This is a genomic window from uncultured Fibrobacter sp. (genome assembly GCF_946062555.1).
GTDB lineage: Bacteria > Fibrobacterota > Fibrobacteria > Fibrobacterales > Fibrobacteraceae > Fibrobacter.
On sequence record NZ_CAMGVQ010000018.1, the window covers coordinates 1 to 57671 of the forward strand.

Genomic DNA, 57671 nt, shown 5'->3' on the forward strand with positions numbered 1-57671 from the left:
TTGTTAACGAAGATAAGAATCTTGTTGCAAGGGGACTCAAGCTCATTCAGTATGGTGAACAGCCTGTATTTGTAGAAGGTGACTGGGCAGGCACAATTCATGCGGCAAGAACTCTATTGATTTTGGGACAAACTGTCAAAAATGTTTATGGAAGGTTCTTGGGGCATGGGGTGACTGTTCATCAGAATACCGATGTTTATCGTGTTGATTTCAACCCTATTCAATCTGCGTTAGAAATATCATTTAAGTAGGAGGTTTGCTATGAAAAAATATATTATACTAGTTATGTTTTTTACAATAACTCTATTTGCTGACGAAATAGAAAAACCCGAGAGCAATATCCGTGTTGGAACAGATTTGAAATTTGATAAGGGGTACATTTCTTTAGATTTTGGAGAATCTTGCTCAAAGTCCTTTATTAATTGCATTGATTCCATTTACATTTGGGATTCTACAACCATTTTTACGGGAATCGCCTATTATTCTACACTTGATACAAATTATGCCGTTTTTGTGAATTTTGAAGAAAATGAAATAATAATGCATCGCATATCTTGCCGCTCCCAAAGTGTAAACGATTTACCTGTAAAAGATATTCTCCGAAACGAATTTCTCAAATTACAAGAATGGGGCGTTGTTCAGTTAACAAAAGACAGTGCAGAACATTTAATTGACCGAATGATTGCAAATATGACATCTGACTCCTATGATATAATAGGCGTTTTTTATACTCATGGATTTATTTGCGACACACTATGGGATTGTGTCGGCTTACCGGTGGATGGTGGAGCAATAATGATTGACAACTGGTGGACTTTGCTTCCTGATGAAAAACCGACTTCTATTTCCAAGACACGGATTAAAAATAGATTTCGTCTGTCTCGCATGAATCGGAAAACTTTTTTTGTTGAAGGATTCGACGAAGCCTCTCCCTACAAAATATTTGATGTCAACGGCATCCTTTTGAATCAAGGACAAACCGAAAACGGCGAAGTCCAAGTCCCCAAAACACCCGCTATCCTCGACATCGGACACCAAAAAATTTTGCTGAAGTAAAGAAATTCTATATTTTATACAAAAAATGACAACTGATTCGCAACAGTGGTACGAGGTGAAGGAAGTGGGCGGAAGCCTGTGGCACTTCCGTTTTATGCTGTGGATAACTTGCCACTTGCCGCTTCGTGTCGTTGAACTGTGTACGGCGGTCGTGTGCTTCTTTTTCTGGATGGGGGCGCGCCCCGTCCGGGAACGTTCAGCGGCCTACCTGAAACGCCTGTCGGCGGTGCAGGGCAAGCGGATGCCCTTCATGGGCACCTACAAGCACGTGCTTTCGTTTGCGCTTTCGATGATCGAGAAACTGCTCGGCTGGCGTGGATCGATCAAGCTGAACCAGGTGGAAACCCAGGGCGACGACCTCGACAAGCTAGTGGAACAGATTGACCGCGGCGAGGGTGCATTCCTGATTTGCTCGCACCTCGGTAACATGGAAATGCTGCGCTCGCTGACGGGCTATGGTGAAATCCATTCGCATAAGGAATTCAAGGTTTTCCCGGTGGTCGACTTCTCGGGAACGTCCAAGTTCAATGCGCTCCTTTTTGAATTGAATCCGGACCTGATGAATTCGGTGCTGGACGCAAACAAGATTGGTGTCGATTCTGCCGTGTGGATGAAGGAACAGATTGCGAAGGGTAACCTGGTGGTGATTGCGGGGGACCGGACCTCGGCGAATTCCACGGACCGGAATGTAGAGATGGATTTCCTGGGCGAGAGGGCGAATTTTCCGGAAGGGGCCTTTACGCTTTCGAGTATTCTGGGTGCCCCGATCTACTTTACGTTTGCCATCCGCAAGCATGACTTTGATATTCGTTCGCCTTACGAGATGCATGTGGTGAAGGCGAAAACCACTTTTGACTGTAGCCGCAAGGAGCGCCCCGAAAGACTTCGGATGCTTGTGCAGGAATACACGCAAATTTTACAGAAATTGTGCCTCAGGCATCCGTACCAGTGGTATAATTTTTACAATTTTTGGAAAAACTCGAAATAAAGGATGTAGAACATGAAGACTGTCGTCATTGGATCAGAAAAATTAACCATCGAACAGGTCGTGGCTATTGCCAAGCGCCAAGTGAATGTCGAGCTGGATTCCTCTGCGGAATTCCAGAAGAAAATCGACGCCGGTGCGGAATTCCTGGACGAAGCTCTCGCTAAGCATGGCGGCATTTACGGCGTGACCACGGGTTACGGCGATTCCTGCACGCAGGTGGTGCCGCCCGATCGTTACTATGAGCTGCCTATCAACTTGTCCCGTTTCCACGGTTGCGGCATGGGCAACTATTTTGACGAAGAAACGACCCGTGCTATCATGACGGTGCGTCTGAATACCTTGGCTCAAGGTTTCTCGGGTGTGAGCTATGCACTTTTGAAGATTATCATGACGTTCTTGCAGAACGATATCCTGCCGCTTATTCCACAGGAAGGTTCCGTGGGTGCGAGTGGCGACTTGACTCCGCTTTCTTACCTGGCCGGAGCTGTGATCGGTGAACGTGACGTGCTCTACAAGGGCGAACGCCGTTCCTCCAAGGACGTGATGGCCGAACTCGGTATCACTCCGCACCGTTTCCGCCCGAAGGAAGCGATCGCGATCATGAACGGTACTGCCGTGATGAATGCCGTCGCGTGCATGGCCTTTAGCCGTGCCGAATACCTGGCCGACTTGTCTTGCCGCATTACGGCGATGAATACGATTGCCATGAAGGGCAATGCCTACCATTTCTACGAACGCCTGTTCGCCGTGAAGCCGCACCCGGGCCTCGTGACTGCCGCAAAGAAGATGCGCGATGCGATGAACCTCGAAGTCGAAAAGAACGTGGTTCCTGAAAAGATCCAGGACCCGTATTCTCTGCGTTGCGCTCCGCATATCGTGGGCGTGTTCTACGATTCTGAACCGTTGCTCCGCCAGCTCATTGAAATCGAAATGAACAGCGCAAACGACAACCCGATTGTGGACCCCGAAACAAAGAATATCTTCCACGGCGGTCATTTCTACGGTGGTCACATTTGCCTTGCGATGGATACCCTCAAGAATATTGTTGCGAACTTTGCCGATCTTCTGGACCGTCAGTTGGCAACAGTTGTGGACATCAAGTTCAACCGCAATCTGCCGCCTAACCTCACGGGTAGTCATGAATTTGCTCTCAACCACGGTTTCAAGGCGGTGCAGATCGGCGTCTCTGCTTGGACGGCTGAAGCTCTCCACAATACGATGCCCATGAGCGTGTTCAGCCGTTCCACTGAATGCCATAACCAGGACAAGGTGAGTATGGGAACGATTGCTTCCCGCGACTGTATCCGCGTGATTGAACTCACTGAACAGGTGGCTGCCGCCGTGTTGCTCGCCGCGTCCCAGGCTCTCCATATTCGCCTCGAACGCGGTGAAATCACCGACAAGCGCATCGAAGGTGTTCACAAGACATACGACCAGGTGTTCGAAAAGTTCGCTCCGCTCGCTTGCGACCGTCAGCTGGAACCGGACCTCCGCATGACGCTCGAACTGATCCGCGAAAAGCACTACGCCGTTTAATTCGGGGATTCTATGGCTCAGAAGAAACTGAAAGAAACTGTCGAGTTCAAGGTCGAGTTTTACGACGTGGACTCGATGAAGGTGGCGTGGCACGGCAACTACGTGAAATTCATGGAAGTGGCCCGTTGCGCTCTCCTTGCCAAGATCAAGTACGACTACTTCGCCATGGAGGCGAGTGGTTTTGCTTGGCCCGTGGTGGACATGCACATCCGCTACTTGCGCCCGATGATTTTCATGCAGCGCATTCGTGCCGAGGTGACTCTCGAGGAATACGAGGTTTGTCTGAAGCTTTCGTACAAGTTCTTTGATGCCGAAAGTGGCTCGCTTCTGTGCAAGGCCGAAAGTATGCAGATGGCGGTGGACATGAACAAGCGCGATTCGCTCATGGTGTGTCCGCCGTGCTTTATCGAACGCGTGCGCGAGGCTCTCGCTGCCGAGGAAAACGGATGATTACACGGATGTTGATGAAAATTGTCATTGCGAGGAGCGGCGCGACGTGGCAATCATAAGAAGCATCTTTGTCCTGCTTTTTGCCCTTCCGACTCTTTGGGGATCCGCCCTTGCGGCGGGTTCTGCTTCGGATGTCTTCAAGAAGCCGTTGACCGAGGCCTCTAAACCCGCCTTGCAGCAGTCGCTTTCGGTGCTGACGGCATCTCCGTTGACTATGGGCGATTTCAAGCAGACGCGTACGATCAAGAAGATGAACCGCGAATTTATTTCGACGGGGTCTTTTGCGATTGACCGCGAAGCGGGAATTGTCTGGGATACAAGGAAGCCGTTTCCGTCGTTCTTGTGGGTGGGGGATAATTCCATTGTCCAGTGGGATGTCGCCCGCGATACCAAGAAGACGATGAGCGCGAAGGACAATCCGGTGTTCGCCGAATTCTCGGGAACGATCCAGTCGGTTTTCTCGGGTAAGTTCGATGAACTCGCTCGCAATTTTGATATCTACTTCGTGGCGGGGGAGTCATTCTCCGTGGGGCTTGTTCCCAAGGAAAAGGCCGTTGCCCGTGTCATTGCGTCGATTGTCCTTTCGGGCCGAACCGAGCTGGAAAAGGTGACGATTGTCGATGGTGAAGGCAACCAGGTCGTCTATGATTTTTCTGCCCAGGCGCATTTCAAGGACCTCGATTCCGTTGAGGGAACCTTTAAGGACCTGGCCCTTAAATTTAAGAAAGTGAAAAAGTGAGACCGGCGTCGAAGAAACTTGTCTCGGTGATTATCTGGGCGACCATCCATGTCGCCCTTATTTCGCTTGGCCTGTTGCAGCCTTGGAAGGTGGAATCGGATTTATATTCGGTGCTTCCGGATTCAAGCGAATTCAAGAATGTCAGCGAGGCGGAAAAGGCGCTGAGTGCGCGTTCGATGCGCAACTTCACGGTGCTCGTTGGGCATCGCGATTTCGCGGTGGCGAAATCGGCGGCGGAGGCACTGGAAGCCTCTTTTGCCCTCGATAGTGCCTTCGCCGAAACGCGCCTGTACGTTGACGATTCCACGATGCAGCGGATGAGCGACTTTTTCTTCGAGTACCGCAACGTGCTGCAGGGGAAACCCGTCCGCGATTTACTTAAGGCGGGCGATTCCTCGGCCTTCTCGGCGATTGCCGATATGGCGCGGCAGAAGGTCTACGGGGCTTTCACGATTGCCGACTTGAGTCACCTGGAAGATGACCCCTTTCTGCTCGGTGCAGAATCTTTCGACTACTTTACGCTTCATTCGCAGCTGATGGGGGGCCGCTTCACCCTGCGCGACGGTGTGCTCGCCGCCGAAGATTCTTCGGTATCGTACGTGATGTGGAGCGCTGCGCTTTCGCCGACGGTTTCGGCGATGGCCTCCGACGGCCATATGCTCGCTCGCCTAGACCGTGTGCTGGATTCGCTTCGCCTTGTTCATGAGGGGCTCCGCATCGAAAAGTCCGGCGTACCTTTCCACAGCTACGAAAGCTCCAGGAACGCGCAGTCCGAAGTGGCGTGGATTTCGGGCGTGTCGATTGTCTTGATTCTTCTGCTCCTCTTATGGGCTTTCCGCACGCCGGTTCCGATCGTGTGTACGCTCGTGGCAATCGGCGTTGCTATCTGTGCAGCGCTTCTAGGAACGTGGGCCCTGTTCGGGAGCATTCATGTGTTTACCTTTGTGTTCGGGACGAGCGTGATTGGCGTGAGTATCGATTACGCAATCCACTTCTTTACCGACTGGAAACACGGAACCTCTAAAAATGGTCTCGATATCCGCCGCCACATTTTCAAGGGCCTCCTGCTCGGTTTCATGACGACCGAGCTCAGCTATATTGCGCTTACCTTTGCCGAATTTCCGCTCCTTCGCCAGATGGCCGTCTTTTCAATTGTCGGTCTGGCGAGTTCCTTTGCGACCATCTTGTTGCTGTTCCCGAATCTGCCCCTTCCGCAGGGGGACGCTCGTGCCAAATCTATGGCTCCGACAAGAATTCCGGCTTTTATCTTGGACTTCTACGATCGCTTCGCTCCCCGTACGGTTGTCGTTGCGGGAATCGTCTTGCTCCTGGCCCTTGTTCCGGGGGTACTGAAGCTGAATATCCATACGGATATGCGCGCCCTGTATGCGATGAGCGAAAATCTCAAGCGTTCCGAGGCGTTGAATGCGCGACTGAACAACTTGGGAATTTCGGCGAACTACTTTATCGTGGAAGGCTCCTCGGAGCAGGAACTTTTGCAGAACGAAGAATCGCTCGTCTGTCGACTTGATTCTGCCCTTGATATGGTCCATGATTCTGCCAATGATTCAGTTTCCAGTTCGGTGAAACCGGTGCTGGGCGGTTACCTGGCGACTTCGACCTACATTCCATCTTTAAAAGTACAGGATGAAACCTTCGAAGGAATCCGTCGGCTTTATGCGTCTCCCGTTTTCGGCGAACTTCTCCGAGACTTGAACCTTTCCTCTGATTCGGTGCGTATGTCGGATGCTTCGCCCCGTTACCTGACTCTGCAATCGGAAATTCCGGCTTCGTTCAGGAGTATCCTTTCGATGCTCTGGATAGGCGAGGTCAACGGTAAATTTTACAGCGCCGTTTTCCCGCTCCACGTGGCCGCGGATTTTGCCGTATCTCAATTTGCCGAAGGTATGCCCTTTGTTTATGCGGTGAACAAGATGGATAACGTGAATGCGACCTTGACGGACCTTTCGCGGGTCGCCCTGTTGCTCGTGGCCCTGGCCTACCTTGTCGTTTTTGTCGTGCTGGTCCTGGTTTACGGTTTTGTCCAGGCGCTCAAGGTCATTCGTGCTCCGGTCATTTCCTGCTTTTTTATTGCGGCCGTATTCGGTTATTGTGGCATTCCGTTCAATTTCTTTGCGATTGTGGGTGTCATTTTGACTCTCGGTATCGGTATCGACTACGCTCTTTTCTTCAAGGAAGGGGGTTCGCGTAACCTGACGACGGCCCTTGCCGTGATGCTTTCGGCCATGACGACGCTGATTTCTTTCGGAAGCCTTTCTTTTAGCAGCTTTGTTCCGGTTGCGACGTTCGGCTTCTCGGTGTTGCTCGGTATTTTGTGCTGCCTCGCCCTGTCGCCATTCAGTAGAAGGTAAATATTTCTAAATTTGTGGCGCAAAAATGTCAATTTTGAGTGGATTGTATATGATTGAACCTTTTATGTCGTTGCGAGGAATGTAATGACAAAACAATCTATACTCGCATTTTTGTTGCTCCTTTTAGTCGCCTGCCACAACGCGCGCCAGGTTCCGGGGACTGCCCCTGTCTATTATTCCGATGAGCGCTCCGTATCGCTCCTGCCGACAGCCTCGATGACCGAAAAGCTCGATATGCCGCAACATATCGTGGGGGAATTCCATAAGCCGGACGGTTCGACAGATTCCTTCGAGGCGGATTCCTGGGTGCGGGCAAATGATTCCATCCTCTCGGTGGTGCTTTTTTCGGGATTCGGGACGACGATCGGCGAAATCAGCTATTTCCACGATTCTGTGAAAGTGGAAAGTTCCCTGATGAATGTTGAAAAGATGAAGGCGGAGTATCTGCTGGCGGATTTCCAGATTTGTTTTTATCCGTTTGAACCGTTGCAGAAGAATTTTGAACAGGCCGGGTTTGAATTTTCTGAAACCCGTTCCGGAGCCGAAAATGCCGATTTTGTCCGTACGCTTTCTGAAAATGGAAAGACGATTTTAACGGCAAAAAAGACCGGCGCCGAAATCAGGCTTGTCAATGATTTGCGCGGTTACAGTTACCATATTACGTTAGGGGAGGCTAATTGAGTAGGCCTTTGTTTATTAACGACTTTGCGTTCCACTGTATTTTGGGTGGCAGCAAGGACAGCGTTTTTGATAAGTTAAAGAATGGAGTTCGCGGCGAATTCACCACCTACGATGTAGCGGGTGTCATGCGCCCCGCGGCGACAATCGATCCGTCGTCTTTGGCTCCTGTCGAGGACTCCAAGTTTGATAACCGCGTGAACAGACTTTCGCAGGCGGCGCTTTCCCAGATGGATGCTTCTATTCGCAAGACGGTTGAAAAGTTCGGTGCAGACCGCATCGGTATCTTTATCGGTTCCTGCGACAACGGTTCCGAAGCTTCGATGAATGCGCTCAGGAGCTTCAAGGAAACGGGGGCGTTCCCCGAAGGTTATGTGCTGGATTACCAGGCTGCAGATTTCCCGGCGCAGTATATCGCCAAGCGCTACGGCATTACGGGGATGCTCTCGGTGCATTCGACGGCGTGTGCCTCCAGTGCGAGTGCCTTTGTTTCTGCACGCAATAACATCTATGCCGGTAACTGCGATGCGGCTATCGTGGGCGGTGTCGATATCGCGTCCCAGTCCGTCATCCTGGGCTTCGCCTCCCTCGAGGCCATGTCCGACAAGCCGACGAATCCGTTCAGCGCGAACCATACGGGACTTACTCTCGGTGACGCGGCCGCGTTCTTCCTGGTAACCCGCGAAAATCTGCCGGATCTTGCCGCTGATTCCTGCAACGGCCTTTCGGTGGCGGGCTTTGGTGAAAGTGCCGATGCCGACCATATTACGGCACCTCGCGCCGATGGCGAAGGCGCCTATCTCGCGATGAAGGCGGCGCTGTCCGATGCGGAACTGGATGTTTCTTCTATCGGCTATGTTAATTTGCATGGAACAGGAACGCGCCTGAACGACTCCATGGAATCGATCGCCGTGAATCGCCTTTTTGGCGAAACAATTCCGGCTAGTTCCACGAAGGCGCTTACGGGGCATACGCTCGGAGCGGCAGGCGCTCTCGAAGCCTCTTTCTGCTGCCTTGCGCTCCAGAACGGTGGTGTTCTCCCGGCGCATCTGTTCGACGGTTGCGAAGACCCGAAACTCCCGAAGGTCCACCTGGTCAAACCGGGCGAACAGACCTCGAAGCCTCTCAAGTATTGTATCAGCAACTCCTTTGCCTTTGGCGGTTGCAATGTTTCTCTAGTTATAGCGAAGGAATAGAATAATGGGTACGCCTGAATTTCCGACAAGAGAATTGGTTTCCGAACTGGTTCCGCACAAAGACAAAATGCTTTTGCTCGATCGAGTCAATTCCCATGACCTGGACGAGATTACGATTGAAACCGAAGTGGATATCCACAAGGACTGCATGTTCTTTAAAGATGAATTGCAGGGTGTTCCTTCGTATGTGGCGTTTGAGTACATGGCCCAGAGTATTTCTGCTTTGTCTGGAATTTATGGACGTTCGCTCGGTCAAAAGCCCAAGGAAGGTTTTATCATGAGCGTATCCAACTGCAAGACGGCGGTTCCCGTTTTCAAGGCCGGCGACGTGGTGCGTATCTGGGTCCACCAGACGATGCGTGTCGATATGGCAGTGACCTTCGAAGGCAAGGTTTTTGTGGGCGATAATTTGGCTGTATCGGCGTCGCTCTGTACGGTCGAAGTGGACGACCCCATGTCAATTTTGAAGAAGAACTAGGATACTTTTACTATATTTGGCGCGTATGGAAAATAAGAAGAGTGTTTTGATTACAGGTGCAAGCGGTGGCATTGGTGCTGCCATTGCAAAGGCTGTCGCATTGGCGGGTTACGAAGTGGTGGCGCATTACAATAGGAATGCGGCTCCGGTTGAACAGCTCGCAAACGAAATTCGTGAACAGGGTGGTTCTATTCGTCTGCTCCAGTTCAATATCCGCGACCGTGAACAGTGCAAGACTGTGCTCGAAAAGGATATCGAAGAAAACGGTGTCTATTTTGGTGTCGTAACCAATGCAGGCGTCTGTGCCGATACGGCATTCCCGGCCATGACCGATGAATACTGGGACAAGGTTATCGATACGAACTTGAACGGTTTTTACAATGTGCTTCACCCGATCGTGATGCCCATGTGCCGCAAGCGTCGTGGCCGCATCGTGACGATTTCGTCTGTTTCTGGCGTTATCGGCAATCGTGGCCAGGTGAACTACAGTGCTTCCAAGGCTGGCCTTATCGGTGCGACCAAGGCTTTGGCGACTGAACTTGCAAGCCGTGGAATTACGGTAAACAGCGTTGCTCCGGGCGTCATCGAAACCGAGATGATCAAGGATGCTCCGCTCGATATGATTTTGCCCGCCATTCCGATGAAGCGCGTGGGTAAGCCCGAAGAAGTGGCTGCCACGGTCGTGTTCCTGCTGTCGGAAGGGGCTGCCTACATCACCCGTCAGGTGATTTCTGTTAATGGGGGACTTGCTTAATGCGTCGTGTTGTTGTTACGGGTGGATCCTGTATATCTTCGCTTGGTTTTGATGCTGAAACTGCTATTGAAAATCTGAAGGGCCTTAAGAACCGAGTCGTTCGTATGGACGCCTGGGATATCTATAAGCAGATGAATACCCGTCTTGCCGCCCCTATTCTGGAGCCTCTGCCGCCCTATCCGCGTAAAAAGATTCGTGGTGCTGGTCGCGTGGCCGTGATGGGCTTGGCTTCTGCCGACAAGGCTATTGAAGTGGCCGGTTTAACGAACGAGACCGCTTTGATGAAGTCCGGTCGCATGGGTGTTGCTTTCGGTTCTTCGATGGGTAGTATCGACCCGTTGCTCGAGTTCTTCTCGATGCTCCAGACCTACGACTGTTCCAAGATTACCGCGACGACATATATCCGCTCCATGCCGCAGACTTGTGCTGTGAACATCAGCGTGGTCCTTGGCCTAACAGGTCGCCTGGTCACGACGAATACGGCGTGCACCAGTGGAAGCCTCGCTATCGGTCAGGCTTACGAACTCATCAAGTACGGCAAGCAGGATATGATGATTGCAGGCGGTGCCGATGAACTGGATCCGACTGAATCCGCTGTGTTCGACACCTTGTTTGCGACAAGCACCAAGAACGACCATCCGGAACTTTCTCCTGCCGCCTACGACAAGGACCGCGATGGTTTGGTGATTGGCGAAGGTGCGGGAGCCCTGGTTCTCGAGGAATATGAACATGCCAAGGCCCGAGGTGCAAAGATCTACGCGGAACTGGTCGGTTTCGGTTCCAATACCGACGGTGAACACATCACGCAGCCCAAGAAAGAAACTATGCAACAGGCTCTCGAATTGGCGATTGAAGATTCGGGACTTTCTGCCGATGCAATCGGTTACGTGAATGGTCACGGTACGGCAACCCACCACGGCGATATTGCCGAAAGCTGGGCTACTTACAACGCGCTCAAGCAGCGTGCGGTTCCCCTTTCCAGCCTCAAGAGCTATGTCGGCCATACACTCGGTGCTTGCGGTGGAATCGAGGCCTGGCTTGCCATCAACATGATGAACCGAGGCTGGTTCAGCCCGAACCTCAATTTGAGAAACGTGGACCCCGAATGTGCTCCGCTGGACTACATTACGGGCTCCGGACGCGAAATGGACGTGGAATACATCATGTCCAATAACTTCGCTTTCGGCGGAATCAATACGTCGCTCATTTTCAAGCGCGTGTAATTCCTGCTTAGGTTTAAATTGAAAAATGCTCCGAGAGAAATCTCGGAGCGTTTTCGTTTGTATATAAAATGCCTAAGGTCGAATTCAAAAAACCGAGTTCCGAAATAGGAAATTCTAAACTTACTAGTGTCCCGGGAACGTGGTGAGCGATTCCACCCGGTAACCCTTGAGTGCTTCGTGCCCGTGTAAGTCCAAAAGTTCAATTACAAATGCGAAGAATTCCACTTTTCCCCCTAATTTTTCAATGAGAGTCGCGGCTGCTTTGGCTGTCCCTCCGGTCGCTAGCAGGTCATCGACAACAAGGACTCGCGCACCCGGCTTTATGGTGTCCTTGTGAATCTCCATGCAAGCTTTCCCGTATTCCAGGTCATATTCGACACAGACGGTTTCGCGGGGGAGCTTTCCTTTTTTTACATCCGGCACAAACGGCTTGTGAAAATGTTCTGCAATGGAGACTCCGAAGAGAAATCCGCGAGCCTCATGCCCGACAACCATGTCAAAATCGACGTTTTCAAGCATCTTGTAGAACGCATTGCAGCCTACTTAAAATTCCTTCCACAGTCGCAATTATCTTGTCCCTTTCGCCGCACCAGTCGGGGGCGATGAGCATGTCGCTCGGACTTTCTCCGCTAAAGCGTTCGATAGCGGTTTCAAAACCGATAATCTTGATCATCTCGGCGACCGCTTCGCAGTATTCTTCAAAATTCAGGAGCTTGATTTCACCGTTGGCGTAATCCTGCGCCATCACGGTGCCCGCTACAATGTGCAGCGGGTGGATCTTGACCGCGGCGAGTTTCAAGTCGCGAACCACCTGGGCGGTATGCTTGAAATCTTCCATGGTTTCGCCGGGCAGCCCCACGATCACGTGCGTGGTGACGGTAAGTCCCGCTGCCTGGCAGCGCTTGACGGCATCTACGAATTCGGCGAGGGTATGCCTGCGGTTGATGGCCGCGAGTGTCAAATCGTTTGCGGTTTGCAGGCCGATTTCTACGATAATCGGTTTCTTGCGGTTCAGTTCCGCGAGGTATTCCACCTTGTCGTCTTCGAGGCAGTCCGGGCGCGTGCCGATGGCAAGCCCCGCAATCTCCTTATGCTTGATAATCGGGTCTATGATTCCCTTTAGGTGTTCGAGCGGGGCGTGCGTGTTCGTGTACGGCTGCAAGTAGGCCAAAATACCTGCGTTCGGGTATTTTTCGCGGAGCCTCGGCACGAACTTGTCGAGCTGCTCCTGAATCGAAACCTTCGCCTGGTCAAATACTGGACTGAAACTCCTGTTGTTGCAATAGCTGCAACCCGAAAAACTCTTGGTGCCGTCCAGGTTCGGGCAACTCATGCCGCCGTTCAGCGGGAGCTTGCGCACCTTCAGGTAATTCGGGAAAATCTTCAACAACAAATCGCGATAAGGTGTATAGTGCATGGTAAGTAATATAGCAACATAATGGATGAACAACCTTTTTCTGTTTTAATGCCTACCTTTATTGACATCTTTTCTCGGGTTGGCTAAATTTGGGGCTAAGGTGAAAATGATGCGAAATATCCTCCTCCCAATCCTTATCGCGTTTTACGCGCTCGCCCTGGTTTCTTGCGAAAGCAAGCAGGCGGTAATCCCCAATAAAGTCCACTCCATCAACGATCTCGGCCACAAGAAGGTGGGCGTGCAAATCGGCAATACCGCCGATATTTACGCGTCTGATTTCGGCGGCGATACTGCGAAAATCGACGTGGACCGTTACACGAAACTTGCCGATGCCATTCAGGCGCTCAAGCAGGGGAAAATTGACGCGGTCTTGAGCGATGATCAGCCCGCCAAGGCGTTCGTGCGAGAAAATCCGTCGCTTCGCATTCTGGACGAAGTCTTTGTCGAAGAAATGTACGCGGGGGTTGTCGCGAAGGGCAAAGAGGCTTTGCTCGATTCCGTGAACCAGGCGCTCGCTGCCATGAAACAGGACGGCGTCTACGATTCTCTCTTTAACACCTACATCTACCGCACCGGCGACTACCATTATCAAAAGAAGGTGAACGAAGGCCCGAAACTCGTGCTTTCGACCAATGCCCAGTTCCCGCCGTACGAATACTACGAAAATGCAAAAATTGTCGGCCTCGATATCGAAATCGTGAACTACATTGCCGACTACCTGAACCGTACCGTCGAAATCCAGGACATCGAATTTGATGCAATTATCAATGCGGTTTCTTCGGGCAAGGCGGATGTCGGCTTCGCGGGCTTTACCGTGACCGAAGAACGCAAGAAGTCCATCAACTTCACGACCCCGTACACGCTCTCGAAGATTGTCGTGATTGTCCGCGGCGACGAGGCGGTGGAAAACGACGAGAGTTTTGCCGAACATTTCCGCAAGAATTTCGTGAAGGATTCCCGCTGGAAGTTTATTGCTCTGGGCCTCCGTAACACGCTCGTTATTTCGCTCTTTGCGGCGCTGCTCGGCATTCTGATTGGTTTTTTCGTGGCGCAGATTCGCTCCAGCAACGATTTCAACGGCCGCTATAAGGTGCTGAATGCACTTGCGAAAGTCTACCTCGCGGTGATTCGCGGAACGCCGATGATGATTCAGCTGCTTATCATTTACTACATTGTATTTTCGTCGGTGAACGTGAACAAGATTCTCGTGGCGATTGTCGCATTCGGCGTGAATTCGGGTGCCTACGTTTCCGAAATTATCCGTAGCGGCATCAAGGGCGTAGACCCTGGCCAAATTGAGGCGGGGCGCAGTCTCGGACTCAAGTTCCGCACGATTCTTTACAGTGTCGTCTACCCGCAGGCTTTCAAGAACTCGCTCCCTGCGCTCACGAATGAATTTATCACGCTCATCAAGGAAACGTCCATTTGCGGCTACATTGGCCTGATGGATTTGACCCGCGGTGGAGACATTATCCGCAGCATGACCTACGAGGCGATGCTCCCGCTCCTTGCCGTGGCTGCCATTTACTTTGTCATTGTTGCAGGACTTTCGGCCTGTGTTGCAAAGCTTGAAAAGAGGTTGAAGAAAAATGAACGCTAATGCAGAAACTTTAATCCAGGTCAAGGACCTTTGCAAATCTTACGGCGACAAGCAGATTCTCAAGGGAATTTCGCTTGACATTCACCGCGGCGACGTGATTGCGATTATCGGGCCTTCGGGCTGTGGCAAGTCCACTTTCCTCCGCCAGTTGAACCTGCTTGAAACTCCGACTAGCGGCGACATTTTGTTGGACGGCAAGAGCATCTTGGTGAAGGGCTTTTCGAAGCCTGACGTTCGCAAGCGCGTGGGCATGGTTTTCCAGCAGTTTAACTTGTTCAAGAACATGACTGCCCTCAAGAATATCATGTTCGCTCCGATGAAATTGGGGCTCATGACCAAAGCTGAAGCGGAAAAACGTGCGAAGGAACTCCTGAAACGTATTGGGCTCCTGGAACGTGCGGATCATTACCCGGCACAACTCTCCGGCGGCCAACAGCAGCGTGTGGCGATTGCCCGCGCCATGGCCATGCAGCCCGAGGTAATCCTGTTCGACGAACCCACCAGTGCCCTGGACCCCGAAATGGTCGGCGAAGTCCTCAAGATGATGAAGGACTTGGCTAAATCAGGCATGACGATGGTCGTGGTGACGCACGAAATGAGCTTTGCCCGCGAAGTCGCCAACCGCGTGTTGTTCTTTGCCGATGGCGTGGTCAAGGAAGACGGCACCCCCGAAGAAATCTTCGACAACCCGAAAGATTCCCGCCTCAAGGAATTCCTCTCGGCACTGAAGAAATAGGGCTATATAATCGGGAACATCATGCGTGTCCAGAGGGCGTCGTCTAGATCGCGTCTGGAATCAACAACGGCCAAGACTTTGACGCGGTTTTCTTCTTTGCGGTAAAAGATTCTCCAGGGGCTTACTACGAGTTCTCGGAAACCGTTGATTTGCAAGTATTCTAATTCCACAGGAAGTCTGCCCAAATCAGGAAACTTTTCAAGGACTTGGCATTCCTTTTTTATTCTAGCAAGCGAGTCTTTGGCGTTTTTGGGGCTGCTCGCTGCGATATGCATGATGATGGACTTCAAGTCGAGAGATGCCGATTCGGACCATTCTACAGTGATTTTCTTAGAGGACATTCAGTTCTTTCTCCAAGGAATCAAAGAGGTCTTTTTGATTGATTGTTTTTCCTTTTGAAAATTCGGTTTCGCTTTGGGCAAAGAGCTTGAATAGCTTCAAGCCGTCCTGCATCATTTGAAATGTCTCGGTATCGAGGATTACGCCGCGAGCCTCGCCGTTTTGCGTGACAATGTAGGGTGCACGAGTGTCGTTTACATGGTCTAGTACTTTTGCAGCGTTTGCCTTGATGTAAGAAATCGGCTTGATGTTTTTATAGTCCGGCATAAAACCTCGTGAAAGACTGAATTTGGTATTAAATATAGTCTTTCGCTAGAAATAAAGCAAGCGATATATTTGTCTAATCACGCTTAATCTCAATAGCAGCCAGTTCTGAGCCGGTTTCCAGGTGATGCACGCTGAAACGGGCCGCGCGGCCGGGGGTGGCGCTCTCGTAAATTCCGAAGGTCGGCGGGTTTCCGCCCTTGGGTAGGCTGGTGGAGCCGGGGTTCAGGCAATAGACTCCGTCCACGTTGGTTTCGGCGGTGAAAATGTGGGTGTGCCCCGAAAAATAGATGTCGGCCTTGTAGTGGCTGAACAGGTATGGGTCGTACAGATGACCGTGGCTCAAAAACAGGCGCAGTCCGTTTTCTTCGAATTCGGCATAGTCGGCAAGGCAGGGGAATCCGAGCACCATCTGGTCCACTTCGGCGTCGCAGTTCCCGCGCACCGCGGTAATTTTCTCCTTGAGCGGGCTCAAGAGTTCGACAACTCCTTGCGGGTCGTGTCCGCCCGGCAGCGGGTTCCGCGGTCCGTGATAAAGAAGGTCGCCCAAAAGGAAAATGCGGTCGCATTTGAGCGTGTCGAGGTAAGAAAGCGCCATCTTGCAGGCGTAGGCGGAACCATGGATATCGGAAAGAACTAAAGTGCGCATAGGATAATTCAGAATTCGAATTTCGGAGTTCGGAGATGATTGTAATATAGTTAAAATAGGGTAGGTGGGCGAAATAGAAATAGGTATATTTGACGTGATGAGCGTTTTCTACCACCTTCCCGGCCTGTTCGAATTTTACGACCTATACAAGGCGTTTTTGCCTCTGTTCCGCGAGCATCGGGAATACTTTTACGAGTGGTGCGAAATCGGTTCTATTTACGGTGCGCCCAGCGATTGCCTGTGGGGTGGTGGCCGCGTCGGATTTGGCGATGCGGATCCCGAGGCCGTTGCCGCGCTCACGAAGGAATACGGCATTTCGGCGCGCCTGACCTTCAGCAATTCCTTGCTCCGTGAAGAACATCTTGCCGACAAAAAATCTAATGCCCTGTGTGCCCTGTTCGAGAAAAAAGGAGCGGCTTCGAGCGGCGTTATTGTTCATTCGGATTTGTTGCTCGATTACATCAAGGCGAAGTATCCGGGATTCTATTTCGTTTCTTCGACCACGAAGGTGTTGACGGAATTTAGCTGCTTCGAAGCAGAACTGAACCGCGACGAATTTAGTTACGTGGTGCCGGATTTCAGGCTCAACAAGCAATTCGCCAAACTCAACGCACTATCGGCTGCAGAAAAGCAGAAAGTCGAATTTCTGTGTAATGAATGCTGCTGGTTCGGCTGCCAAGACCGCAAAAAGTGCTACGAGAACGTGAGCCAAAAGAACCTCGGCGAAACTCAAGAAGACCACGTTTGTGCCTCGCCGAACGCAGGGCGCGGCTACCGCTTCTCTGACGCCATGAAAAATCCCGGATTCATCGGAATCAGTGACATCCAAAGCGTGTACGGCCCGCAAGGATTCCGCCACTTTAAAATCGAAGGCCGCAGCCTCGGCAGCGCCATTATCTTGGAGTTTTTGCTCTATTACATGACCAAACCCGAATTCCAGCTCAAGGTCCGCGAAGAAATCTACCTCGACAGCTCGCTGGACTTGTTTTAGACTTTCATCAGATTGGCAAGAATTAATCCGTGTTCGCGGGCATAAGAGATGAAATCTTTTTCTTCTTTTGTAACCCGCATCTGGATTTTTAAGGGCTGAGAAAATTTCGACTTCCGACCAGCGTTTTCCCTTGCACCGCCATGTCCGAAGGTCTTTTCGTAGTAAGCGAGCCCCGAGGCTTTCAGGTAAGCCTTTTCCGATATGATTTTTTCGCCCTTGCAAACTTCAGACTTCAGTTTCTTGGAAACATAGCCTTCTGAATCTTTGATATATACATACTGCATTGTTACACCTCTTTCAGTCGTTGTTTAGCAAGTTTGATTTTATCCTTTGGCGTCTTTTGACTCTTTTTGACGAATACGACGCCAATGATGATGATTTTACCTTCTTGATACTTAAACAGAGAACGCAATTCCCTTGATTTAATTTCAAAAATTTTGTTCTGCAGATGTTTGACACGAACATACTCGATCCCCTTCGTTTCGATCAGATTATATTCTGATTTCAACAGGTTCTGTTGTTCTTGCGTCAATTCTGTAATTTCTCTATTTACGGCATCAAGTTTTTCAACCTTGAATGTGTTTTCCATAATATACTTTTTTATCTTGAATATGTCAACATAATCAAGTTTTCGTATCGGGAACGCCCCCGTTTGGCGAATAGGGACAGCCCCCATCTCTATGTATACACGCTGATTTGGGGCGTTTGTGAAAAAATTTTGATGTAAAAAGATGTTTGCGGATAGAATTAAAATGTATATTTAGCGGGAAAGGTGCTTATGGCTTTGAAGAAATTCTTGATGATTGGTGTTGTGGCGGGGTTGCTGGTTGCTTGCGGCGATGAAGCTAGCGACAAGTCGCCGGTGCAGGTTGCCGAAGAATCCTCGTCGAGCGTCGATGAAGTTTTGTCGAGTTCTGTGAATGTAGAAGAATCTTCGAGTTCGTTTGAAAGCGAAGGCTTGTCCAGTTCGGTCGAAAGCGGAGCATCTTCCAGTTCCGAGAAATCTACAGAGTCCAGTAGCGGCAAGAACACCGAACCCGCCGAAGTGTATTCTTGCAGTGTAGCGGAAGGATCGTCCAGCTCAACGACCGTTGAACAATCTTCCAGTTCGGTGAAAGCGGAACAGTCTTCAAGTTCCGAAAAAGTTGCGGAACCTTCTAGTTCGTCGAAAGTCCAAGAATCTTCAAGTTCTGTCAAAGTGGAAGAGTCGTCCAGTTCCGCCCAAACCGATGCATCTTCCAGTTCCGAAAAGCCCGCAGAATCCAGCAGCAGCGAAAAAGTAGCGGAAAGTTCTTCGAGTGAAAAATCAAGTAGTTCTGTTATCCAACCTTGTAAAACAGCGACAGAAGATAATTGCATTTATGGAACATTATTCGATGATAGAGATGGTAAAACATATAAAACAGTGAAAATTGGTGAACAATGGTGGATGGCTGAAAATTTGAATTATGCAGACAGTTCAAAAACAGCTAGTTTGATGGGAAAGAGTTGGTGTTACAACAATTCTGTTGAATCATGTAATAAATACGGTCGTTTATACACCTGGGCCGCAGCAATTGACTCAGTAAAACTCGCTACAGGTATAGACAACCCGTTGGACTGTGGTTTTGATAAGAACTGCCCCCTGCCTGATACGGTTTACGGAATATGCCCGCCGGGTTGGCACCTACCAAGCAAAGATGAATGGTTTTCATTATTCAATGCGGTGGGCGGAAAAGCAACAGCAGGCAATGTTCTTAAGTCTTTGAGTGGCTGGTATAATGACGAAAATGGAATGGACGGCGTTGGTTTTTGCGCTTTGCCTGCTGGTAACAGAAACCCATACGGATCGTTCAACTATAATGGTTATCGAGCGCTCTTTTGGACCGCTTTACAGCGTGGTGAAGTCGACGCATACAGTATGTATTTATACTACAACAATGGGTATGCAGGTTTGAATTACGATTTTAAGCTGTATGCTTACTCTGTTCGTTGTCTAAAAAACTAACAAAACCAAGTTGTTTTCACCCGGAGCGAATCTTGACGAAACGCTCCTTTTTTTAGGTCGAAACATGGGTAAAACGGCGGCGAGAGCCTGACCGCAAAGCGAACATTCGTCGGCCAAAGGCCGAGGCCATGTGAGCGTGCGGTGCAGGCTGAGCCGGAGCGCTGTTTGCATGGGGAATCTTTTTTCTCGGATTAAAAGGGAGGTCCCCGCCTTCGCGGGGAAGACAAATTAGCAGCATGACAGTTAGCCCTAAGGCGGAAGAAGATGAGTCGTTGAGCGAACATTAGAGGCCGAAGGCCGAATCCATGTGAGCGAGACGAGCTCGTCTCTGGAGCCGTGGGCAGCCTGCTACCGGGGGTTTTAGGGGGTGGAACCCCTTAGGCGAGGGGGTAGCGGAAGACCCGGCGTGGATTGCTTCGTCCCTATTCGGGGTTCGCAATGACGTGTCGTATGCCGGGGCTGAAGCGACCTTTGGACACTTAGCACTTTAGTGCTTAGTGTACATGGCCACCTTTAGGTGGTGCGGGAGGCTTCCCCCCGTGGACTTAGCTTATTTTTTCCGTTTTTCGGCTTTTTGGGGCGTTTTTTCATTGTCTGAAACACGAAAAAGTGCTATATTTGATGCGTAAAAATCTAATTACCTTAAAAGGAAGGTTAAATCATGGCTAGAAAGAAGATTGCACTCGTTGGTGCTGGTCAAATCGGTGGTACAATGGCTCTCGTGCTCGCCCAGAAGAATCTTGGCGACGTGGTCCTTATCGATATTCCGCAGACTCAGGGCATGCCGAAGGGCAAGGCTCTCGATATCATGGAAGGCCGCTCTGTCATCAACTCTTCCGTGGATCTTCAGGGTTCTACCGACTACTCCGCCATCAAGGGCGCAGACGTCGTGATCGTGACCGCCGGTTTCCCGCGTATGCCGGGCATGAGCCGTGACGACCTCCTGGACAAGAACTGCGGCGTGATCAAGACCGTTGCCGAAGCCATCAAGGAAAACGCTCCGGATGCATTCGTCATCGTGATCACCAACCCGCTGGACGCCATGGTCTACAACATGCAGAAGCAGTCCGGTCTCCCGGCCAACAAGGTCATCGGTATGGCTGGCGTGCTTGACTCTGCCCGTCTCGCTTGCTTCGTGGCCGACGAACTGGGCGTGTCTGTCGAAGACGTGAAGGCCCTCGTGATGGGCGGTCACGGCGACACGATGGTTTCCATCATGGAATGCGTGTCCGTTGGCGGTATCCCGGTTTCTCAGCTCATGAGCAAGGAAAAGTTTGCCGAACTCGCCAAGCGTACCGCCGGTGCCGGTGGCGAAATCGTGAACCTCCTCGGCCGCGGCTCTGCCTTCTACAGCCCGGCAACTTCTGCCATCCACATGGCCGAAGCCTACCTCCTCGACAAGAAGAGCGTGTTCTCTTGCGCTGCCAAGCTGAACGGCGAATACGGCGTTAAGGGCCTCTACTGTGGCGTGCCGGTCGTGGTCGGTGCAAATGGTGTCGAAAAGATTCTCGAAGTCAAGATGAGTGCCGAAGAAAAGGCCGCCTTCGACAAGTCCGTTGAGGCTTGCAAGAAGAACGCCGAATGGGTCGACGCACATACGTAATAAGACCGGACCGACTAGAGATAAGTCGGTACTTACTCAACAGTCGGTTCTCTCGCAAACACGACCGGTTAATACCGGTCGTTTTTTGCTCGCACATAATAAAACCGAACCGGCTAACTTCGGCTAAGTCCGTACCCTGAAGCCGGTTCTCTCGCAACCGCCCTCGGTTAACCCCGAGGGCTTTGTTGCTCACAGAGACCGTTCGCGCCTAATCGCGTAAATAAGAACTAAAAAATCCCTCGGTTTAAGCCGGGGGAGTTTTTGCTTAAATTAGATGAAACTTTTGGCGGGTCTGTTTTCAAACGGGCGTTTTGCTTTTTTCGCCGGCGATTTCGCGGACGAGTTTTGGTACAAGGTAACCGGGTAACTTGGTGCGGATTTCTGCAATCAGCTTGCGGGCTTCGTCATCGCCAACTTCGAAGTGCGCGACACCGTTGGCGTGATCCAGCTGGTGCAGGTAGTAGGGGAGAACTCCTTGCGTAAATAGCTTGCGGCAGAGGTTGTTTAGTTTGTATGCATCGTCGCTAATTCCTCGCAATAGCACGCTTTGGTTCAAGAGCGTCCAGCCGCTAAAACGCAACTGAGCAAAAACAGTTGCCGATTCCTCGTCGAGTTCGTCAGCGTGGTCCACATGCGACACTAGAACGCTGCTAAACCTAGCGGGCAATTCACGCAGCAGTTCAAAATGCTGCATTACCAGGTCCGGGCGCATCACGGGGAGGCGCGTATGGATTCTGAGCGTCGTTACTGAGGCGTGCATGGCAATCGCCTCGATCAGCTCGCGGAAGGCGCCGGGACCAAGCGTCAGCGGGTCGCCACCCGAAAGGATTACTTCCCAGACGTCGCTGTGAACGTCCAGCCAGTTGCTCACCTGGCGGGCGATATCGGGAATGTTCTGGAAAGGGTAGTTCTTGCGGAAACAGAATCGGCAACGTGCACCGCAGGTGGCGGTCGAGACTATCAGGGCTCGTTGGTCGTATTTCTGGATGACGCAGTCGGATTTTCCGGCAGGCAGGTCGCCCACGGGGTCGTCTACGAAACCCTCGACTTTGTTAAGTTCGTCCTTGGTCGGTAAAATTTCGCGTAACAGGGCGGCAGGGTCGCCAGCCTTCTTGATCAGGTCGGCATAATGCCTTGAGCACAGGAACGGAAACTTGGGGTTCAGGTCAAGGTTTGCCAGGGCAGTCGTCTTGGCGATGGTGGTCGCCAGATCGGTACCTAAATACTCCAAAAAGTCAGGAATTTGTGTGAAAACTTTAACTGCTGCGTCCATTATATTGCTAAATTTAGAATCAAAATCAACAAGAGGATAATATGGGTACTGTAAGCACCAACGAATTCCGCAAGAAACTTAAAATCATGGTTGATGGTCAGCCGTACGAAATCATCGAAAACCAGTTCGTGAAGCCGGGTAAGGGCCAGGCCTTTAACCGCGTTCGCATCAAGAACTTGGTGACCGGCCGCACCCTCGAACGCACCTGGAAGAGTGGCGATACGGTTGAAGAAGCCGATGTGACCTTCACCGAAATGACTTACCTCTACAATGACGGTTCTACTTGGTATTTCTTGAACAACGAAACTCAGGAAACTGAAGAAATTGCTAAGGAAAATCTGAACGGCTGCGAAGTTTGGCTTCTCGATGGCGCTACTGTCGAAGTCACCTGGTGGAAGGACCCGAAGACTCAGGCAACGCTTCCGATCGAAGTGATTCCGCCTACCTTCGTTGACCTCATGATTATCGACGCTCCTCCGGCAGTCCAGGGCAACACCAGCGGTAACGTGATGCGTGAATGCACCGTCGAAACCGGCGCCAAGGTGATGATCCCGCTCTTCATCGAGAACAACACCAAGATCCGCGTGGATACCCGCGACGGTTCTTACCTCGAACGCGCGAAGTAATTTTAGCGTGTCATCCTGAGCGGAGCCCGTAAGGGCGAAGTCGAAGGATCTAACGAAATTCAATTGCCTCGTCCAATCGACGGGGCTTTTTTGTATGAGTGTCACACTGATTTGATTTTACTAACGTAAAATCTGATTTGAAAAAAACAATTTTTTTCTGAAATGCCGTTAGGCATTTCGAATTCGTGTGACGATAAACAGAATTTACTTTGTGGGATTAACTTTCTTTGTCTTCATTGACAATCTGTCTATAGAATAAGGGCGCCGGGGGCGCCTTTTGTGTTTTTTTCAGGATAATTTTTAAATGGATGTTTGAAAAAGAAGGGTTGTCATGGGATTTTTAAATAAATTCTCTGGTTTCGCGCCTGCAGCGTGTTTTGCTACGGGCTTAATGATGTTCGGTGCAATTCAGGCGAATGCCGCTCCGGACCCAAATTTCCACATTTACATCGCATACGGCCAGTCCAACATGGGTGGCACTGCCGATGCCCAGAGCGCCGACAAGGCCGAAAACCCGCGCTTCAAGATTTTCGCCTCGCAAAAGTGCAGCGGCAAGGGTCGCAACACCATCGGTGAGGTTTACCCGGCGGTACCTTCGCTGTTCAACTGTGGCAACACGATTTCGATTGCCGACTGGTTCGGCCGCACGATGGCCGACAGCATGCCTGACGTGACCATCGGAATTATCCCGGTCGCGGTAGGCGGCGCAAGCATCAAGCTTTTCGACCAGGACCAGTACGCAAGCTACCTCTCTACGGCGGAGGATTGGCTGAAGAACTACGCGAAGGAATACGCGAGCGACGGCAACGTCACCAAGACGATTATCGATATCGCGAAGAAGGCGCAGCAGGTGGGTGTCATCAAGGGATTCATCTTCCACCAGGGTGAAACCGACGGCGGCTACCCGGACTGGCCGAAAATCGTGAAGAAAACCCGCGACGATATCCTCAAGGCGCTCGACATGAGTTCCGACACGGTGCCGTTCGTGGCGGGCGAACTCCTGCGTTCGGGCTGCTGCTATTCCGATCGCGTGTCGAAACTCCCGAATACGATGGACAATACTTACTACGCGTCGTCCGAGGGCCTTGGCGGCAATGGCGTGGACCGCTACCATTTCGGTCACGATGCCTACGTGACATTTGGCAAGCGCTATGCGGAGCAGATGCTCAATGCCGTGAACAGGGTGCCTGTAGAACCGGTTCCGCAAAAGCCTTTCAAGGGTAAGCCGTTTGAAATTCCGGGCAAGATCGAGGCCGAAGACTTCGACATTCCGGGTGTCGGCTCGGGCAATGACTCCTACAAGGAAAACGATTCCGAAGACCATGGCGGTAGCAATTACCGCGAAGGGACGGGCGTCGACATTTACAAGAAGGCGACGGGCTACATCGTGGGCTACAACCAGGAAGGCGAATGGCTCGAATACACCGTGAACGTGAAGGAAGCGGGCGAATATTCCTTCTACGCGTCGGTCGCATCCGCAAACGAGACTTCGAGCTTCCAGATGTCGCTTGACGGCAAGAACATCACCGACGTGATCTCTGTCCCGAAAAACGAAGGCGAGGACAACTACGACGACTACAACAAGGTGCGGGCGACGGTGAACCTCCCTGCGGGCGAACACATATTGCGCTTTACGGTAACCGGTTCCTGGATGGATGTGGATTACTTTGTGTTCGGAGAAGACGAAATCGTTTGCGTTGACGGATGCACAGACTTTGTAAGGCCTGCGCTGTCGCACGCAGCCGGAGCCGAAAACTACCGCATTTTCGACATGAACGGGGGCTATCTGGGAAAGGTGCGAGCCTCTGGAATGCAGGAACTCCGCGCCAGCGCAAAAACCCTCGTGAAAAACGGCGGCATGTTCATCGCAAAATCCCGCACAGGCTCCACGACGATACAGATAAAATAATTAGCACCCAGCACACCGCAGGTGTGCTCACGCAAATAAACCGCACAAATCCGAGGAACAAGATTTGGGCAATGCGGTTTATTAAGTGTAGGGAGGGTATTAGGGAGGGCTGTGCCCTCCCTAGTCATTCAACGCGGAGCGGAATACTTCCGCGACGCGGTCCGGGTTGTCGCTTTTAAGCCAACTGAGCGTTTCGGTGCCGCGGTAGCTCCAGGCGAAAATGTTGTCGATACCTGCGGCGCGACTCTCGGAAACGGCGATGGCGAGGTCGTTTTCACGGCCCGCCTCTATCTGGTAGGCCTTGACCCACATCTGCACGGCCTTGCCGTACTTGGCGGCGACTTCGGTCAGCTTGCGAGCAGTCTCGGCGTATTTTTCGCGGACCCATTCCTCGCTTGCACCGCGTTCCCAGTACGGGTCGCTGGCCACTTCGTCTACGCTTGCAAGGCCTGCGACGCGGCCCCAGTCGTCGAGCCCCGCGGGGAACCATAGCGGCAGCATGCACACGCAGTTGCGCTTGCCGCGGGCATGAACGTCTTCGGTCATTTCTTTCAGAAAATCAATCAGGCTGTCCTCGCGGAACTTCAACACGTCTTCGGTGAGTTCGGCAGGCATCTCGTACCCGAAACGCGCCTTGAACAGCGCCCGGCACTTTTCACACCTGCAACTCCAGTTCTGCAGCCCGCCCTTCTCGAAGTAAAAGTGCGGCTCGTCCCAGAAGATAGTGCTCACCTTCGTGGCGCAAACGGATTCAATCCACTTGTGCATATAGGCGCGGAATTCGGGGTGGTTCGGGCAGGCGGCCACCTTGGGCTTGCCGTCGAGAGCTACCTGGCATAAGTCGTGGTTCCTTGCGGTGAGTTCCGAATACGCTTCACCGCCAAAGACGCGGCCCACACCCCACGGGTTCACGTAGACCGTCAGACCCAAGTCTGCGGACTTGTCCACGATTTCCTTCATGGTGCCGTAGTAATACTGTTGGTCTTCTTCGCTCCAGGTGTGGAGCACTGCGTTAAAACCCGCTGCCTTGACGTCCTGCATATCGGCAAGAACATGCTTAGGCGAGCGCACACCAAAATAACTTACGCCTTTAATCATAATGGGTAATGTAGTATTTAGAATTTAGAACTTAGAGCTTAGAACTTAGAAAATGTCTAAGTTCTACCAACTAAGCTCTACCAACTGTGCCGCAGGCCTAGTTATTTGCCCATTGGGGAGATCCGCTCTTGAGCAGCACCTGTTCCAGGGTGCTGTACCATTCCTCTTCGCGTACCGGTTTGCGGACCCAGTAGTAGTTTTCGTCGCTTTCCGGAAGTGGCATGTTGTCGGGAACGAGTTCCACGATCCACGATTCGGGGATTCCGTCGTGCAGGAGCTTGCTGAACTTGAGGTTCTGCTCGCACGGCTTGTCGGAATGGTCCAAAATAATCAAGGCGGGGGACTGACCGATAATCAGGGCCGATTCCAGAAGATTTGTGGCATCCTCGATGGAATTGCAACTGTACATCGTAGAATCTTCTGCCAGGTCTCCGTGCTCCAACAGCCAACGGAAAGTCCATTGGCTCAACCGGTCCAGGCTGCCGGGAGAAGACGGGGCTATAAAGAAGATGTGTCCCATGGCCTAAAAGATAGGTAATTCTCGCACGTTGTGGATAGATTTTTTGCCCTTTTTGAAAAAATATTTTTTATCCTAAAGAAATTCTCATCTTGTCAACAATTTGTTCTCTGTTTGTTTTTGCTGATGATTGGTTTAGGTGAGTTGACTTTTTTTATGAGAAAAGATATATTTGTATAGAAAGTTTTTTTCTTATGAAAGGATGAAAAAATGCTTAAACGGGTTTTGTTGTTTGCTTTTATTACTTTTTCTTTGGTAGATGCTCAATTTATTTCTAGTCCCAGTGTTTTGCAACGAGCGGAAAAGTTTTTGCAAAGGTATACGGAATCTAGTGATTCTACTTATACTGTTTATGAAGTTAAAGGAAACATAAAGCTTCCAATGAAGGTTGATGTTCCTATTGAAAATTTTGGTGGAAGATACATAATTAATCTTAATTCCGGTACAAGAAATATAAGAGTAAATGATTTTGAAGAATTTAATTTGCGTAAAATAGCATCGGAGGATTTGCGAAACTATTTTAACAACGAAGTGCTAAATTCTAGTAAAATCACTCGTGTTGCTTTTGAACATCAACAAAGAAATGGTCAGTCTGAAATTGTGGGGGGCATTGTTATGTTTCATCAATTGGTTCAGAATGTAATTGTTCGTGGTGATGCTTTTATTTTTTTGTATTATGATGCTCTTTCTAATTTGAAAAAAATAGAATATAGCTGGTTGAATGTTAAAAAGAAAATCAAGAAAATTGATTTTTGCAAAGAATGTATTTTAGAATCTCATATGGATAAGCTTGAACAAGAAATATCTAGAATTAGTAGGGATATAAAAAGTGAAAATATGCAGGGGGAATTGTATGATGCTGTTAGAAGTTGGCGTATGACAACGGATTCTTCTGGAAATGGCATATTGGTTCCTTGTTTGACCTATTTAGGACATTTTGACGATAAAGGTACTATACGGTATATTTCTTTTGATGTTGATGAGATTTTTTAGAGATATAAAGGGAAAATGATTATGAGAAAGTTTTTTTTAGTGATGATTTTGTCGTTTTCTGTAAGTTTTGCAGTTAATCAGGGACGTTTGCTAAATTTAAATTTTGCCACATATGCAATTAATAGTTATTCCAATAATTGGCAAAGCCCGTTAAGCTGGTCTGTTACGCTTGCAGATTCTTTGAGAGCTGCTGTTTATCAGAGTATCACTGCGATGAATATTTTGTATGGTTATGGGACGAATCCAACAGCAGTTTCTTTCGACTATTATGTTAATTCAGGTGTAAGACTTGTTAATTTTTTAAGTCAAGACGCCCAGAATTATAATTTTGTTTTTTATCATGGACATGGAGCTCCTAATGAAATCACTCTTTGGAATCCGAATGCTGTCTTGTCTAATGTGACTTCGGGTAATGGGGTTAGGAACACCTATTGGCTATGGTTGAGTGCTTGCTCTGTATTTCGAAATGGCTATTCTAATCAGGATCCTTGGTTTGACGGAGTGTTTACGGGTGTTCATTCCATATTAGGTTTAAGTTCTGTAGGCTTTGGAAATTTATATGTGATGAAAGCATACCAAAATTTTGCTTATCGATGGTTTATGCAAAATGAAAAAATATGGGATGCTTATTATACGGCTGTTATGAATATTTTGCATACTCAAGGGGGGTATGATATTGAACCGAAAATAGTCTATCGCTATGGCTATATAAATGGAATTTTCTTTGATCCTTGGGAAGAAAAATTTCGAAACTCCTATCTTGGACCTGTATTTTATAACAATGATTATGATGGCATTGGTTCTAGATGGATAACTTTGGGTACGCCAACCTATTAGTAAAGGAGAAAAAATGAAATTCTTAATATGTTGTGTTGCTATATCTATCATTTTTTGTGCTTGTTCCTCGTCGGATGATGATAAAAATGTAGTGCTGTCAGGCAATGAAGATAAGACTGAGCTAAAGCGTCAAAAAGAAATATCAGTTGAACTTCTGTCGGTTGATTCGTGTATAGCTCGTTTTGATTCTAAAAATCCAACAATGGGGGTAGATTCTTTTGTGATTAAGCCGGCCGATGAGGATTGTTATACAATTCGTGTACTTGGCAACACTCAATGTCCTCCAGCGGAAAAACCGGATAATTTAGAGTTTTCAGTAGAAGGAGATACTCTTTATCTGAATATTGATAAAAAGAATCGATATACAGATGTCTCTTGTACTTGTATGTATTGGGCTGATGTTATGGTAAAAGGATCTATTTACTTTGATAAGGTTAAGATTAACGGAAATGTTTTCTCTGTTTCTATAGAATAGAACTTGCTAAACGCTTAAATCGGGAATATTTTTTTCCTAATTTAGTTTTATGTTTCCAAATTTAGGCGAATTTCGTTTTATTGAGACTCTCCTGAATGGTTCCGCCGATTTCACGCACGAGTCCCCACAAAGTCGCAGTTGGCTCGGCGTGGGCGATGACTGCGCCATCTTTGACGGTTGGCTTGTGACCAAGGACTTGTCGGTCGAAAAAACGCACTTTCGGCTGGATTGGTCGACTCCCGAACAGGCGGTTGAAAAGCATATCGTCTCGAACGTGTCGGACATTTCTGCCATGGGCGGAACGCCGAAACTGGCTCTGCTCGGACTTTGCATCAACAAAAGCTGGTCCGAAGAAACCCGCACCCGCGTGCAGGCCGCCCTTTCGCAGGGCTTTGCCAAACGTGGAATCGCCTTGATTGGCGGCGACACCGTGGTGGGCGAGGTGGGGATGTTCTCGACGACCCTCTTGGGGGTGCTCGGCGACGCATCACCAGACGCCTCATCAGGCGCGTCACCCGACGGTGCGTTTGAGTTTCCGCGTCCCCTTTTGCGTTCGGCGGTCAAACCGGGTGACGCCCTGTACGTGAACGGGACTCTCGGCAAGTCCGGGGCGGGGCTCTGGCTCCTGATGAACCACCCCGAAGCGGCATCCGAATTCCCCAAGCTGGTGGAATACCATCTTTCTCCGCAGATTTGTGAATCGGCGGGGGCGGAACTGATTCGTTTGGGAGCCTATGGCGCGGCGGTGGACATTAGCGATGGTCTTTCTTCGGAGCTGAACCATCTGGCGGTGGCCTCGGGGGTGAACCTGCAAATTGAGGAATCCTTGCTTCCGATTGACGCGGAAGTCCATCGTCTGTGTGTTAGATATCACCTTGATCCTCTTGATTTTGCATTAAATGGGGGCGAAGAATACGAACTTCTGTTTGCAAATTCATGCCCAAATAGTATATTTGAAGAAAATGTTCGATTAGGCAAGGTGTGTAGAATAGGGAATGCGCTAGAAAAGTCTGGTGCACTTGAAGTTTGCATGCTGCGTCAAGATGGAGAGTTTTTGCCCGTACCCCCGCGGGCGTGGTCGCATATATGATGAACAACAACAAGATGAACCTTGGCCAGTTGTTGCTTCGTCAGGGATTCCTCGACGAAGACCAGTTGGCTCACGCCATGGCCGAACATAAACGTACCGGTCTCATGCTCAGTAAGATTCTGTCGCGCCTTGGCATGGTGAGCAATGAAACGCTAACGAACATCCTCGGGTCGCAGATGCAGTCTTCGACCAAGATGCGTATCGGTGAAATGCTCCTCGCTCAAGGGTACATTACGCAGGAGCAGCTAGACAAGGCTCTTGAAACCCAGAAAACTTCGGGTAAGCGCCTTGGCCGTACATTGGTGGACCTGGGCTACATGCCCGAGGAACGCCTTGTTGAAATTCTTTCGAGGCAGTTCGAAGTTCCGTATGTAAAGCTAGACAATTTCAATATTGACCCGAACGCCTATACCTTCTTGCCCGAAGACATGTGCAAGCAGTACAAGGTGGTGCCGCTGTTCGTGCAGGAGGGTGAAGATGAACACCGCCAGGTTCGCTCCGTGATGACGATTGCCATGACGGACCCGACCAACATGCGCACGATTAGCATCGTGAAGTTCAAGGTCCGTATGGATGTTGACGTGGTGATGGCGTCCGAAGCCGACGTGATGAAGGCGATTGAACGCGTGTTCTCCGGTCACGGTCCTGCCGAGGAATCCTTGGCCGACTTGATCAGCGAATCCAAGGACAGCGATGAACTGGAAACGGTGGAACGCGGTCAGGGTGGTAACGACGAACCCGAACTGAGTGACGAAGAAGGTCGTCAGGTGGTGAAGATCGTGACGACGCTGATTCACGAAGCCATTGCCCGTAAGGCCTCCGATATTCACTTGGAACCGCAGGAAACCTTCCTCAAGCTGCGTTACCGTATTGACGGTGACCTTCAGGTGATGTCCCCGATTCCGGCACGTTTGATGCCGCAGATTCTGTCGCGTATCAAGCTCCTTTCGAAGATGGATATTGCCGAAAAACGTAAACCGTTGGACGGCCGCTTTACCGTGCGTTACAAGGGATCCGAAGTTGACCTTCGTGTGAGCTCGTTCCCGATTTCTTTGCGTAAGCGCGGCGTTTGCGAAAAGATCGTTATGCGTATCTTGAACCCGAACTCCGGTCAGTTCCCTCTGAAAGACATGGGTTTCGACCCGCGCGTGCTCAAACAGTTTATCGATGCAATTAATGCTCCTAACGGCATTGTGCTGGTGACCGGTCCTACCGGTTCCGGTAAGTCTACCACGCTTTATGCTTCCATTCGAGAAATTTTGGATTCCACGATCAACATCTCTACGATGGAAGACCCGGTGGAATTGAATATTGACGGTGTGAACCAAGGACAAATTAACAACGCCGCGGGCTTTACCTTTGCGGCGGGCATCCGCGCCCTTTTGCGTCAGGACCCGGACGTGATTATGATCGGTGAAATGCGTGACCAGGAAACTTCGTCCATGGCTATCGAAGCTGCTTTGACGGGTCACTTGGTCTTCAGTACGCTCCATACCAACGATGCTGCCGGCGCATTCCCGCGTTTGCTCGAAATGGGTTTGGAACCCTTCCTTGTGTCTACCGCCATCAAGGGCGTGCTTGCACAACGTCTTGTGCGCCGTATCTGTAAGTACTGTAAGGAACCTGTCGAAATTTCGCAGGCCATGCGCGACGAATTCCACTTGACTCCCGATATGCAGTTCTACCACGGCAAGGGTTGCGACAAGTGCGATGGTTCGGGCTACAAGGGCCGTTGCGGTATTTACGAGTTCCTGGTGCCGAACGAAACCGTGCGTAACCTTATCATCAAGCGTTCTTCGGGCGATGTCATCAAGCGCGCCGCCATCCAGGAATGCGGCATGATTACGCTGCGTATGGACGGTATCCAGAAGGCGTTGAACGGTCATACCACGCTCGAACAGGCCATTGGCGCTTCGACTGCCGACGACTAGTTTCGTTCTTAAGTTGAATGTGAAAATGCCCCGGAATTTTTCCGGGGCATTTTCCAACTTCTAACAGCCTACTTCCTACTTGACTTCGATCATCGGGCTCGTTTCGCTGAGCAAGTAGGTCCATTCCTCGCGAATCTTGTTGTATTCGGCCGGGTCGGCGTAGAGAGCGAAGGTGGTCCACTTGATGCTGTTCTTGCCGTCAAAATTCTTCTCGTAGCTCACGTAATCCGGGTCGCGATTAAGCGGCTTCGGTCCGGTAATTTTGACTTTCTTGCCGCTCGGGGCGGTAACGCTTAATTTGTACGCAAACTGCGTCTCGTGCGGCATGCGAATCGGGTGGTGGCGCTTCGATACCTTCGGGAGCTTGAACAGGCTGCGTTCCCATACGTTCGGGAATCGGCCCTTGAGTTCGGAGCCGCCTTGGCCGAAGTACCCCTTGGAGGCGTAAGTCACAATCAGGGCGAGCGGCTTGTTGAATTCGGCGAGGTTCTCGATGCGGATGTTTCCGATGCTTACGTCGGGGATACCCGAAGCGAGGAAGTCTTCCATCAGCTTTTCCTGCTCTTTCATGTCGCGGCCATAGAAACGGTTACGCATCACGCTGGCGAACTTGCCCTGCAGCGAAATCGAGTCGCGGAATTCGCAGGCGCCGTCGTTTCCGATAAACAGGCGGTGTTCAATGCCAATCTGGTGTTCCTGATTGTCTTCCAAAATCGGCGTAGTGACCACGTGGCTGCTGTCGCCGTTGATGACGAGTGCGACTTTGCCTTCCATGTCGAGCGGTACAGGGCGATCGTTGCCGGTCTTGTCGGTGGCATCGACCCAGCGTTCGGTGACTTGCCCCTGCGCAGGAATGTAGAGAATCATGTGGTTGAACTGCTGAATCGTCGGGAGGCCGGCAAAGCCTTCTTCGGTCAGGTGGATGGCGGTGAGGTAGCTCTTGATGCCTACGGCTTCGAGCATTTCCTTGAGTAAAAGCGCCATGTCCTTGCAGTCGCCCTGGTGCTTTTTGAGCGTGACTTCGGCGGTTTGCGGAATCAGGCTGTGGCCGCCGAATCGAATGTCGCGGTAGCGGATATCGTGGCGTACAAAGTTCACGATGGCCTTGACGGCGTTGTCGTTTGCCTTGCTGCCGCGGACTTCGCGGGCTTTTTCACGCACGCTCACGGCCTGCTTGAACTGGTGCTTGATCAGGTTCTGGTAATCTTCGCCCACGTTCTTCCATTCCTGCTTGCCGGTAAGCATCAGGCCTGCGCCAAAGTCGCGGTACACGGGCATGTAGAGTTCCTTGCGGATAATGACCGGGTTTTCGATTTTCCATTCGATGCCGCCCTTGATTGCTTTCTTTTCGAGCGGGCCGTATTCTTCGGTCACAAAACGGGCGGTGTCGGCGTAAATGCGGAAGCACGATTCTCCGACAGGGACGTCCTTGCTGCTCACGAAGTCGGTGTAGGGGATCATGCCCTTGTTCTCGATATTCGTGCGGCTGAACTGCAGGTAAATAAAGTCGCCCGGTTCAAGTTCTTGCAGCGGGAAGTGCGCCGTCTGCGATTCGTTCTGGCCGCCGATTTCGGTGGCGTAGGTGATGTAGGCGCCGTTCAGGTTCGCCTTCTGCTTCAGGTTCCAGTTGCTGTCGTAGACTTCGAGGGCGTTCAGGTAAATGCGGTCGAATCCCGGCAAGAAGTCGAACGTAAATTCGCGATAGATGGCGGCGCCGCGAATGTCGAGGATTTCCATGAGCATTTCGTCGGTGCGCACCCAGTTCGCGCCCTTTTCGGCTTTCAAGGTCTGCTTGTTGTAATGCACCACGGCGGGGAAATCGCCTTCGGTGCCCTGCTTTTTGGCGGTTTCGCTGAGGAGGCTCTTCAGGTTCTTGGTGCGTTCTTCCACCGGCGTAATCGGCTTTTGCAATGTGCGGTTGTCGGCCTTGCCGAGGAAAGCCTTCGTGGCGGAGAGGAAACTCTTGGCGTCTTCGTTATCGGGCTTTAAGGCGAGTGCCTTGGTGAGCGATTTTTCGGCGTCGCGGTAGTTGCGGCTGTAGAATAGAATCTTGCCCTGCGTGGTCCAAATCTTGTAGTCGTTACGGTCCTTGGCCAAGGTTTCTTCGCTAATAGCGCGGGCTTCTTCGTAGCGGCCAAGGAACATGAGGGCATCCGTCAAGGTGCTTCCGAGTTCCACACTCATGCCGAAGCGGCGGCGTACCTGGTAAAGAATGTCAACGGCTTCGGCGTACTGGTCGAGGCCCATGTAGGTCTTCGCAAGGTAAACGCCCAGGCGGCTGCTCGGCTGCGTGTCGTAAAGGCGTTGCACCACCACCAGCGACTGGTTACGCTGACCGAGTCCCCAGAGGGCGTCGCTCAAGTTGATCACGTATTCCGGATTGTTCGGCGTGTAGCGGAGGGCAGCTTCGGCGCATTCGCGGGCGCGGCCGTAGTCGAACAGGGCTTCGTACATTTCGCCCAAAATCGAGAGCAGTTTGCCGTTCTTTTGTACCAGTTCACGCTGGCTTTCAAAGTGGCTGATGCCGGGGCCGTAAAGTTCCTTCATCTGGTACACGAATCCGCAGTTGATCAGGTAGAGAGGCTCTTCGGGGTCCATGTGGTTCGCGCGTTCAAAGTAGCTGAGGGCCACCAGCGGCTGGTTTTCGAGCAGGCGCAGAATGCCCACTTGGCTCATGATGGCGGCATTGAACTTTGCCTGTTTCTTGGCGGATTCGGGGTCGGTGGCCGCGTTTTTGGCGGCCGGATTTTCGCCCACGGTCAGGCCTTCGATACCGTGCTGCATGACTTTGGCGTACTTTTTCTTGTTCACGCCCTGGGTCCAGGAAACAATTAGGATGCCGCGGCCGTCGTCATAGAAATAGCGGCCTGTGTAGTAGAAGTCGAACTTGTTGACCACGTGAGTCAGGGTAAAGTCTTGCGCGTAGCGGTCGCCGACCTTTTGGCGGTGCATTTCGAGCGTCGGATTGTTGGGGTCGACACCTAGGCGCACGAGCAGCACCTTGAACAAATCCTGCGAATTGACGGCGTCGCTTTCTACAGTCGCGCCGTAAACGAACAGCGAAACGTCTTCGGCCTTGTTGCTAAGCACCAGGTCCGGGTCGTCGTTCTGGCGGGCGATTCCTGTCCAGTGATGCCAGAGGGTGTCTTTGACAGCCCAAGTGTAGCCGAGCGTGGGGGAGTCAAAGCTTTGCACGTTGTTCGGCGAAAGTTCCGGGCCTTCACTTGCCGCAGTTTCGCGCATGCTGAAGTTCGCGAAGAATACCTTCCATTCGTTCTTGAGTTCGCCCGGCTGGAGTAGCGTGTCGGTGGCAGAAAGCGTGAGCGTGTACACGCGGCTCCCGGCGCCTGTTACAAAGCCGACTGCCTCGTAAGGGCTGTCGTAGCGCTTGCCTGCAACGTCAAAGAAGACGCCTGTACCGCCAAAGTTTTCTTCGGGATAGGTCTCGGCGAGCGTCGCCTTCTTGCCGCTAGATTCCAGGCTCTGCATTTCCATGCGGGCGCGGTCCATGAGGTTCATGGGTTCGCCCTTGGGGAGTTCTATTTCGACCAGGACCGCGCGGCGTCCCGTGCTCGCGTTGTAAAATTCGTAGGGGACGCCGCTCTCGTGGGCAGATCCATCGTCATCGCCCACGAGCGCCCAGTCGCCTGCGCCGCCCTGCGGCAGAATGAAGCTGAATCCGTCGGAGCTGAAAGCTCTTGCGGAATTAGGTCCCTGAGCTTGCCGAAGGGCCTTGTTACTTGACCCGTCCGGATTCTGCGAGGAACCTTCGTCAAAATAGTCGTCGGTGTAGCTCCCGGAATTAGCCGCTTGCGAACCTTCGGACTGCGGGTCCGATTCGGTCAGCGGCTTTCCGTTACCGGCGCAAGAAATTAAAGATGCAACCAATAACAGCCCAAACAGCGGGACGCAAAAATTGGGAATACGACCAAATTTTTTAAACAAAGAATTGCTCATGACAACAAAAATAAAAAAACGGAGCGTGCAAGCCCCGCCTTTTCATAGTCCAAAGTGGAATAACGATTGTATTGTACATTTGGTATCATACAAAAGCAAAAATCTTTTTACGTTGTTCGGCTACTAAAAAAGGGGGCAAAATTCCCAATTTTTCTGAATCTGGCGTGTTATATAGAGGAGCCTTTCGACGTTTTTGGGTTCCAGGTAGACGATAACAATGAAAATAGGAAAACTATGACTGAAAAGAAAAATAATGCACGCCGTGCACATGATCCCTTTTTCCGGTGGCTTTTTGCCGAAGTCAAGCGCCTTAGGTTGTTGCTTGAGTTTACTGGCAAGGTAGATCGCGAAGTGGGCGAATTCCTGTCATCCGTGAATCTCGGCACTCTGGAACGCATTCCAGATTCGTATTCCGAGGTCGACGAAACCGGTGATGCGGATCTAGCATTCCGCGTCAACGTGTTGACGGGCGCACCCGTGCTTGTGGGTATTATGGTGGAGCACAAGTCGGGGCGAGATCCCGACACTATTAACCAGATTGCCCGCTATGTGCGTTCCGTGATGAAGATTCATCAGGAAAATCGTGTGTTTGACGGGCTTCCGACTATGGCCATTATCTTTTACAACGGGTGCGAAAATTGGAATCCTCTGAAGAACCTTGAAGACGGATACCCGGAATTTTTCCATGGTCGCGTACTTCCGTTTGCATGCTCGTTCGTGAACATGGCTGATATTCCCGACAGTGATTGCCTTGCTTGTGAAGACATTACGACTGGCATGGGAATTACCGCGATGAAGTACGCTTTTGACAAGGACAATCTTCGTTCGAAACTGTTGCAGTTTAAGGAATCGTTCCAGAAATTGCCTACGGATGTAGGATTGACCCTTTTGAGTAAAATTAATGTATATTTGAGAGAGTATGTCGACGAGGACTATCTGAAGGAGTTGGAAATGGCATTCAAGAGTGTAGGACAGAAATACGGCTTTGTAAGCGCCGGTGACGTGTTCCGCAAGCGCCTTGCGGATGCTCATGCTGAAACTCAAGAAGCTAAAGACAAACTTGCGCAAAATAAAGCTGATACAGAAGCGGTTCTTCGCGAAATTGGACTTTCTGAAGATAAAATTGTGGAAGTTCAAACTCGACTAGAGGCTCTTCAGCAAAGTCGTCTTGCAAAATAGTTTAGTTGTTTTTTTCTAGAACGAAAGCCAGCTTGTAAGGCTGGCTTTTTAGTTGCTATATTTTGCAAAAAATCAGTGGGATTTTACAAATGGAGGTCTTCTGTGAAGATTTTTACATTGCGTCATTTTTGGCCTGTCATTCTCGAAGCGAAGCGTAGGGAATCCATACTTCTTGCCATGGCTCTTGTCTTTGCTGTATTTACTGCATGCGACAGCAGTTCCAGCAGTGCCGACCCTGATCCGATTGCGGAAGTTTCGAGCAGTAGCGGTGATGATGAAGTCTTTTCCTCGAGTTCTATTACGGACAAAGGAACATCCTCGGGTGGCAGTTCGAGGTCCTCTAGTTCTGTAAAATCTTTTTCGTCAAGTTCTAACAACGGACAAAATGCGTCTAGTAGCTCGTCTCGGTATAAAACTTGTACGAGTGAAAAAGAGGGTATTGAAGCCTATATTTCGCAGGAACAAAGCTGGTGTATTTGTACCGATGGCTTTTTCGGAAAATTTATTTCTTTTTACGAAATCAGTCGGAAATACGGCTGGAATTTCAAAAAATCACACTATTTTGCATCCCTTTGTAAATTTTTAATGTATATTTGACTTGTATGAATATGATGGGTAACGCAGTAGTGTTTGGAACGAATCTGAAAAGGATTCGTGTTAATCCGTTACCCCCCCCCCCCAGGTAAAATCTAGTTTACAAAATACATTCGTTAGTGACGAAGGTGGTTTTCAAGATGGAAACCGTCCTTTTGACGTATGCTCTCTATTTTGAAAAAAATCTAAAGCAAAAAGGCTGGTAAATATGAAAGAACAAGCAAAAGCAAAGACAACTACAGCTAAAAAGGCTACGGTTGCTAAGAAGGCAGTGACGTCTCCAAAGAAAACTGCTGCACCGAAGACCGCTGATCAAAAAACAGTTGTCGCTAAAGACAAGAATGATTTGATTAAATTGATAGAAACCGCCATTAAAAAGAATGGTACAAATTGTGATTTGAATTTCATTGACGTATCAAATGTTACGGATATGAGCAATTTATTTATGCAATCGCAATTCAATGGCGATATAAGCCATTGGGATGTGTCAAATGTTACAAATATGCAAAACATGTTCGCTGATTCTCAATTTAATGGCGATATAAGTCAATGGAATGTATCTAAAGTAAAGAACATGGTTATGATGTTCCAGAATTCGCGATTCACACGAGATGTCAGTAAGTGGAATGTTTCGAATGTTGTAAATATGCAGAGCATGTTTAGTGATTCGCAATTTAATGGAAATATCAGCAAGTGGAATGTGTCCAACGTTACAAATATGTTCTGTATGTTTTCTAATTCTCGTTTTAAAGGCGATATTAGCAAGTGGGATACATCTAAGTTGACTTTGGATTTTGGCATGTTTGATGATTCTCCCTTGGCTGATAATCCACCAAAGTGGTATGGAGAAAATTCTGAGAGTGAAGATGCTGCAAAACCTAAAAAAGCTACAAAGACTGCGAAGCCTGTATCTGCTAAAAAGCCCAAATTTGATGGTTATAAAATCGTGGAAGAATGCATTGAAGAACTCGAAGAAGACGAAGATGGCTTTGGCTGCGAGACCTATCCCTTTACGGATGAATATGGACAGGAATGCCTAATAGAAATGTATAACTATCCGACTGTCCAGGTTCTTGGCGACAATGTTGGCTTTAAGATTTTGCCTGTAGCAGATATGATAGACGAAGATGATGAGGGTGTTGGCTATTGGCAATCTACCATTTACAAGAACCCTCCTTACCTCAAGGCTCTCGTTCTGAAAAAAGGGTTCAAGTTCAATGAATCGGCTTACGGCAACGACTATCTTTTTCTTGATGACGGGAATGGCAATCAAATTCCTCTTTTCGACAAAAACGACAAGCCCCTAAAAGTGTTGAAGGACTTTGATCATTCCAAGTTCAAAAACTATTGTGCATTCCCTGAAGATGACTTGGTTGAAGACGACGAAGGGAAATATCACCTTAAGAAAAATGCCTATAAGAAGTACTCTAAACCTCATAAAGCTGGAGAATCCCCAAAGGGGACTGTAGTTAAAAAGACCACTGAACAAAAAATGGTTGTTGCAAAAAATAAAGATGATTTAAGGAAAAAAATTTTAGCAGCCATAAAACAGAATGGTGCGAATTGTGACTTGAATTTCATCGATGTATCTAAAATTACAGATATGAGTGATTTGTTTTCTGATGAGGATCTTTCACAATTCACCGGTGATATCAGTCAATGGGATGTATCGAGTGTTGCTGATATGTCCCGTATGTTCGAAAATTCTCAATTTAATGGTGATATCAGTAAATGGAATGTGTCTAATGTTACAAACATGGAATGGATGTTCGAGAATTCCAAATTTCAGGGAAATATTGATAAATGGAATGTGTCATTAGAATGTTCTGTTCTGGATATGTTTAAGGGAACTGCTAACGAAAAATATTTCCCCAAATGGAAAATTTTTGACATATCGGGAAAGACTGTCGTTGCACAAAATGGCGATCATTTGAAAGCTTTAATTTGTGCTGCCGTTGCGAAGAATGGAAATGAATGTGACTTAAATTTTATCGATGTATCGAATGTTACAAATATGAGTAGAATATTTCAAGATTCTCAATTCAACGGTGATATCAGCAAATGGAATGTTTCCAGAGTTACACATATGGTTGATATGTTTCAAGATTCAAAATTCAATGGTAATATCAGCAAATGGAATGTATCTAAGGTGACCAATATGTGGGGCATGTTTTCTGGATCTCAGTTCAATGGTGACCTCAGTAAGTGGAACGTTTCTGATGAGGTTGATATGGAAGACATGTTTGAAGGTTCGAAATTGGAAAAGTCAGGCAAATTGCCCAAGTGGTACAAGGAATAATTTTCTTTATCTTTAAGATGAATAATCAAAACGGAGGTATTATGCTCGACAACAAGTATCATGAGAAAAAGTTCACCAAGTCGGCGTTCAACCAGGCGGTAGAATGTGCGATGTATGCGTATTACTACCGCAATTCCAAAGACTACGCCTACCACTTTGATGGAGTCGATGGCATTGCCGAAGTGGGCGACCAGTTTGGTGTACTTGCCCGCGTTTACGAGGGCGTTCCCGACGAGAACATCATCCGCAGGGATCCGACGCTTTCGCCGGTTCCTGCCCAGATGAAAACCCTTGTAGACACGATGCGCTTTCTCCGTATGGAAAATGCCGATGTGGCTGAAGCCGCCTTTGGCACGAACAACTTCTTGGTCTATGTCGATATCTTGCACAAGCGGGGCGATACCCTCGAAATTATTGAAGTCAAGTCGAAGGGGATTGGTGCCGATGAACCGCTGTATTCTTTTGACGGTCGCGGCGGCAAGTTCAAATCGGATTACCTAGATAAGATTTTGGATGTTACATTCCAGAAATACGTGGTGCAGCAGTTTACCAAGTTCTTTGAAAGTTGTTCGCACCACAAGGTTCGTGCCAAGCTGATGCTTGTAAACACGGATGCCGTAAGCGATGTTGATTCTTTGAGCTCGCTGTTACAGATTAAGTTCAAGGATGGTCATCGCGAAGTAGAATGTGCTTCGGATGTTCGTGAAAAATTGCAGGGCAAAAATAGCATCGCCCGCGTTATCGATGTGGACGAACTCTGTGACAAGATTATTGCTGACGAGATTCCTGAAATAGCCGAAATATTTGGCGGTTGCTTTGTAGATTTTGTCGAAAAAGTTGCGGACATGTATGTCAACAACCGCAAGGACTATAGCCTCTGTAAAGTTGATGTGAAAAAATTTAATTGTCCGTTCTACGCCACAGACGAGGAACGCAAAGCTGGCAAGAAAGATGGTCGTGCAGAGTTCTTCAAGGATATGCTTGGAGTTGATATTGCAGGGAAACCTTGCATTGTAGATGTCAAGGGTGGTTCAAAGGGACTGCCGCCAAGTCTCAAGGGCAATGGCTGGCTTGAACAGAAAAAGCTTCTTCTGACCGATATCAACGAATACGAATATGTTCCTGCTGAAGATGCGACTCCTGAAGCGTTCCAAAAACGCACGAAACTTTCGGATAATGACCTGCGTTTCTTGCATGTTCACAGCGTAAAGACCGGTGAAGTGGCTCCGACTTTCTTGAAGGCTGCCGCGAAAGCTGAAATGGCGAAGTGGACCTATCCGCTGCATTTTATCGATTTTGAAACTTATCAAGGTGCTGTCCCGCTGTTCAAGGGCTCGCGCCCGAACGAAGAAGTTGCCTACCAGTTCTCTCACCATGTCTGTTATGAGGATGGACATTATGAACACAAAGAAGGGCGTGGGGGAGAGTTCATTTCGCTAGAGGCGGGAGTAAATCCGAATTTTAAATTTGTCCGTGAACTGAAAAAACAACTGGACAATGATGACGGAACAATCTTCCGTTATGCAGAACATGAAAATATTATTCTCAACGCTATTCGAGAGCAGTTGATAGAATCAGACGAATCCGACAAGGACGAGTTGGTTCGCTTTATTGAAAAAAATACGCATCCGACGGGAAGTTGTAAGTATCCGTTTACTGCAGGACCCCGTGATATGTTGGATTTGAAGGCTGTCGCTCAAAAATACTTCTACCATCCGATGATGGGGAGTTCCAATTCCATCAAGCAGGTGTTTCCTGCCATTTTGGCTAGTGATGAGACTTATTTCCGCGACCATTACGGCGACGATATGGACCCCTACCATAACTTGCCGATGTTAAAAGAATTTGCCGCAAAAGTTGATGCGAACAAGTTCCCAGCCGATTTTGACGATTCCGACATCTGGAACGATGAAAAGCAAATCAACTGCGGTGGCATCAGCAAGCTCGATTACGTGATGCTGCAAGCCGGTCGCTTCAACAAGCTGCATACCGAAGCTATCCGTCAGGCATCCCTCAAATACTGCGAAGTCGACACCCTCGCAATGGTCCGCATCTGGGAATACTTCAGGAATAACTGTCAGGAGTAAGAGAAAATCGGTTGCTGGTGCTTATTATCTCCTTGAACGCATCTCTAGCGAAATTGTCTCTGTGAGGTCTGAAATGGCTCTGCGGAGTCTTTATGAAACTTGTTTTGCGTATGGAAAAATTTAATTTGTAAGGAAATGAAAATGGAAAACGAACATATTATTCGTGAATGGTGGGAAAAGAATAAGACGAAAGCGGTTTACCTAAAAATATTAGATGCTCAGGATTTTTGGTTTCAAAATACACAAAACGCATTGAAAAAATGGATGGAACCGGAATTTGCGGCTGATAAGTTGGATGATGTGATTAAAGGTGCACCTACAAGTAATAAAGTTAATCGGATGTCTTTTTTTAATGAGGAAGAACATAAAGTTGTAGATGATATATGTGGTAAGCTTCCTATTGGACTAGATCAATGGAGTCATAAGAATCCCATAATTTGGTCGTTGGGAAAGTATAAAAAAGGTGAATTGAAAGATAATAATGGACATAAAAAGAATTTTTTGTATTGCCTAGAACCAAATAAGTATATTCCAATAAAACCAGATGAATTAAAAGATCGGTGCAATAAACTTGGCTTGGATAGTAATACAAAAGACGAAGATTTGATAAAAGTTATGGATGACTTAAATTTGCCTGATTGCAAATGCAAAAATCCATTGAATCAGTCTCTTCTTTATATGCATATGTTGTATAACGCCTTTGGTGAGAAAAATAATAGTCAATTTGAAAATAATCAAATCAATGAAAAAAAGATTATGAATGAATATGTAGTTTTTCTTCTTAACAACCATAACATTATTCTCCATGGTGCTCCGGGAACAGGAAAAACGTATCTTGCGAAAAAGATTGCCAAGCAGCTGATTTTTGATGATTCGGAAAAGAATCTTGAAAAGCTTGAGGATAAAACGCAATTTAACGAACAGTGTTGTTTTGTTCAATTCCATCAGTCCTACGATTATACCGATTTTGTTGAAGGCTTGCGTCCGAAAAATGGAGATAATGGACAAATTGGCTTTGAACGGAAAGATGGCGCTTTTAAGGAATTCTGCAAAAAAGCGATTTCGGACTCTTCGATAGAAAAGGCTATAGAAACTTTTAAATCTAAAGTAAAGGAAAATAATCAGCTGGAAATAAAAAGTATAAGAAGTGACACGACTTTCATTGTTAAATTAGGTGAAAAAAATGCAATAACTATAAACAATACTCCAACAACGGTATCGAGTGATTCAGTAAAGGGTTATATAAAGAATTGTAAATATGATAAAGGGCACGATACATATGACCCTGCCGTTGCTCAATACATAAAAGATAAATGTATGCCGTCTTATGTTTTCATTATTGATGAAATCAATCGCGGTGAAATGTCTAAAATTTTCGGTGAGCTTTTCTACTCAATCGATCCTGGTTATCGCGGTGCTGAGGGAAAGATAAAAACTCAATATGCCAATCTTCAAGAAAAACCAAATGAATTTGATTTGGCTCTCGGTATAGAAAAGAATGAGATTGAAAAAGACGGAAATAAGGATGACTTAAATAAAGGAAATTATGGTCATTTTTTCGTTCCAGAAAATGTCTATATCATCGGCACAATGAACGATATTGACCGCAGCGTTGATAGTATGGATTTTGCCATGCGCCGTAGATTCGCCTTTAAGGAAATTACGGCTGAAAGTAGAAAAGGAATGTTGGATCAATTAGGGGATAAGCAGAATATTGCAGAGAAGGTGATGGTGGCATTGAATAAGGAAATCGAAAAAGTGCCAGGTCTTTCTTCTGCGTATCATATTGGTCCTGCATACTTCTTGAAATTAAAGAGTAATGAAGGTGATTTCACGAAACTTTGGAGAAATCATATTGCTGGAGTAGTAAGGGAATATCTTCGTGGTATGCCAAAAGCAGATGATTTGTTTAAAACCTTGGAAAAAGTTTACAATGAAGCCGTAGCCTCCACCCCGAAGAAATTAGATACTGAAACAGCAACTCCTGCTGAAGCTGCAGATGAAGATGCTGGCGAAGGTGGTAATGCTTAATCTTTCCCGCTGCAAAGAATATGCCCATTTGTCTAAAAGATAATCAGTATAAGTTTGCTCCGTGGGATGAGACGTGGAGACCCTGGGATAAAGATAAATTCCAGGATCCCTTAAATGCGATCGACGGAAAATCGCTGAAAGAATTGAGCTCTGACAAATGGAAAGAGAAGAATGGAGAATTACTCGTATTCTCGTTCAATAATGCAGAAACCGATCTTGGTAGAGATGATAATTTTGTCTATAAGCTAGATTGGGTCAAAGAACAAGAAACTGATCTTGAAAAACCGAGTTTTCAGACCGGCAATGTTATGGGCTTTATCGGTCTTGGTGATGATTTGCAAATGCAAATCACATCTCGGTTTGACCAGTCTAATCAGAACTATTTTTTGCATTATATGTTGCAGAAAGTCTGTAATGTCGCCTTTGCTCCACAGACGGGTTCTGCAGAAGACAAACTTCTTGATTTCTTATATTACCTTTTTCCCAGTTATCTGAAAGCGGCGTGCGCACAAGGAATTTTCCGTGCGTATGTGACTCGTGAATATAACGATGCCAATGTTCGCGGACCTATTGATGTTGCGCGGCACATTCGTTATAATATGCCATTCAATGGAAAGGTTGCTTACCACACCCGTGAATATACAACCGACAATAAGATAACCCAACTGGTTCGCCATACTATAGAGTATATCCGTAGCCTTAGTTTTGGTGGCTACATTCTTGAATCGGACACAGATACTCGCGATTACGTGAACTCTATTGTAGTGGCTACGCCGACATATTCGAAAAATTCGAGGTTGCAGGTAATTGCCCAAAATCTTCATCCTGTGACGCATCCATATTATACCGCATACGAAAATCTTCGCAAACTTTGCTTGGCTATTTTGCGTCATGAAAAATTGAGCTATGGTGATAGTGACAAGCCTATTAGGGGAATCTTGTTTGACGGAGCCTCGCTATGGGAAGAGTATTTGGCGAAGGTGTTTGAGGATAATCATGTTGACTTGATTCATTCCAACAACAGAACGGGAGAAAATGGGATACAGCTTTTGGTTGGAGGTCGCAAAAATCACTATCCCGACTTTTATAGAGAAAACGATAAGGTTGGTAATAAGAAAGCTGTTGTTTTGGACGCCAAATACAAGAAATTGTGCGTGAATAAGAACGACAATGATATTGATAAAAACGATTCCGAATTTGTAGAAGATAATTATATACCAAAAAATGGAAATGGCGAGTACCGCGTTTTTATCAAAGGTCGCGATGTGATGCAAATGCTTGCCTATATGTATACTCTAGAGGCAACGAAAACCATTTTGATTTCTCCATACTCATTTAGCGAATCTCGTAAAATACAAGAAAATGACATCCGTATCAGGGATTGGGAAACCGTAGGCTATAAGGGAGAGATATCTGTGTTTGCGGTCCCTATTCCTGCTAACGAAACCCAATGGGACGACTTCGTTGCTAAAATGCAGAATGTCGAAAAAGAATTAGTGAAAAAAATTAAAGCGCAGATAGAAAAATAGCGTCAAGACCTCCTGTAAAATACTTTTGCTGAATTAAAATAGCCCCCGTGCCCCCCCCCAAAAAAAAATGACTCTGCGGGGGCTTTTTTTGTATACCCATAATTAATCATTAAAAAGGTGCCAAAATTCCCATTTTTTCTGAATGTTGCGTGTTAATAGATTGGGGTAATTCTATTTCACCCAGAAAACCAAACGTATATTGACAAACTGTACATACATATTGTATATTTATTATGAACATAACAAAGCATGCTTTAGAACGAATGACTGAACGCGGTTTTACTCCGGAAATGCTTGTTGCCTTGATGAATGAATGGGAAAACGAGGAGGCTTTATGGAATTTAAAGTAGTGGATGATGTCAATATCTCTAAAGAAGAACTGGACTATTTAGAAAAACATGACTTTGGCGAGGAAATCCGCAAGGGTTTAGAAGATGGTTCTACTATTGTCGCTGAAGGCAATTGGGGCGAAACGGTCAAGGCGTTAAAGGCGAAAATGGCGGCCAATGCCACCAAGGCGATAACCATTCGGGTCCCGGTTCGCGTCATTGAACGCTACAAGAAGCGTGCCGCTGCCGTAGGCATCGGCTACCAGACGCTCATGAAGCAGATGTTGGAGGCTGCCCCGGTGTAACCAAGACCTCCCATGCCGGTTTGGCCCCTTTTCGTCGGCAAAAATCCGAAATTTTATGTTTTTTACTACACAAAAGCCTCGGAATTTTGTATCTTTACGACCAAGAACGCACCACCCTAAAGGTGGCTAGCAATTTCAACAAACAAACAAAAGGATCCAATAATGGCTCTCAAACTCGGTATCAATGGTTTCGGTCGTATCGGCCGTATGGTCTTCCGCGCTGCTGTGGAAAACTTCTCCAAGGACATTACTGTTGTCGGTATCAACGACCTCCTCGACGCTGACTACCTCGCATACATGCTGAAGTATGACTCCGTCCACGGTCAGTTCAACCACGACATCAAGGTCGAAGGCAACTTCCTCATCGTCGACGGCAACAAGATCCAGATCTTCGCCGAAAAGGATCCGTCCGCTATCACTTGGGGTGCTCTCGATGTCGACGTCGTTGTGGAATCCACCGGTTTCTTCCTGACTGAAGAACTCGCTTCTGCTCACCTCAAGGCTGGTGCCAAGAAGGTGATCATGTCTGCTCCGTCTAAGGACGCTACTCCGATGTTCGTGTACGGCGTGAACGACAAGACCTACGCTGGTCAGAAGATCATCTCCAACGCTTCCTGCACCACCAACTGCCTTGCCCCGATCTCCAAGGTTCTCGATGAAAAGTTCGGCATCGTCCGTGGCCTCATGACCACCGTTCACGCTGCAACTGCTACTCAGAAGACCGTTGACGGCCCGTCCAAGAAGGACTGGCGCGGTGGCCGTGGCATCCTCGAAAACATCATCCCGTCTTCTACGGGTGCTGCTAAGGCCGTGGGTAAGGTTCTCCCGCAGCTCAACGGCAAGCTCACCGGTATGTCTATGCGCGTGCCGACTTCCGACGTGTCCGTTGTTGACCTGACTGTCGAACTCAAGAAGGCTTGCACTTACGAAGAAATCTGCGCTGCCATGAAGGAAGCTTCTGAAGGCGAACTCAAGGGCATCCTCGGTTACACCGACGAAGCCGTTGTTTCTACCGACTTCCGCAACTGCCCGAAGACCTCCATCTTCGACGCCAAGGCTGGCATCCAGCTCGACCCGACCTTCGTCAAGGTTGTGTCCTGGTACGATAACGAATGGGGCTACAGCAACAAGGTTTGCGAAATGGCCCGCGTGATCGCCAAGTAAGATTTCTTGATGGCGTTAGTCGTGCGGACGCCACTTAGTTTTCCGCACTTCCGCTAAGAAACCTTTTAGGAACCCTGCCTAAGCGGCGGGGTTTCTTTTTTGTTGAAATGCATTTTATATAAACTATATTTTTGGCATGAAAAAAATTCCTTGCACTTTTGATTTCGTCGGCGTTTATGTTTGCTGCTTGCGGCGACGATTCCTCTTCCGCTTCTGCGGACCCTTCTACCGAAGAATACTCTTCTTCTTCCGAAAAGGATGCCAAGTCTTCGTCGTCCGAGGATGGCGACAAGCTCTCGTCCAGTGAAAAATCTTCAGGGAAGTCTTCTTCTTCGGAAAAGTCTTCCGACAATTCCTAGTCTTCTGTTAAGGAAGATTCCAAGTCAATCATCGAGCGTAAGTGAAGACAAGTCTTCTTCGAGCGAATCCCCGAAGTCCTCGTCTAGCGAAGCGATTAAGGCTAGCGTCGCTGTCCAGAAGAGCAAGGTCTCCAAGGCCGAACAATTCAGAAGAAAATCTATGGATGTGCCGATGGCGATTCTACGAGAACCTTCAAGTTCTTTGACGGTTCGTATGTCTATGAAACCTTGGTTAATGACCAAGTGATGAACTGGAATGCCGGTCGCTACGACATCCAGCGCAGCACGCTGTTGATGCTCCCGCTCTACTATGGGGGAGGAGGGGGCTTCTCGTACGATGTTCTCCTATTCCGTGGGCACCGACAATAAGATTACGGCGTACAATGGCGAGAGCATGAACTGTATGGTTGAAGAAGTCGGGTACGAGTACGAAAATGCCGAAGATTTTGTCGGCGAATGGGTGGCGACTAAAGACGGTATCGATTGGACGTTTACCTTGAAGGCCGACGGAACCTCCAAGTTGGAGGCTGTCGAGGATACCAAGAAAGTGGAATACAAAGCGGGAACCTGGGAAGTCTACGGCTACTATATGGTGATAGACTTCAATAAGTTATTGAATCCGGGCAGTACGACAAGTGAGAATATGACGGTTGATTTAGGGAGAATCCCTGGATAAAAATGAAGGCCCGCATTGCGGGCCTCTTTTGTAATTTCGTCTGTTGGGCGCAAGCCCGTTCTAGATTACAGCTTCATATCGCTCAGGCGAGTGTGTTCCACCTGATCGAACTCGTCCTGGATTTCTTTGCTGGGGGCCTTGGTGCAGAGGCTCACCACCACGATGGTCACAAAGCTCAAGACGAAGCCGGGAACGAGTTCGTAAATCTGGAAGATTTCGGCGCAGAAGCCCGAGAGGTAGAACTTCCACACGAATGCGGTGATGCCGCCCACCAGCATGCCCGCGATGGCGCCCGGAAGCGTGGTACGCTTCCAGAACAGGGCAAGGAGCATAATCGGGCCGAAGGTGGCGCCGAAACCGCCCCAGGCAAAACTCACGAGGCTCATCACGACATCCAGGAAGCTCTTGCCCTGTGCAGCGCCGTCGGCGCTAGGCGCCCCCTGCATGGCGACGATGACTGCGATAACCGTAATGAGCACCACGACGCCGCGGCTCACCCACATGACTTCCTTGTTGCTAGCATTCTTGCGGAACAGGTGCTTGTAGAGGTCGTTACTGAAGGCCGAAGCCGAAACCAGCAGCTGCGAGTCGGCGGTACTCATGATGGCGGCAAGGATAGCTGCCATGAGGATGGCGGCGACAGCCGGGTGGCAGAGCGTCTGGCACAAAATCATGAAGATGCGTTCCGGGTCAGCGACGGTAATGCCGTTCGCTTCCACGTAGTAGCGACCGAGGATGGCAATCATGATGGCGGCACCGAGGCAGATGGTGACCCAGGTCATGGCGACGCGGCGGGAGAACTTGATGTCTTCGGCGTTCTTGATGCTCATGAAACGCACCAGAATATGTGGCATGCCGAAGTAGCCGAGACCCCAGGCGAGGCTAGAAATCAAGGCGATAAGCCCGATGGACTTGCCGGTGGTGGCGTTGGTGAACAGGCTCAACAGGTAGGGGTTCTGTGCGTTCACGGCGTCCATGGTCGCTGCAAATCCGCCCGAGCCGGTCATGATAATCGAAGGAATCGCGATGACGGCAATCAGCATCATGGTCGCCTGGATAAAGTCCGTCCAGCAAACGGCAAAGAAACCGCCCATGAAGGTGTAGCTCACCACGACGACCGCACCGATGATAAGGCCGGTGGTGTAGTCCATGCCGAAGATGGTGCCGAAGAGTTTTGCGCTAGCCACAAAGCCCGAAACCGTGTAGAACAGGAAGAACGCGAGAATGAAGATGGAGGCGATAACGCGGATGATTCCCTTGTTGTCGCGGAAGCGGTTCGCAAAGAAGTCGGGCAGCGTGATGGAGTCTCCGCAGAAGTGGCTGTACTTGCGGAGCCTGCGGCCCACGATTTTCCAGTTGAAGTAGGTGCCGATTACGAGGCCGATACCGATCCACGCTTCGGAAAACCCGCTCACGAAGATGGCGCCCGGGAGGCCCATCAAAAGCCAGCCGCTCATGTCGGAGGCCTGTGCGGACATGGCCACGACCCACTTGTTCATGCCGCGGTTGCCCAGGTAGTAGGCATTCAGGCTGTTCGCCTTCTTGGAAAAGTAAAAGCCGATGCCAAGCATCATCAGCAGGTATAAAATGAAAACGGTTAAGACCATTTGTCGTCTCCTTTATGTATGCTTTTAAAGATAGAAAATTCTATATATTGTCCTGTGCAATCGTTCGATGAGATAACTTTCAAGGTCATTGCCCGCATCAGGAGCGATTTTCCGGACAAGTTCGGGATTCCGCGGCAGAGCGGGCTTTTGAAGAATTTGCGTTCGACGATTGTCTTTGAGCCGGAATTCAGGAATGCCGATGCGTTGCGTGGGCTGGAAGGCTTTAGTCATTTGTGGCTCTTGTGGATTTTTTCGGAAAACGTGCGCGACACCTGGAAGCCGACGGTACGCCCGCCCCGTCTTGGTGGCAATACGCGGCTGGGCGTGTTTGCGACGCGCAGCAGCTTTAGGCCGAATCCCTTGGCCATGAGCTGCGTCAAAATCGAGAAAATCAACTTGACGGGGGAGAATGCTCCCTCCATTACGGTCAGCGGTGCCGACCTCATGGACTGCACGCCTATCGTAGACATCAAGCCTTACTTGCCGTACGCCGATTCCGTGCCCGAGGCCACCGGTGGTTTTGCCGAGGCCGTGCGCTTTAAAAAGCTCGAAGTCGAATTTGCCGCCGAGGCGCAAGCCGTTCTTGAAGGCACGGGATTTGCGCCCGGAAAATTGGCGCCGGAATTGCTCGAAGGCTCGGAACTTGCACCCGATGCCGTCGATATCCCTGTAGTATCTGGTGCCGCCGGCGTAAAATTCCCCGCAGAAAAAAAGGCAGCTCTTGTGGAGCTGCTTTCCGAAGACCCGCGGCCCGCGTACCAGAGGTCCGCCGACCGCATTTACGGCATCAGGTTCGCCGGCTTCGATATCAAGTTCCAAGTACAGGGCGACCACCTGACGGTCGTCGCTATTTTACCATTACAGGCTTAGTCGCCTTGAATCCTTCGCCCTGGGCACTTACTACGTAGCGCCCGGCCGGGAGTCTGCCTGCAAGCACCAAAGTGTTTGTTCCGGCGTAGTTGCCGCTCAAGTCGAGCACTTCCTTGCCGAGGCTAGAGTAAATCTTGACGGTGAGCTGCGTTGCCTTGGCGAGGCTCAACTGCACATTGCCGGCTTTGTTCACCGTAAGCGCCCCGCCTGCAAAGTGGTTTGCCTGCGCAATTCCCGTACCTGCGTCTGACGACGATTCCGGCGACGAGCCTGTCTCTGACGAAGAAGAAACTCCGTGATGAGTGTGGCTGGAACTTGACTTTGCTTCGCTAGAGCTGGAGGCGACTTCGCTGCTGCTGGATTCTTCCGCGCTGCAGCTCGATTCTGCAACGGGCTTGAGCTTGTTGCCCAGGACCTCGATCATCTTTTCGGCATAGCGCTTGCCAAAATCGCGGTACTCCTGAGAGGTAAAGTGCACGTTCTGGCCATCGTTCAGAGCCTGGTTGAATCCTTCGGAAGACACCACGTAGAAGTTCTTGGACTGCTGCGGGAGCTTTGCGATATTGTTGTTCGCGCCGGCACTCACACCGCTGCGCAGCACTTCGCCCGCAAGGAACGGAATGTCGCTTTCGAGGCCCAAGTCCTTGATAATGTTGTCGTAGACCTTCTTGACATTGGAGGGCCACTGGCCGTCACCGGCATCCGTTTCGCCCTGGTGGAAGATGATTCCCTTGATGACACCGTCTTCCTGGGCCTTCTTGGCCATTTCAATCAGGCGACCATAAGGGTTGCCGCCATAGGTGTTGATTCGCTGGGTCATCCAGCTCTGCTGGCCCTGGGCGTAGCTTCTGTATTGGTCCTTGTCGAACAGCTTGATGCTGCATCCTGCAACAGCGACCACAATGACGCCCACCTTGATCTGGGAGTCCGTCTTTTCGACCATCGTGCGGCCGAAATAGTCCGTGGGGCCGAGTTTTGCACCCTGACAGTGCGCAAGCGGAGGCACGGCAGTAGACCATTTGCCCTTGGTCTTCCCGGAGCAAGAGCCATTGTCGGCCGCCCAGAGAACCTGGAAACGTTCGTCAACCGTCTTGTCCTGCTGCCCGATATCGCCCTGACCTTCCATGTTAGACTGCCCGAAGGCGAGGTAGATATGGAAATTCGGGTCCGGGGCTGCGTTTACTTGAGAAAAAGCCATTGCGAAGGCTGCTCCTAAAAGAAATTTTTTCATAATATACTCCAAACAACAGGGAAAAAATACCCTCAAGCTAAAAATAATCCCTCAATATGGAGAAATTTTGATTGTAAACTTTATTATGTTGTTGATTTTTACAACAAGAATTACTTATATTCAATGAAAACTTAGAGGTTTAATATGAAAAAAAGTTTTTTTGCCGTAGTTGCCGCCGGAGTTTGTGCAACAGCTTTGCTGGTCGGATGTGGTGATTCCAGTTCATCTCCTTCCAAGAGCAGAGTGCAAAAGTGTGCTAATGGACTTACGGATGAATGCTTGATCGGAACCTGGAACATGGAAGGTTTGGTCAACATGCAGGCTATGCCGCATGCGGTCTGGCCCGCGTTTGATTATGCGTCTGCTCCTGGCAAGTTGGTATTTAAGGCTGACGGCACCTTGGAATTTTCGTACCCCACCAATGCTCCTGCAGACTTGATGGCGGACGCCGATTGTCTTGCAATCAAGGGATCCTGGAGTATCGAAGGGGGAGCCTTGAAGGTCAGGAATGTTACCCAGAACTTTGATAACATCCAGATGTGCGTCCTGGAAAATATCTTTGTGAAGCAGGATAAGCATTCCTCGAGTTCTATCACGGTCGAGCCGGAATTCAGCTCCGAAGGTGCCATCGTCAAGATGGTTATCCCGCAGTTGTTGATGATGGGCGGAAAATCCCAGGCAACCGATGACGTGGCGTTCTTTAACTCGACGGGCGAAGTTTATACCTGCAAGTAGTTGCATCCCGTTAAGGGCTTAAGAACTTCGCTCTGATAAAAATCCCCGGCAGTTCAAAACTGTCGGGGATTTTTGTGTGTATTTGGAACCTGGGGCGGTCAACCTCGTTTAGGCGTAAGCCGACCGCTATTTCTTACTTGATAACGAGAACCCTGTGCTGGAGCGTTTTGCCGCTAGCATCCTTCAGGCGGGCCATGTACTTGCCTACGGGGAGCTTGTTCAGGCTGATAGCAGCGTTGCTGCCGATTTCGGTACTGAAGGCGAGCTTGCCGTTTGCGGCGTAGAGTTCGACGGTACTGTTTGCCGGGGCGTTCACATGGAGCGTACGCTTTTCAAGTTGCATGAAGGTGCTGCTCGAAACATTGATTCGGGATATCTTTGTGACGAACTCGGTGCCTTCGGGTGCTCCCACGATGGTGCCGCGGCCGACGGTGCTCATGTAGACGACGCCGAAGTTGTTCATGTCGCCCTGTACGAACTGTCCGTTACCCGGGCCGCCGAACTGGTGCATGTCGTCGTTAATGCGTTCGAAGGTCTTGCACTTGTCGGTGCTGCGGTAGATGCCGATCGGGTCGCCCGATTTTGCGGCACCCCAGATAAAGATGGTTTCGTAATCGGAGCCTTCTTTTGCCTTGCCGATACCCACGGCGATTGCGGTCGAAGCGCCTTCGCAGTGGTTCCAGCTCTTGCCGCCGTCTTCGGTGTAGGCAAGTCCGTTTTCGCTAAAGCCCTTGGGGAGCCAGACTTGTGCCTGGTCCATCGGAACCCACAGGTGGCCTTCTTTCTTCGGGACGGTGCGGATGAGGCCTGCGCCATTATAGTATTCTCCAGCACCTTCGTTTTGCAGGCGGGCATCCTGGGCGACAAAGTTCTTGCCGGCATCGGTAGACTTGTAGAGGGTGCCCATGGCATTCATGACGTAGAATGTTTTCGGGTCAACCGGGTCGGCCACAATGCGGGCGTACTGCGTCTGCGTGCCGGTTTCGACAGCGGTCCAGCTGGCACCGTTGTCGTCGGAACGGTAGACGGTTGCACTCTGGTCGGGGCGGTGGAGAATCACCTTGCCGTCAGCAGAAAGCACGACAAGTCCCTTTTCCCCCTTGAGTTCGGTTTTCAGGGAATCCCAAGTGGCGCCCATGTCGTCAGAGCGGTACATCACGAAGAAGTTCTTGGATTCGTAGGTGTAGTACTTGGTGATTGTTCCGGTACGCAGCAACGATCCGCTGAGCGGGGCGTAACCCATGCTCTGCGTGGTGCCGATAATCGGTGTGTGGCGCGGGGTGCTTTCATTGATGTTCGCGTAGGCGGCACCGTCGTAGTCGCCAATTGCGGTGACGAGCGGGCCGTTAGGAATGCTTACGATGTCGAGCGGAACCGTTTCTTCGATGCCTTTGGACATGAACTTCCACACGGGAACCTTGGCGGTAATGTCTTCGGTCATAAAGATGCCGTTGCCGCTGGTGACCCAGGCTTCCACGTTGTTGAAGGGGTTGATTTCCAAGGAGCCGGCCCAGTGAATCGCGTTACCAGGAATCCAGGCGGTACCATTGGCGTCGATGTTCGGAATGTCGTTGTAATGTTGACCGTGAATCCAGTTCTTGCCGCCGTCAGTCGTGGTGTAGATGCGGTCGCCGTAGTTTTCCTTTTCGTCTTTGGTCACGTGGCGTCCGGTGTACTGGCCGAGTGTAGAAACGATGATGTGGTTCTTGTCCTTGGGGTCGATAGAGATGCCTCCGTAGGAACATTCGTTCTTTTCGCGAACGATGGTTCCGTCTTCTTTTTCGTTATCATCAAACGGGGTAATGTCGGTCCAAGTGCCAGCCTTGATATTGTACTTGTAGACACCGCCCTTGGCGATGTTGTACGGGCCCGGGCCGTCGGCAAAGGTTACATACATGTCGCCGTCCACGATTTTGGCGCGGTGCGGCATCAGGCCTGTGGGAACTCCCTTGACGACTTCCCAAGTGGTTCCGCCGTCATGGCTCACCTGCAGGTTATCCTTGGTCTCGGAAGTGCCGATGTAGATTGTCGCGGTGCTGCCGTCGGCGAGCTTGCCCTGAGCCGGGTCGAAAAGGACGAAACTCACGCCATTTACGCCGTTCAGGCTGCTTTCGGTTGCGGAGGAAAGGGCTACCTTGTAAAGGTTGGTCCAAGTTTTACCGTAGTCGGTGCTCTTGTACACGCCCTTGGTGCGGCTACCGCAAAGAACGATGTTGCCCATGTTTGGGTCTACGGCCAGTTTTTCGCCGGTCTGGCGGCCCATGCCGTTGCCGTGGGCGAGCATTTCCACGTAGCTGGTGTCCCAAGTGTTGCCGAAATCTTCGCTGCGGAGCACGGCGGTGCGCCCTTTGCTAAAGTAACCCGTGCCGGCCAGCACGTAAATGCGCTTCGGGTCGTTCGGGTCGAGTGCAAAGGCTTCTGTTCCGTAAAGGCCCACATCGTTCTCGGAAATCCAGTCCATTAACGGGACCCAGGTCTTCTTGTCAAACTCAAAGCGGTAGATGCCGCCCACGTCGGTGCGGGCGTAAAGCAGGTTTTCTGCCTTCGGGTGGAAAATTACGGCCGAAACGAATCCGCCACCGTCAAAGCGGACGTTTCCCCATTCGTATTTTTCGGCGTTTACGGCCGTGGCGAACATTCCGAGCGCCATAGCCGAAATGATTGTCAAGTTCTTGATGTTTCCAAACATGGCATCTCCTAAATACATTTCTACCAGAAAATACCTAAAAAAAGCCCTCATCGGACAAAAAAAGAGCCTTTAACATATAAATATGTTTATGGATTCTCAACGAATGTAAAGAAATCCTGTTTTTTAACCCTGGATTCCGGTATCCGGATGCTGGATGCTCTTGTAACTTTTCTCGGCCCGCTCGTTACGGCGCTTGAGTTCCTGGTTCAGGGGCCAATAAATGGCTGCAAAAAGCACGTAGCCGCACAGGAGTACAATCCAGTGGTTGAGCCCGAGACCGATTTCCAGGTAACGCATCTCGACGAACATGAAAGGGCCCGCAATCAAGAACAGAGGCAGTTGCCGACACTGGTCGCCCAGGGAATAGCGGCTTTCGTAGCTCACGATGGAGTTCATCATCGGGAAACTGGTGCAAAAGCCACCCATAAGTTGCTTGATCAGCATGAGTCCGCTTACGACGCCTGCAATGGCCGGAGCCTTGATGTAGATCGGCAGGGGAGTCTTGTAGCGCACGCCAGATTTATAGCTCTGCGTCTGGAAGATGGTGACGCCTACGATAAAGTCAAAGGCGCATGCTCCGATGAACCACGCTTCGGTATCGGGAATGCGCGGCATCAGGAAGGTGCCGAGCGCCACAAAAAACGCGAGCCCTGCGATAATGCTCGGTACAATCGGAACTTTGACCTTGTAATGCAAAATGCGCACGATATGCACGTACAGAAAGCACATGAATCCCGAAATAGCGTTAGCGGCCCCCATCGGAAGACCGACTGCAATGTAGGCGAAACCGCAGGGAATCGGAATAGTCGCCGTGACGGCCTTCAGTTGCGGGTCTTTCAGGTAGGCGCTCAAGGTGCCCAAAGCGGTCACCATGAAAATCAGGAGCCAGTCGTAAATCGAAAAATGTAGGTTCAGTGCGGCAAGCATGGCCGCCTAAAGATAGAATTTTGGAACGTCGGTAAAAACGGCAAATTCTTTTTTTCATCGACATCTTGTTTTCGTACATGTCCTTGTCGGCATTCTTGAAAACAGTGTCTACGGTGTCACCACTATGGTATTCCGCAATACCCACGGCTGCTGAGAACCTTTCCCAGGGTTCCCTCGAGTTGTCGCTCTCGATTTCGGAGAACTTCTGTTTTGTCTGGTTGATGAGTTCAGCTTGATGCCGTTGTACTTAGAAACCAGTTTTTTAAACATTTTATTCCCTCTGGGAAAAAATATGGCTAAACATTCGCAAAAATGACATAATTGCAAAAAAAAATGATTCTGTAACAAATAAAAACTGTTGTTTGTTTAGAATAAATGTATTTTATGGGAAGGAGAATCTGTGTTATGGAATCGTTGCAATATACATCGCTTGCGCAGATGTTCTTTGCGAATTGTGACCGCGAGGATTTCGCGGGCTGGTTCCATCGTAAACCCGGTGGCTGGGAACATTTTTCGGGAACGCGTCTGCGCAATGAAACGCAGTTCATTGCGCTTGCCTTAAGAAACCGAGGCCTTTCGGCAGGCGAAAGCATCGGAATCGTTGCAAACAGCAGTCCCGAATGGATAATGGCCGATGTGGCATGCCAACTCAACCAGGCTCGCGTGGTTCCGCTTTTCCCGAATATCTCGACAGAAAACTTCGCGTTTCAATGTGACGATGCCTTGGTGCAGGTGTTGCTCCTTTATAAATTGAGTGACCTTTCTCCGTCGATCTGCATGTTGATGTCCCGTTTCAAGGCGGTTATCTGCATCGATCCGGAGTCGGAACTTCCGCCGAACGGAATCTACTGGGCGGACCTTCTTAAAGAGGGGGAGTCGCTCTCGAAGCGGCCCGAGTCTTCTCTGTGGCTGAACGACCAGCTGCATGCACTCTCCTTGGATGACGTGTTTACGATTATCTATACGAGCGGCTCTACGGGAACTCCGAAAGGCGTGGAACTGACGCATCGAAACATGCTTTCCCAAATTCAGGTAATCAAGTGCGATTTCTTGCAGATAAACCGTTCTGAAGATGTCTGCCTGGTTGTCTTACCGGTGGCGCATGCTTTTGAGCGTATGTCGGTCTATTTTTATATTTTGTATGGGGCCAAGGTCTACTTTGCCGATACTCCGAGGCATATTCCTGAATGTATCCACGAAATCAGCCCGACTGTCATGACGGTGGTTCCGCGTATCCTGGAACGGCTCTACGAGAACATGACTGCCGCGGGCGAACAGATTCACGGAGTGCAGAAGTT

The 57671-nt window shown here is 49.5% G+C and carries 53 protein-coding genes and 1 pseudogene (1 of these 54 running past the window's edge); 38 read left to right on the forward strand and 16 right to left on the reverse strand.

What is annotated here, in order from left to right:
• The 12 genes from Q0P86_RS07080 to Q0P86_RS07135 form a co-directional block, all read left to right on the forward strand.
• On the forward strand, window positions 1-251 hold a 251-nt coding region (locus Q0P86_RS07080; RefSeq protein WP_295038415.1), incomplete at its 5' end, for a hypothetical protein.
• A gap of 10 nt (window positions 252-261) precedes the next feature.
• Window positions 262-1056, forward strand: a complete 795-nt coding sequence (locus Q0P86_RS07085; protein ID WP_295038417.1) for a hypothetical protein — start codon at window positions 262-264, stop codon at window positions 1054-1056.
• A gap of 25 nt (window positions 1057-1081) precedes the next feature.
• Window positions 1082-2044 carry a lipid A biosynthesis acyltransferase gene (locus Q0P86_RS07090; protein ID WP_295038420.1) on the forward strand — a complete coding sequence of 321 codons (963 nt, stop codon included), beginning with the start codon at window positions 1082-1084 and terminating at the stop codon, window positions 2042-2044.
• 12 nt (window positions 2045-2056) lie between these two features.
• Window positions 2057-3580 carry a histidine ammonia-lyase gene (hutH, locus tag Q0P86_RS07095; RefSeq protein ID WP_295038422.1) on the forward strand — a complete coding sequence of 508 codons (1524 nt, stop codon included), beginning with the start codon at window positions 2057-2059 and terminating at the stop codon, window positions 3578-3580.
• A 12-nt stretch (window positions 3581-3592) separates the two neighbouring features.
• Window positions 3593-4030, forward strand: coding sequence for a thioesterase family protein (locus Q0P86_RS07100; protein ID WP_295038424.1), 438 nt, complete (start codon window positions 3593-3595; stop codon window positions 4028-4030).
• Between the two features lie 46 nt (window positions 4031-4076).
• Window positions 4077-4769, forward strand: coding sequence for an outer membrane lipoprotein carrier protein LolA (locus Q0P86_RS07105; RefSeq protein ID WP_295038425.1), 693 nt, complete (start codon window positions 4077-4079; stop codon window positions 4767-4769).
• Complete coding sequence (locus tag Q0P86_RS07110; protein ID WP_295038427.1) at window positions 4766-7141, forward strand: MMPL family transporter; 2376 nt, start codon at window positions 4766-4768, stop codon at window positions 7139-7141. The genes Q0P86_RS07105 and Q0P86_RS07110 overlap by 4 nt, the downstream gene beginning before the upstream one ends.
• An 84-nt stretch (window positions 7142-7225) precedes the next feature.
• The gene (locus Q0P86_RS07115; RefSeq protein ID WP_295038429.1) at window positions 7226-7822 is read left to right on the forward strand and encodes a DUF3261 domain-containing protein; all 597 of its coding nucleotides are present in this window, start codon (window positions 7226-7228) and stop codon (window positions 7820-7822) included.
• Complete coding sequence (locus Q0P86_RS07120; RefSeq protein ID WP_295038431.1) at window positions 7819-9015, forward strand: beta-ketoacyl synthase N-terminal-like domain-containing protein; 1197 nt, start codon at window positions 7819-7821, stop codon at window positions 9013-9015. Before Q0P86_RS07115 ends, Q0P86_RS07120 begins: the two co-directional genes overlap by 4 nt.
• A gap of 4 nt (window positions 9016-9019) precedes the next feature.
• Window positions 9020-9493 carry a thioester dehydrase gene (locus Q0P86_RS07125; protein WP_295038433.1) on the forward strand — a complete coding sequence of 158 codons (474 nt, stop codon included), beginning with the start codon at window positions 9020-9022 and terminating at the stop codon, window positions 9491-9493.
• A gap of 25 nt (window positions 9494-9518) precedes the next feature.
• On the forward strand, window positions 9519-10247 hold the full coding sequence (gene fabG / locus Q0P86_RS07130; protein WP_295038435.1) for a 3-oxoacyl-ACP reductase FabG: 729 nt from the start codon (window positions 9519-9521) through the stop codon (window positions 10245-10247).
• A complete protein-coding gene (locus Q0P86_RS07135; protein ID WP_295038437.1) occupies window positions 10247-11470 on the forward strand; it encodes a beta-ketoacyl-ACP synthase in 1224 nt (407 codons plus the stop codon). The genes fabG and Q0P86_RS07135 overlap by 1 nt, the downstream gene beginning before the upstream one ends.
• A gap of 123 nt (window positions 11471-11593) precedes the next feature.
• Here the strand turns inward: Q0P86_RS07135 and Q0P86_RS07140 are convergent.
• Both Q0P86_RS07140 and Q0P86_RS07145 read right to left on the reverse strand, forming a co-directional pair.
• Window positions 11594-11989 (reverse strand): annotated as a pseudogene (locus tag Q0P86_RS07140) (adenine phosphoribosyltransferase); the annotation flags it as partial.
• Complete coding sequence (locus Q0P86_RS07145) at window positions 11982-12887, reverse strand: TIGR01212 family radical SAM protein (protein WP_295038441.1); 906 nt, start codon at window positions 12885-12887, stop codon at window positions 11982-11984. The pseudogene Q0P86_RS07140 and the gene Q0P86_RS07145, both read right to left, overlap by 8 nt.
• A 106-nt stretch (window positions 12888-12993) precedes the next feature.
• Between Q0P86_RS07145 and Q0P86_RS07150 the strand changes: the two genes are divergently transcribed.
• On the forward strand, window positions 12994-14487 hold the full coding sequence (locus tag Q0P86_RS07150) for an ABC transporter substrate-binding protein/permease (protein WP_295038442.1): 1494 nt from the start codon (window positions 12994-12996) through the stop codon (window positions 14485-14487).
• A complete protein-coding gene (locus Q0P86_RS07155; RefSeq protein WP_294985611.1) occupies window positions 14477-15223 on the forward strand; it encodes an amino acid ABC transporter ATP-binding protein in 747 nt (248 codons plus the stop codon). The genes Q0P86_RS07150 and Q0P86_RS07155 overlap by 11 nt, the downstream gene beginning before the upstream one ends.
• A 2-nt stretch (window positions 15224-15225) precedes the next feature.
• Here the strand turns inward: Q0P86_RS07155 and Q0P86_RS07160 are convergent, their stop codons facing one another.
• The 3 genes from Q0P86_RS07160 to yfcE all read right to left on the reverse strand — a co-directional run bounded on the left by Q0P86_RS07160 (window position 15226) and on the right by yfcE (window position 16475).
• Window positions 15226-15564 carry a type II toxin-antitoxin system RelE/ParE family toxin gene (locus Q0P86_RS07160; RefSeq protein ID WP_295038444.1) on the reverse strand — a complete coding sequence of 113 codons (339 nt, stop codon included), beginning with the start codon at window positions 15562-15564 and terminating at the stop codon, window positions 15226-15228.
• Complete coding sequence (locus Q0P86_RS07165) at window positions 15554-15829, reverse strand: type II toxin-antitoxin system Phd/YefM family antitoxin (protein WP_295038446.1); 276 nt, start codon at window positions 15827-15829, stop codon at window positions 15554-15556. The genes Q0P86_RS07160 and Q0P86_RS07165 overlap by 11 nt, the downstream gene beginning before the upstream one ends.
• Window positions 15830-15902: 73 nt before the next feature.
• On the reverse strand, window positions 15903-16475 hold the full coding sequence (gene yfcE, locus Q0P86_RS07170) for a phosphodiesterase (RefSeq protein ID WP_295038448.1): 573 nt from the start codon (window positions 16473-16475) through the stop codon (window positions 15903-15905).
• A 97-nt stretch (window positions 16476-16572) separates the two neighbouring features.
• Between yfcE and Q0P86_RS07175 the strand changes: the two genes are divergently transcribed.
• Entirely contained in the window at window positions 16573-17466 is an 894-nt protein-coding gene (locus Q0P86_RS07175) for a hypothetical protein (RefSeq protein WP_295038449.1), read from the forward strand.
• Here the strand turns inward: Q0P86_RS07175 and Q0P86_RS07180 are convergent.
• From Q0P86_RS07180 to Q0P86_RS07190, 3 genes are all read right to left on the reverse strand, one after another.
• Window positions 17463-17750, reverse strand: coding sequence for a hypothetical protein (locus Q0P86_RS07180; protein ID WP_295038451.1), 288 nt, complete (start codon window positions 17748-17750; stop codon window positions 17463-17465). The two genes, Q0P86_RS07175 and Q0P86_RS07180, sit on opposite strands and share 4 nt — an antisense overlap.
• 2 nt (window positions 17751-17752) lie before the next feature.
• A complete protein-coding gene (locus tag Q0P86_RS07185) occupies window positions 17753-18055 on the reverse strand; it encodes a type II toxin-antitoxin system RelE/ParE family toxin (RefSeq protein WP_295038453.1) in 303 nt (100 codons plus the stop codon).
• A 158-nt stretch (window positions 18056-18213) separates the two neighbouring features.
• Window positions 18214-18825: a hypothetical protein gene (locus Q0P86_RS07190; RefSeq protein WP_294114363.1), complete on the reverse strand. Its 612-nt coding sequence runs from the start codon at window positions 18823-18825 to the stop codon at window positions 18214-18216.
• Between Q0P86_RS07190 and Q0P86_RS07195 the strand changes: the two genes are divergently transcribed.
• Entirely contained in the window at window positions 18824-19453 is a 630-nt protein-coding gene (locus tag Q0P86_RS07195) for a fibrobacter succinogenes major paralogous domain-containing protein (RefSeq protein WP_294114361.1), read from the forward strand. The two genes, Q0P86_RS07190 and Q0P86_RS07195, sit on opposite strands and share 2 nt — an antisense overlap.
• Before the next feature lie 661 nt (window positions 19454-20114).
• Window positions 20115-21056, forward strand: a complete 942-nt coding sequence (gene mdh, locus Q0P86_RS07200) for a malate dehydrogenase (protein WP_290995011.1) — start codon at window positions 20115-20117, stop codon at window positions 21054-21056.
• 298 nt (window positions 21057-21354) lie between these two features.
• Here the strand turns inward: mdh and Q0P86_RS07205 are convergent, their stop codons facing one another.
• Window positions 21355-22329, reverse strand: coding sequence for a KamA family radical SAM protein (locus Q0P86_RS07205; RefSeq protein WP_290995009.1), 975 nt, complete (start codon window positions 22327-22329; stop codon window positions 21355-21357).
• A 41-nt stretch (window positions 22330-22370) separates the two neighbouring features.
• On the opposite strand from Q0P86_RS07205, the gene efp reads away from it, so the two are divergent.
• Together efp and Q0P86_RS07215 are read left to right on the forward strand one after the other, a co-directional pair.
• Window positions 22371-22955: an elongation factor P gene (efp, locus tag Q0P86_RS07210; RefSeq protein WP_290995007.1), complete on the forward strand. Its 585-nt coding sequence runs from the start codon at window positions 22371-22373 to the stop codon at window positions 22953-22955.
• 331 nt (window positions 22956-23286) lie between these two features.
• A complete protein-coding gene (locus Q0P86_RS07215) occupies window positions 23287-24864 on the forward strand; it encodes a carbohydrate-binding protein (RefSeq protein ID WP_295038456.1) in 1578 nt (525 codons plus the stop codon).
• Between the two features lie 120 nt (window positions 24865-24984).
• Here Q0P86_RS07215 and Q0P86_RS07220 read toward each other — a convergent pair whose 3' ends face one another.
• Window positions 24985-25962 carry a hypothetical protein gene (locus Q0P86_RS07220; protein WP_295038458.1) on the reverse strand — a complete coding sequence of 326 codons (978 nt, stop codon included), beginning with the start codon at window positions 25960-25962 and terminating at the stop codon, window positions 24985-24987.
• A 97-nt stretch (window positions 25963-26059) separates the two neighbouring features.
• Window positions 26060-26482 carry a hypothetical protein gene (locus Q0P86_RS07225; RefSeq protein WP_290995001.1) on the reverse strand — a complete coding sequence of 141 codons (423 nt, stop codon included), beginning with the start codon at window positions 26480-26482 and terminating at the stop codon, window positions 26060-26062.
• 207 nt (window positions 26483-26689) lie between these two features.
• Between Q0P86_RS07225 and Q0P86_RS07230 the strand changes: the two genes are divergently transcribed.
• From Q0P86_RS07230 to Q0P86_RS07250, 5 genes are read left to right on the forward strand one after another with little or no spacing between them, the layout of a single operon-like run.
• Window positions 26690-27472 (forward strand): hypothetical protein, encoded by a 783-nt coding sequence (locus Q0P86_RS07230; RefSeq protein ID WP_290994999.1) that lies wholly within the window; start codon window positions 26690-26692, stop codon window positions 27470-27472.
• A 21-nt stretch (window positions 27473-27493) separates the two neighbouring features.
• Window positions 27494-28309: a DUF6345 domain-containing protein gene (locus tag Q0P86_RS07235; RefSeq protein ID WP_295038460.1), complete on the forward strand. Its 816-nt coding sequence runs from the start codon at window positions 27494-27496 to the stop codon at window positions 28307-28309.
• A 13-nt stretch (window positions 28310-28322) separates the two neighbouring features.
• Entirely contained in the window at window positions 28323-28784 is a 462-nt protein-coding gene (locus Q0P86_RS07240; protein WP_290994993.1) for a hypothetical protein, read from the forward strand.
• Window positions 28785-28833: 49 nt separating this feature from the next.
• Complete coding sequence (thiL, locus tag Q0P86_RS07245; RefSeq protein WP_290994990.1) at window positions 28834-29874, forward strand: thiamine-phosphate kinase; 1041 nt, start codon at window positions 28834-28836, stop codon at window positions 29872-29874.
• A complete protein-coding gene (locus Q0P86_RS07250; protein WP_291024875.1) occupies window positions 29871-31805 on the forward strand; it encodes a type II/IV secretion system protein in 1935 nt (644 codons plus the stop codon). Before thiL ends, Q0P86_RS07250 begins: the two co-directional genes overlap by 4 nt.
• A 75-nt stretch (window positions 31806-31880) precedes the next feature.
• Here Q0P86_RS07250 and Q0P86_RS07255 read toward each other — a convergent pair whose 3' ends face one another.
• Complete coding sequence (locus tag Q0P86_RS07255; RefSeq protein ID WP_295038463.1) at window positions 31881-35762, reverse strand: transglutaminase domain-containing protein; 3882 nt, start codon at window positions 35760-35762, stop codon at window positions 31881-31883.
• Between the two features lie 234 nt (window positions 35763-35996).
• On the opposite strand from Q0P86_RS07255, the gene Q0P86_RS07260 reads away from it, so the two are divergent.
• From Q0P86_RS07260 to Q0P86_RS07310, 11 genes are all read left to right on the forward strand, one after another.
• Window positions 35997-36941: an Rpn family recombination-promoting nuclease/putative transposase gene (locus tag Q0P86_RS07260; protein ID WP_295038465.1), complete on the forward strand. Its 945-nt coding sequence runs from the start codon at window positions 35997-35999 to the stop codon at window positions 36939-36941.
• 102 nt (window positions 36942-37043) lie between these two features.
• A complete protein-coding gene (locus Q0P86_RS07265) occupies window positions 37044-37538 on the forward strand; it encodes a hypothetical protein (RefSeq protein ID WP_295038466.1) in 495 nt (164 codons plus the stop codon).
• Window positions 37539-37743: 205 nt separating this feature from the next.
• Window positions 37744-39834 (forward strand): BspA family leucine-rich repeat surface protein, encoded by a 2091-nt coding sequence (locus Q0P86_RS07270; RefSeq protein ID WP_295038468.1) that lies wholly within the window; start codon window positions 37744-37746, stop codon window positions 39832-39834.
• Window positions 39835-39875: 41 nt separating this feature from the next.
• Window positions 39876-41921: a DUF2779 domain-containing protein gene (locus Q0P86_RS07275; protein WP_295038470.1), complete on the forward strand. Its 2046-nt coding sequence runs from the start codon at window positions 39876-39878 to the stop codon at window positions 41919-41921.
• A 141-nt stretch (window positions 41922-42062) separates the two neighbouring features.
• On the forward strand, window positions 42063-43952 hold the full coding sequence (locus Q0P86_RS07280; protein ID WP_295038471.1) for an AAA family ATPase: 1890 nt from the start codon (window positions 42063-42065) through the stop codon (window positions 43950-43952).
• Between the two features lie 20 nt (window positions 43953-43972).
• The gene (locus Q0P86_RS07285; RefSeq protein WP_295038473.1) at window positions 43973-45481 is read left to right on the forward strand and encodes a hypothetical protein; all 1509 of its coding nucleotides are present in this window, start codon (window positions 43973-43975) and stop codon (window positions 45479-45481) included.
• 334 nt (window positions 45482-45815) lie between these two features.
• The gene (locus Q0P86_RS07290; protein WP_295038475.1) at window positions 45816-46115 is read left to right on the forward strand and encodes a hypothetical protein; all 300 of its coding nucleotides are present in this window, start codon (window positions 45816-45818) and stop codon (window positions 46113-46115) included.
• Window positions 46116-46277: 162 nt separating this feature from the next.
• The gene (gap, locus tag Q0P86_RS07295; RefSeq protein ID WP_295038476.1) at window positions 46278-47279 is read left to right on the forward strand and encodes a type I glyceraldehyde-3-phosphate dehydrogenase; all 1002 of its coding nucleotides are present in this window, start codon (window positions 46278-46280) and stop codon (window positions 47277-47279) included.
• Between the two features lie 176 nt (window positions 47280-47455).
• Complete coding sequence (locus Q0P86_RS07300) at window positions 47456-47638, forward strand: hypothetical protein (RefSeq protein WP_291022678.1); 183 nt, start codon at window positions 47456-47458, stop codon at window positions 47636-47638.
• 228 nt (window positions 47639-47866) lie between these two features.
• Window positions 47867-48007 (forward strand): hypothetical protein, encoded by a 141-nt coding sequence (locus Q0P86_RS07305; RefSeq protein ID WP_295038479.1) that lies wholly within the window; start codon window positions 47867-47869, stop codon window positions 48005-48007.
• The gene (locus tag Q0P86_RS07310; protein ID WP_295038481.1) at window positions 47976-48314 is read left to right on the forward strand and encodes a hypothetical protein; all 339 of its coding nucleotides are present in this window, start codon (window positions 47976-47978) and stop codon (window positions 48312-48314) included. Before Q0P86_RS07305 ends, Q0P86_RS07310 begins: the two co-directional genes overlap by 32 nt.
• A gap of 65 nt (window positions 48315-48379) precedes the next feature.
• On the opposite strand, the gene putP is transcribed toward Q0P86_RS07310, so the two are convergent.
• Window positions 48380-49921 carry a sodium/proline symporter PutP gene (gene putP / locus Q0P86_RS07315; protein ID WP_295038484.1) on the reverse strand — a complete coding sequence of 514 codons (1542 nt, stop codon included), beginning with the start codon at window positions 49919-49921 and terminating at the stop codon, window positions 48380-48382.
• 54 nt (window positions 49922-49975) lie between these two features.
• Between putP and tsaA the strand changes: the two genes are divergently transcribed.
• Window positions 49976-50791, forward strand: coding sequence for a tRNA (N6-threonylcarbamoyladenosine(37)-N6)-methyltransferase TrmO (gene tsaA, locus Q0P86_RS07320; RefSeq protein WP_295038487.1), 816 nt, complete (start codon window positions 49976-49978; stop codon window positions 50789-50791).
• Here tsaA and Q0P86_RS07325 read toward each other — a convergent pair.
• Entirely contained in the window at window positions 50769-52022 is a 1254-nt protein-coding gene (locus tag Q0P86_RS07325; RefSeq protein WP_290994713.1) for a sialate O-acetylesterase, read from the reverse strand. The two genes, tsaA and Q0P86_RS07325, sit on opposite strands and share 23 nt — an antisense overlap.
• Before the next feature lie 144 nt (window positions 52023-52166).
• On the opposite strand from Q0P86_RS07325, the gene Q0P86_RS07330 reads away from it, so the two are divergent.
• Window positions 52167-52757: a hypothetical protein gene (locus Q0P86_RS07330; RefSeq protein WP_290994715.1), complete on the forward strand. Its 591-nt coding sequence runs from the start codon at window positions 52167-52169 to the stop codon at window positions 52755-52757.
• 133 nt (window positions 52758-52890) lie between these two features.
• Here Q0P86_RS07330 and Q0P86_RS07335 read toward each other — a convergent pair whose 3' ends face one another.
• Both Q0P86_RS07335 and Q0P86_RS07340 read right to left on the reverse strand, forming a co-directional pair.
• Window positions 52891-55446 carry a T9SS type A sorting domain-containing protein gene (locus Q0P86_RS07335; RefSeq protein WP_291022693.1) on the reverse strand — a complete coding sequence of 852 codons (2556 nt, stop codon included), beginning with the start codon at window positions 55444-55446 and terminating at the stop codon, window positions 52891-52893.
• 123 nt (window positions 55447-55569) lie between these two features.
• Window positions 55570-56373, reverse strand: a complete 804-nt coding sequence (locus Q0P86_RS07340; protein ID WP_295038492.1) for a hypothetical protein — start codon at window positions 56371-56373, stop codon at window positions 55570-55572.
• Window positions 56374-56778: 405 nt separating this feature from the next.
• On the opposite strand from Q0P86_RS07340, the gene Q0P86_RS07345 reads away from it, so the two are divergent.
• Window positions 56779-57671, forward strand: the 5' portion of a protein-coding gene (locus Q0P86_RS07345; RefSeq protein WP_290994721.1) for a long-chain fatty acid--CoA ligase. It continues 883 nt past the right edge of the window; 893 of the gene's 1776 nt are visible here — the first part of the coding sequence; its start codon is at window positions 56779-56781; its stop codon lies beyond the right edge, outside the window.

Excerpts from the sequence above, each read along its gene's own strand:
- Q0P86_RS07280 (WP_295038471.1), top strand. The coding sequence starts at position 42,063 with ATGGAAAACGAACATATTATTCGTGAATGGTGGGAAAAGAATAAGACG.
- Q0P86_RS07235 (WP_295038460.1), top strand. The coding sequence starts at position 27,494 with ATGAGAAAGTTTTTTTTAGTGATGATTTTGTCGTTTTCTGTAAGTTTT.
- Q0P86_RS07330 (WP_290994715.1), top strand. The coding sequence starts at position 52,167 with ATGAAAAAAAGTTTTTTTGCCGTAGTTGCCGCCGGAGTTTGTGCAACA.
- Q0P86_RS07190 (WP_294114363.1), bottom strand. The coding sequence starts at position 18,825 with ATGCAATTATCTTCTGTCGCTGTTTTACAAGGTTGGATAACAGAACTA.
- Q0P86_RS07240 (WP_290994993.1), top strand. The coding sequence starts at position 28,323 with ATGAAATTCTTAATATGTTGTGTTGCTATATCTATCATTTTTTGTGCT.
- Q0P86_RS07160 (WP_295038444.1), bottom strand. The coding sequence starts at position 15,564 with ATGTCCTCTAAGAAAATCACTGTAGAATGGTCCGAATCGGCATCTCTC.
- Q0P86_RS07085 (WP_295038417.1), top strand. The coding sequence starts at position 262 with ATGAAAAAATATATTATACTAGTTATGTTTTTTACAATAACTCTATTT.
- Q0P86_RS07335 (WP_291022693.1), bottom strand. The coding sequence starts at position 55,446 with ATGTTTGGAAACATCAAGAACTTGACAATCATTTCGGCTATGGCGCTC.
- Q0P86_RS07150 (WP_295038442.1), top strand. The coding sequence starts at position 12,994 with ATGATGCGAAATATCCTCCTCCCAATCCTTATCGCGTTTTACGCGCTC.
- Q0P86_RS07205 (WP_290995009.1), bottom strand. The coding sequence starts at position 22,329 with ATGGACGCAGCAGTTAAAGTTTTCACACAAATTCCTGACTTTTTGGAG.
- Q0P86_RS07300 (WP_291022678.1), top strand. The coding sequence starts at position 47,456 with ATGTTTGCTGCTTGCGGCGACGATTCCTCTTCCGCTTCTGCGGACCCT.
- Q0P86_RS07185 (WP_295038453.1), bottom strand. The coding sequence starts at position 18,055 with ATGGAAAACACATTCAAGGTTGAAAAACTTGATGCCGTAAATAGAGAA.
- Q0P86_RS07090 (WP_295038420.1), top strand. The coding sequence starts at position 1,082 with ATGACAACTGATTCGCAACAGTGGTACGAGGTGAAGGAAGTGGGCGGA.
- fabG (WP_295038435.1), top strand. The coding sequence starts at position 9,519 with ATGGAAAATAAGAAGAGTGTTTTGATTACAGGTGCAAGCGGTGGCATT.
- Q0P86_RS07175 (WP_295038449.1), top strand. The coding sequence starts at position 16,573 with ATGAGCGTTTTCTACCACCTTCCCGGCCTGTTCGAATTTTACGACCTA.
- Q0P86_RS07165 (WP_295038446.1), bottom strand. The coding sequence starts at position 15,829 with ATGCCGGACTATAAAAACATCAAGCCGATTTCTTACATCAAGGCAAAC.
- gap (WP_295038476.1), top strand. The coding sequence starts at position 46,278 with ATGGCTCTCAAACTCGGTATCAATGGTTTCGGTCGTATCGGCCGTATG.
- Q0P86_RS07100 (WP_295038424.1), top strand. The coding sequence starts at position 3,593 with ATGGCTCAGAAGAAACTGAAAGAAACTGTCGAGTTCAAGGTCGAGTTT.
- Q0P86_RS07285 (WP_295038473.1), top strand. The coding sequence starts at position 43,973 with ATGCCCATTTGTCTAAAAGATAATCAGTATAAGTTTGCTCCGTGGGAT.
- Q0P86_RS07255 (WP_295038463.1), bottom strand. The coding sequence starts at position 35,762 with ATGAGCAATTCTTTGTTTAAAAAATTTGGTCGTATTCCCAATTTTTGC.
- Q0P86_RS07115 (WP_295038429.1), top strand. The coding sequence starts at position 7,226 with ATGACAAAACAATCTATACTCGCATTTTTGTTGCTCCTTTTAGTCGCC.
- efp (WP_290995007.1), top strand. The coding sequence starts at position 22,371 with ATGGGTACTGTAAGCACCAACGAATTCCGCAAGAAACTTAAAATCATG.
- yfcE (WP_295038448.1), bottom strand. The coding sequence starts at position 16,475 with ATGCGCACTTTAGTTCTTTCCGATATCCATGGTTCCGCCTACGCCTGC.
- Q0P86_RS07220 (WP_295038458.1), bottom strand. The coding sequence starts at position 25,962 with ATGATTAAAGGCGTAAGTTATTTTGGTGTGCGCTCGCCTAAGCATGTT.
- hutH (WP_295038422.1), top strand. The coding sequence starts at position 2,057 with ATGAAGACTGTCGTCATTGGATCAGAAAAATTAACCATCGAACAGGTC.
- Q0P86_RS07310 (WP_295038481.1), top strand. The coding sequence starts at position 47,976 with ATGTTCTCCTATTCCGTGGGCACCGACAATAAGATTACGGCGTACAAT.
- Q0P86_RS07215 (WP_295038456.1), top strand. The coding sequence starts at position 23,287 with ATGGGATTTTTAAATAAATTCTCTGGTTTCGCGCCTGCAGCGTGTTTT.
- Q0P86_RS07340 (WP_295038492.1), bottom strand. The coding sequence starts at position 56,373 with ATGCTTGCCGCACTGAACCTACATTTTTCGATTTACGACTGGCTCCTG.
- Q0P86_RS07145 (WP_295038441.1), bottom strand. The coding sequence starts at position 12,887 with ATGCACTATACACCTTATCGCGATTTGTTGTTGAAGATTTTCCCGAAT.
- putP (WP_295038484.1), bottom strand. The coding sequence starts at position 49,921 with ATGGTCTTAACCGTTTTCATTTTATACCTGCTGATGATGCTTGGCATC.
- Q0P86_RS07180 (WP_295038451.1), bottom strand. The coding sequence starts at position 17,750 with ATGCAGTATGTATATATCAAAGATTCAGAAGGCTATGTTTCCAAGAAA.
- thiL (WP_290994990.1), top strand. The coding sequence starts at position 28,834 with ATGTTTCCAAATTTAGGCGAATTTCGTTTTATTGAGACTCTCCTGAAT.
- Q0P86_RS07275 (WP_295038470.1), top strand. The coding sequence starts at position 39,876 with ATGCTCGACAACAAGTATCATGAGAAAAAGTTCACCAAGTCGGCGTTC.
- Q0P86_RS07155 (WP_294985611.1), top strand. The coding sequence starts at position 14,477 with ATGAACGCTAATGCAGAAACTTTAATCCAGGTCAAGGACCTTTGCAAA.
- Q0P86_RS07135 (WP_295038437.1), top strand. The coding sequence starts at position 10,247 with ATGCGTCGTGTTGTTGTTACGGGTGGATCCTGTATATCTTCGCTTGGT.
- Q0P86_RS07260 (WP_295038465.1), top strand. The coding sequence starts at position 35,997 with ATGACTGAAAAGAAAAATAATGCACGCCGTGCACATGATCCCTTTTTC.
- Q0P86_RS07325 (WP_290994713.1), bottom strand. The coding sequence starts at position 52,022 with ATGAAAAAATTTCTTTTAGGAGCAGCCTTCGCAATGGCTTTTTCTCAA.
- Q0P86_RS07225 (WP_290995001.1), bottom strand. The coding sequence starts at position 26,482 with ATGGGACACATCTTCTTTATAGCCCCGTCTTCTCCCGGCAGCCTGGAC.
- Q0P86_RS07230 (WP_290994999.1), top strand. The coding sequence starts at position 26,690 with ATGCTTAAACGGGTTTTGTTGTTTGCTTTTATTACTTTTTCTTTGGTA.
- Q0P86_RS07290 (WP_295038475.1), top strand. The coding sequence starts at position 45,816 with ATGGAATTTAAAGTAGTGGATGATGTCAATATCTCTAAAGAAGAACTG.
- Q0P86_RS07125 (WP_295038433.1), top strand. The coding sequence starts at position 9,020 with ATGGGTACGCCTGAATTTCCGACAAGAGAATTGGTTTCCGAACTGGTT.
- Q0P86_RS07270 (WP_295038468.1), top strand. The coding sequence starts at position 37,744 with ATGAAAGAACAAGCAAAAGCAAAGACAACTACAGCTAAAAAGGCTACG.
- Q0P86_RS07250 (WP_291024875.1), top strand. The coding sequence starts at position 29,871 with ATGATGAACAACAACAAGATGAACCTTGGCCAGTTGTTGCTTCGTCAG.
- mdh (WP_290995011.1), top strand. The coding sequence starts at position 20,115 with ATGGCTAGAAAGAAGATTGCACTCGTTGGTGCTGGTCAAATCGGTGGT.